The sequence below is a fragment of the Streptomyces sp. NPDC004752 genome (genome assembly GCF_053601275.1).
Map to the genome: position 1 here is coordinate 1 of NZ_JBSGBN010000084.1, position 42,257 is coordinate 42,257.

Annotated in this window: 39 protein-coding genes and 2 pseudogenes; 21 read left to right on the forward strand and 20 right to left on the reverse strand. The window is 72.9% G+C overall.

Going from position 1 to position 42,257, the window contains the following annotated elements:
- Positions 1-597, forward strand: a 597-nt coding sequence (locus ACWEKM_RS29735) for an anti-sigma factor (protein ID WP_451624345.1), incomplete at its 5' end; no start/stop codon positions are given.
- 116 nt (positions 598-713) lie between these two features.
- Positions 714-989, forward strand: a complete 276-nt coding sequence (locus ACWEKM_RS29740; RefSeq protein ID WP_451624346.1) for a hypothetical protein — start codon at positions 714-716, stop codon at positions 987-989.
- A gap of 783 nt (positions 990-1,772) precedes the next feature.
- Here ACWEKM_RS29740 and ACWEKM_RS29745 read toward each other — a convergent pair.
- Positions 1,773-2,555, reverse strand: a complete 783-nt coding sequence (locus tag ACWEKM_RS29745; RefSeq protein WP_451624347.1) for an ABC transporter permease — start codon at positions 2,553-2,555, stop codon at positions 1,773-1,775.
- A complete protein-coding gene (locus ACWEKM_RS29750; protein ID WP_451624348.1) occupies positions 2,552-3,553 on the reverse strand; it encodes an ATP-binding cassette domain-containing protein in 1,002 nt (333 codons plus the stop codon). Before ACWEKM_RS29750 ends, ACWEKM_RS29745 begins: the two co-directional genes overlap by 4 nt.
- Before the next feature lie 64 nt (positions 3,554-3,617).
- On the opposite strand from ACWEKM_RS29750, the gene ACWEKM_RS29755 reads away from it, so the two are divergent.
- Positions 3,618-4,337, forward strand: coding sequence for a TetR/AcrR family transcriptional regulator (locus ACWEKM_RS29755; RefSeq protein ID WP_451624349.1), 720 nt, complete (start codon positions 3,618-3,620; stop codon positions 4,335-4,337).
- A 53-nt stretch (positions 4,338-4,390) separates the two neighbouring features.
- Here ACWEKM_RS29755 and ACWEKM_RS29760 read toward each other — a convergent pair whose 3' ends face one another.
- From ACWEKM_RS29760 to hmgA, 3 genes are all read right to left on the reverse strand, one after another.
- Positions 4,391-5,560, reverse strand: coding sequence for a type ISP restriction/modification enzyme (locus ACWEKM_RS29760; RefSeq protein WP_451624350.1), 1,170 nt, complete (start codon positions 5,558-5,560; stop codon positions 4,391-4,393).
- A gap of 226 nt (positions 5,561-5,786) precedes the next feature.
- On the reverse strand, positions 5,787-6,536 hold the full coding sequence (locus tag ACWEKM_RS29765) for a GntR family transcriptional regulator (RefSeq protein WP_451624351.1): 750 nt from the start codon (positions 6,534-6,536) through the stop codon (positions 5,787-5,789).
- A gap of 27 nt (positions 6,537-6,563) precedes the next feature.
- A complete protein-coding gene (gene hmgA / locus ACWEKM_RS29770) occupies positions 6,564-7,889 on the reverse strand; it encodes a homogentisate 1,2-dioxygenase (protein WP_451624352.1) in 1,326 nt (441 codons plus the stop codon).
- Between the two features lie 373 nt (positions 7,890-8,262).
- On the opposite strand from hmgA, the gene ACWEKM_RS29775 reads away from it, so the two are divergent.
- From ACWEKM_RS29775 to ACWEKM_RS29805, 7 genes are all read left to right on the forward strand, one after another.
- Positions 8,263-8,793 (forward strand): hypothetical protein, encoded by a 531-nt coding sequence (locus tag ACWEKM_RS29775; RefSeq protein ID WP_451624353.1) that lies wholly within the window; start codon positions 8,263-8,265, stop codon positions 8,791-8,793.
- A 153-nt stretch (positions 8,794-8,946) separates the two neighbouring features.
- Positions 8,947-9,564: a TetR family transcriptional regulator gene (locus ACWEKM_RS29780; protein WP_451624354.1), complete on the forward strand. Its 618-nt coding sequence runs from the start codon at positions 8,947-8,949 to the stop codon at positions 9,562-9,564.
- A 119-nt stretch (positions 9,565-9,683) separates the two neighbouring features.
- Positions 9,684-11,927, forward strand: coding sequence for a molybdopterin oxidoreductase family protein (locus tag ACWEKM_RS29785; protein WP_451624355.1), 2,244 nt, complete (start codon positions 9,684-9,686; stop codon positions 11,925-11,927).
- A 315-nt stretch (positions 11,928-12,242) separates the two neighbouring features.
- Complete coding sequence (locus ACWEKM_RS29790; protein ID WP_451624383.1) at positions 12,243-13,523, forward strand: MFS transporter; 1,281 nt, start codon at positions 12,243-12,245, stop codon at positions 13,521-13,523.
- A gap of 890 nt (positions 13,524-14,413) precedes the next feature.
- Entirely contained in the window at positions 14,414-15,754 is a 1,341-nt protein-coding gene (locus ACWEKM_RS29795; protein ID WP_451624356.1) for an ABC transporter ATP-binding protein, read from the forward strand.
- Positions 15,755-15,940: 186 nt separating this feature from the next.
- Positions 15,941-17,329: an aldehyde dehydrogenase family protein gene (locus ACWEKM_RS29800; RefSeq protein WP_451624357.1), complete on the forward strand. Its 1,389-nt coding sequence runs from the start codon at positions 15,941-15,943 to the stop codon at positions 17,327-17,329.
- 36 nt (positions 17,330-17,365) lie between these two features.
- On the forward strand, positions 17,366-18,448 hold the full coding sequence (locus ACWEKM_RS29805; protein WP_451624358.1) for a Zn-dependent alcohol dehydrogenase: 1,083 nt from the start codon (positions 17,366-17,368) through the stop codon (positions 18,446-18,448).
- 73 nt (positions 18,449-18,521) lie between these two features.
- Here ACWEKM_RS29805 and ACWEKM_RS29810 read toward each other — a convergent pair whose 3' ends face one another.
- Positions 18,522-19,163 (reverse strand): TetR/AcrR family transcriptional regulator, encoded by a 642-nt coding sequence (locus ACWEKM_RS29810; protein WP_451624359.1) that lies wholly within the window; start codon positions 19,161-19,163, stop codon positions 18,522-18,524.
- A gap of 230 nt (positions 19,164-19,393) precedes the next feature.
- Between ACWEKM_RS29810 and ACWEKM_RS29815 the strand changes: the two genes are divergently transcribed.
- Both ACWEKM_RS29815 and ACWEKM_RS29820 read left to right on the forward strand, forming a co-directional pair.
- The gene (locus ACWEKM_RS29815; protein ID WP_451624360.1) at positions 19,394-19,681 is read left to right on the forward strand and encodes a YiaA/YiaB family inner membrane protein; all 288 of its coding nucleotides are present in this window, start codon (positions 19,394-19,396) and stop codon (positions 19,679-19,681) included.
- 131 nt (positions 19,682-19,812) lie between these two features.
- Entirely contained in the window at positions 19,813-20,436 is a 624-nt protein-coding gene (locus ACWEKM_RS29820; RefSeq protein WP_451624361.1) for a TetR/AcrR family transcriptional regulator, read from the forward strand.
- A gap of 38 nt (positions 20,437-20,474) precedes the next feature.
- Here ACWEKM_RS29820 and ACWEKM_RS29825 read toward each other — a convergent pair whose 3' ends face one another.
- Positions 20,475-20,936: a MaoC family dehydratase gene (locus tag ACWEKM_RS29825; RefSeq protein WP_451624362.1), complete on the reverse strand. Its 462-nt coding sequence runs from the start codon at positions 20,934-20,936 to the stop codon at positions 20,475-20,477.
- A gap of 184 nt (positions 20,937-21,120) precedes the next feature.
- Between ACWEKM_RS29825 and soxR the strand changes: the two genes are divergently transcribed.
- On the forward strand, positions 21,121-21,582 hold the full coding sequence (gene soxR, locus ACWEKM_RS29830; RefSeq protein ID WP_451624363.1) for a redox-sensitive transcriptional activator SoxR: 462 nt from the start codon (positions 21,121-21,123) through the stop codon (positions 21,580-21,582).
- Between the two features lie 114 nt (positions 21,583-21,696).
- Here the strand turns inward: soxR and ACWEKM_RS29835 are convergent.
- A pseudogene (locus ACWEKM_RS29835) lies at positions 21,697-21,973 on the reverse strand (3-keto-5-aminohexanoate cleavage protein); the annotation flags it as partial.
- A gap of 20 nt (positions 21,974-21,993) precedes the next feature.
- Positions 21,994-22,596, reverse strand: coding sequence for a hypothetical protein (locus tag ACWEKM_RS29840; RefSeq protein WP_451624364.1), 603 nt, complete (start codon positions 22,594-22,596; stop codon positions 21,994-21,996).
- A gap of 257 nt (positions 22,597-22,853) precedes the next feature.
- On the opposite strand from ACWEKM_RS29840, the gene ACWEKM_RS29845 reads away from it, so the two are divergent.
- The 4 genes and pseudogenes from ACWEKM_RS29845 (at position 22,854) to ACWEKM_RS29860 (ending at position 27,559) form a co-directional block, all read left to right on the forward strand.
- A complete protein-coding gene (locus tag ACWEKM_RS29845) occupies positions 22,854-25,658 on the forward strand; it encodes a penicillin acylase family protein (protein ID WP_451624365.1) in 2,805 nt (934 codons plus the stop codon).
- A 225-nt stretch (positions 25,659-25,883) separates the two neighbouring features.
- Positions 25,884-26,648, forward strand: a complete 765-nt coding sequence (locus ACWEKM_RS29850) for an SDR family oxidoreductase (protein WP_451624366.1) — start codon at positions 25,884-25,886, stop codon at positions 26,646-26,648.
- Positions 26,649-26,695: 47 nt separating this feature from the next.
- Positions 26,696-26,938, forward strand: a pseudogene (locus ACWEKM_RS29855) (AMP-binding enzyme); the annotation flags it as partial.
- 27 nt (positions 26,939-26,965) lie between these two features.
- Positions 26,966-27,559 carry a TetR/AcrR family transcriptional regulator gene (locus tag ACWEKM_RS29860; RefSeq protein ID WP_451624367.1) on the forward strand — a complete coding sequence of 198 codons (594 nt, stop codon included), beginning with the start codon at positions 26,966-26,968 and terminating at the stop codon, positions 27,557-27,559.
- Between the two features lie 194 nt (positions 27,560-27,753).
- Here the strand turns inward: ACWEKM_RS29860 and ACWEKM_RS29865 are convergent, their stop codons facing one another.
- From ACWEKM_RS29865 to ACWEKM_RS29895, 7 genes are all read right to left on the reverse strand, one after another.
- The gene (locus ACWEKM_RS29865) at positions 27,754-29,031 is read right to left on the reverse strand and encodes an acyl-CoA dehydrogenase family protein (protein WP_451624368.1); all 1,278 of its coding nucleotides are present in this window, start codon (positions 29,029-29,031) and stop codon (positions 27,754-27,756) included.
- A 6-nt stretch (positions 29,032-29,037) separates the two neighbouring features.
- Entirely contained in the window at positions 29,038-30,060 is a 1,023-nt protein-coding gene (locus ACWEKM_RS29870) for a phosphotransferase family protein (protein WP_451624369.1), read from the reverse strand.
- A gap of 174 nt (positions 30,061-30,234) precedes the next feature.
- On the reverse strand, positions 30,235-30,534 hold the full coding sequence (locus ACWEKM_RS29875; protein ID WP_451624370.1) for a hypothetical protein: 300 nt from the start codon (positions 30,532-30,534) through the stop codon (positions 30,235-30,237).
- Between the two features lie 343 nt (positions 30,535-30,877).
- Positions 30,878-31,189, reverse strand: coding sequence for a DUF202 domain-containing protein (locus tag ACWEKM_RS29880; protein ID WP_451624371.1), 312 nt, complete (start codon positions 31,187-31,189; stop codon positions 30,878-30,880).
- Positions 31,186-31,578: a YidH family protein gene (locus ACWEKM_RS29885; RefSeq protein ID WP_451624372.1), complete on the reverse strand. Its 393-nt coding sequence runs from the start codon at positions 31,576-31,578 to the stop codon at positions 31,186-31,188. The genes ACWEKM_RS29880 and ACWEKM_RS29885 overlap by 4 nt, the downstream gene beginning before the upstream one ends.
- 54 nt (positions 31,579-31,632) lie before the next feature.
- Positions 31,633-32,148, reverse strand: a complete 516-nt coding sequence (locus tag ACWEKM_RS29890; RefSeq protein WP_451624373.1) for an NUDIX hydrolase — start codon at positions 32,146-32,148, stop codon at positions 31,633-31,635.
- 115 nt (positions 32,149-32,263) lie between these two features.
- Positions 32,264-33,157: a DMT family transporter gene (locus tag ACWEKM_RS29895; protein WP_451624374.1), complete on the reverse strand. Its 894-nt coding sequence runs from the start codon at positions 33,155-33,157 to the stop codon at positions 32,264-32,266.
- 411 nt (positions 33,158-33,568) lie between these two features.
- Here ACWEKM_RS29895 and ACWEKM_RS29900 point away from each other — a divergent pair, with 411 nt between their 5' ends.
- From ACWEKM_RS29900 to ACWEKM_RS29910, 3 genes are all read left to right on the forward strand, one after another.
- Positions 33,569-34,630 carry a hypothetical protein gene (locus ACWEKM_RS29900; protein WP_451624375.1) on the forward strand — a complete coding sequence of 354 codons (1,062 nt, stop codon included), beginning with the start codon at positions 33,569-33,571 and terminating at the stop codon, positions 34,628-34,630.
- Between the two features lie 124 nt (positions 34,631-34,754).
- Complete coding sequence (locus ACWEKM_RS29905) at positions 34,755-35,507, forward strand: molybdopterin-dependent oxidoreductase (RefSeq protein ID WP_451624376.1); 753 nt, start codon at positions 34,755-34,757, stop codon at positions 35,505-35,507.
- The gene (locus tag ACWEKM_RS29910) at positions 35,491-36,114 is read left to right on the forward strand and encodes a cytochrome b/b6 domain-containing protein (protein ID WP_451624377.1); all 624 of its coding nucleotides are present in this window, start codon (positions 35,491-35,493) and stop codon (positions 36,112-36,114) included. Before ACWEKM_RS29905 ends, ACWEKM_RS29910 begins: the two co-directional genes overlap by 17 nt.
- Before the next feature lie 195 nt (positions 36,115-36,309).
- Here the strand turns inward: ACWEKM_RS29910 and ACWEKM_RS29915 are convergent, their stop codons facing one another.
- Positions 36,310-36,828, reverse strand: coding sequence for a gluconokinase (locus ACWEKM_RS29915; protein WP_451624378.1), 519 nt, complete (start codon positions 36,826-36,828; stop codon positions 36,310-36,312).
- A 141-nt stretch (positions 36,829-36,969) separates the two neighbouring features.
- Between ACWEKM_RS29915 and ACWEKM_RS29920 the strand changes: the two genes are divergently transcribed.
- Positions 36,970-37,671 (forward strand): FadR/GntR family transcriptional regulator, encoded by a 702-nt coding sequence (locus ACWEKM_RS29920; protein WP_451624379.1) that lies wholly within the window; start codon positions 36,970-36,972, stop codon positions 37,669-37,671.
- 3 nt (positions 37,672-37,674) lie between these two features.
- Here ACWEKM_RS29920 and ACWEKM_RS29925 read toward each other — a convergent pair whose 3' ends face one another.
- From ACWEKM_RS29925 to ACWEKM_RS29935, 3 genes are all read right to left on the reverse strand, one after another.
- Complete coding sequence (locus ACWEKM_RS29925; protein WP_451624380.1) at positions 37,675-38,052, reverse strand: YchJ family protein; 378 nt, start codon at positions 38,050-38,052, stop codon at positions 37,675-37,677.
- 419 nt (positions 38,053-38,471) lie between these two features.
- Positions 38,472-39,812 carry a M1 family metallopeptidase gene (locus tag ACWEKM_RS29930; protein ID WP_451624381.1) on the reverse strand — a complete coding sequence of 447 codons (1,341 nt, stop codon included), beginning with the start codon at positions 39,810-39,812 and terminating at the stop codon, positions 38,472-38,474.
- A gap of 71 nt (positions 39,813-39,883) precedes the next feature.
- Positions 39,884-42,257 (reverse strand): Pls/PosA family non-ribosomal peptide synthetase (locus ACWEKM_RS29935; RefSeq protein WP_451624382.1); only part of this gene is annotated, 2,374 nt, incomplete at its 5' end.

Genomic DNA, 42,257 nt, shown 5'->3' on the forward strand with positions numbered 1-42,257 from the left:
GTGCTGGCCGCCGCGCGCACGACCCCCCAGGAGCGGGCCCACGGGCGCGAGCGCACGCCGCAGCTGCCGCCGCACGTCTGGGGCACCCGGCCCCCGCCGGCACGCACCCGTACGCCCCGGATGCGCCCCCTGCTCGTTCCGCTCGCCACGGCGACCGCCGCCGCGGCGCTCGTCGTCGCCGGACTCTTCGCGGTCCAGGCGGGCCGGACCCAGGACCGGCTGGACGCCGAGCGGGCCCAGGCGCGTGAGATCGCACACGTTCTCGCGGCCCCCGATGCCCGGGCGACCAGCAGCAAGGATGCCCGTGGCCGCGGCATCGCGGTGATCGCCTCCGCGGCCGAGGGACGGGCCGTCGTCACCCTCAGCGGGTACGGCGGTCCGCCCGGCGGGCGGGTGCGCCAACTGTGGCTCATGCGCCCCGATGTGCAACCGCGCTCCCTCGGGCTCTTCGCCGGTGACGCGCCCTTGATCGCGACCGGACTCGGCAGATCAGCGACGTCACTCGCGGTGACCGTCGAGCCCGCCGGTGGCTCCCCGCAGCCCACCGGTCAGCCGATTACGCAACTCGCCCTGAAATCGGTCGGATTCGGAGAGTAATCGTCAACCTCCTTGTGGGGAAGGTGAATCCTGTGGGCCAGATACCCGAGTGCCCGGATGGGGCGATAGGGTTACTCTGCCCGCGCCGGGTGGACTCGTTACGGGTGGGGAGTGACATGGAGCAGATAACAGTGCGCAGCAGGGCGAGGGTCCCTGCGATCAGCTGCGGGAGCAGCGCGACCAGCTCGCGCCTCGACCGCCATCTTTCGGTGCTGGCGGGTCCCGCCATACCGCGGCAGAAGACGGTCGAGGCGACATCGCTGATGCGTGAGCTGACCGCGCGTGACACCACGCACAAGCGCAGCGACCGGGACACACGGGTGCGCCGTGTGTCGCTCTTCGCGCCGCTGCGTCGGCTGCGGCGTTCGCTGTTCGGCGGCAACAGGCACTGACCCCCGCCGGGCGCGCGCTCGGGCCGCCACGCCGTCCCGGCGCCACGCTGCGATCTGGTCGTCCGTCATCCCCACGGCACGCAGCGGCGCCGTGGCGTGCTGCCCGAGCGCCCGCAGGTCTCGCCCGAAAGCCCGCACGTCCCCCATCCCTGCCCGCCCCCGCCCGGCACCGATGGGGGACCGGCACCCCGCTCCCCACCCCAGCTCCCACCACGGCCGTCCCGCGCGCACCCCATCCCAACCCACGCCACCCGCCGCCGCGTTCGGCCGCTCGTCAACGCCCCGACTGCCTTCGACCGACAGGGGAACGTGCCGCCGACGACCCTCGGGCACCTCAGAAGGCCGACGGTCTCCGTGGGCACCGCACTCGCCCTCATCGGCGGCACGTTACCCACCAGCTCAACCGCGCCCTGCGTGGCCGCCGCCCCCGGTCAGGCGGGCGCCATCGCCGCCGCCCGGTACCCCGCGGCGACCGCGGTCGACCCGATCACCCCGCCCGAGCGGCTGAAGGCGATCAAGGACGAGTCCACGGAGACGAGTTCGCGGAGCGGACGAAGGGCGTCACCCGGAAGACGGCCTTGCCTGACGGCCCTGCGCGACGGACATGGGCGACGGCCCTGTCCGTCGGCCCTGGGCCGCCCATGGATGAGTCGCCGGAGTGGTTCCTGAACAAGACCCGCAGGTCGTGGCCGCCGGACGCCATCGCCTGGCCGCCCCGACGGATCGAGCCGCAGGAGGAGTTCTCGTTCCGTGGCCCCGAACCGGTCGCCCGGAAGCAGCCGTTCACCGCTCGCCGCGCGTGTACCGGCGCACGGCGAGCGGCAGGGACACCGCGATCAGGACCGCGCTCCACGCCAGCGACCCGGCGACCGGGTGCGCCACCGGCCAGGCGGCGCCCTCCGGTACGGGGGCGTTGCCGAACAGGTCCCGCAGGGCGGCGGTGACCGCGCTGATCGGGTTCCACTCGGCGAGCGCGCGCAGCCAGCCGGGCAGGTTGCCGGTCGGGATGTAGGCGTTCGACAACAGAGGCAGCACGAAGGTCGAGGCGCCGAGCTGCCCGGCGGCCTCCTCGCTCCGGGTGAGCAGTCCGAGGAGGATTCCGACGCTCGTGCAGGCGAACCGGAACAGCAGCAACAGACCCACCGCGCCGAGCGCCCCGGCCGCCGACCCCTCGACCCGCCAGCCCACGGCGAGCCCGACCAGCAGCAGCGGCACCGTGCCGAGCGCGGCGACGACCACGTCCGCCACGGCCTGGCCGAGCGGCACGGCGGCCCGGCTCACCGGCATCGTACGGAACCGGTCCATCACACCCCGGTGCGCGTCCTGAGCGGCCTGGAACATCCCGGTCATGATCCCGCCCGCCGCGGTCGCCACCAGCAGCCCGGGGACGAGGAAGGACCGGTACTCCCGGCCGGGCATCGCGAGGGCGCTGCCGAAGACATAGCCGAAGAACAGCAGCATGTTCACCGGCATGAGCTGGGTGAGGACCGCGATCCCCGGACTGTTGCGGACCCGGCGCAGCTGCCGGCCCACCATTGCGACACCGTCGTACGTCCACGCGCTCATGCCGTGGCCTCCTTGCGCTCGGCGGTTTCACCCTGCGGGGGCTGGGCTGTCCCGGTCTCGGTCCCGGCGCTCTCGCCGGTCAGCCGGAGGAAGACGTCGTCGAGGGTCGGTGGGCGCAGGCTCGCGTCCAGCAACGGCACGCCCGCCGCGTCGAGTTCGCGCACCAGACGGGGCAGGGTCAGGGTGGGGTCGGTGGTGAACGCGCCGACGGACCGCCGGTCGTGGTCGAACGACGGCTCGCGGCCGGTGAGCCGGTCGAGGGCAGCGGCCGCCCGCGGCAGCGCGTCGGCGTGCGCGACGACGGCCTCGGCGTAGGAGCCGATGAGGGACTTGAGTTCGGCCGGCGATCCGGTGTGCGCGACGCGGCCCCGGTCCAGCAGGGCGATGTCGTCGGCGAGTTGGTCGGCCTCCTCCAGGTACTGCGTGGTCAGCAGCACGGTGGTGCCCTCGGCCGTCAGTTCGCGCACCGCGTCCTGGATCCGGTTCCGGCCGACCGGGTCGAGACCGGTGCTGGGCTCGTCCAGGAAGAGCACGTCGGGGCGGCGGACGAGACTCGCCGCGAGGTCCAGCCGGCGCCGCATACCGCCCGAGTAGGTGGACGCCCGCCGGTCGGCGGCCTCGGTCAGTCCGAAGCGGTCCAGCAGATCGGCGGCCCGCCCGGCGGGGCCGCGCACCCGGTGCAGGCGGGCGAAGAGCCGCAGGTTCTGCCGTCCGGTGAGGTCGCCGTCGACCGACGCGTACTGACCGGTGACGGCGATCCGGCGCCGCACGGCCGCCGCCTCCCGCGCGAGGTCGTACCCCGCGACCCGGGCGGAGCCCGCGTCGGGCCGCAGCAGCGTGGTGAGCAGCCGCACGGCCGTCGTCTTCCCCGCCCCGTTCGGGCCGAGCAGCCCGCAGACCGTGCCCTGCGCCACGGCCAGATCCAGTCCGCGCAGGGCGTGCACGGCGCCGAAGCGCTTCTCCAGGCGTTCACTAAGTACGGCGTACGTAGTAGTCATGCTTCGACCATAGCTCACTACGTACGGTGTACGTAACTAGGATGGTGGTGCGAGGTGATGATTCATGGCAGGCCGAGCGGCCGTCCCCGAAGTGATCTGGGCCCGTCCCGAGCGCACGGGCCGCGGCCCGAAGCCGGCGTACACCCGCGCCGATATCGCGGCGGCGGCCGTGCGGATCGCCGACGCCGACGGTCTCGACGCGGTCTCGATGCGCCATGTGGCGGCCGAACTGGGCTGCGGCACCATGTCGCTGTACAACTACGTCCCCCGCAAGGAGGACCTGTACGAGCTGATGGTGGACGCGGTCAGCGGTGAGCATGAGCTGTGGCAGTCGAGCGGGGACTGGCGCGCGGACATGGTCCGGGTGGCGCGGCAGACGCGCGCGCTGATGCACCGGCATCCATGGCTGCCGCGGCTGATGTCACCGGTGTACGGCTTCAGCCCGAACGCCCTGCGCTACATCGAGCACTGCCTGGCCTGCCTGGAGCCGCTGGAGGCGGCGCGGGGCCCGAAGCTGGAACTCGTCGCGATGCTCAACGGCGTCGTGACCACCTATGTCAGAAACGAGCTGGAGACCGCCGAGCGCACCCGCGCCCTGCCCTGGACGGAGGAGCAGGAGAACGCGGCCCGCAGTGCCTACCTCGGCGGCCGGATCGCCTCGGGCGCCTATCCGCACCTGGCGGCCGTGCTTGCGAAGGATCCCGGGCCGGTCGATATGGAGGCGGTCTTCGAGCGGACTTTGGACCGCATCCTCGACGCCTTCGCCCCGTCGGCGGCGCGCTAGACCGACCCGGACTGGTGCGGACCGGCCCGTACCGGCCTGGCTCGGACCGGCCCTCAGATCAGCGCGAACTGCCCCTCGGGGCCCTCCTCGTGGTGGTCCAGGACCGAGGCCGGCCGACGGGACGAGGCCGGCGGCGGGAGGACGGCCGCCGCGCGCAGCTCCGCGGCGGTGATCGGCGAACCCACGGTCAGATCGGCCTGCCGGGGTCGCAGCTCGGCCAGCAGGGCCAGCACCGTGATCAGTTCGAGCAGCTCCGACGTCCAGGACTGCGGCCAGGTCGCGGGGCGGACGGCCGCCAGGGTGCCGGGCGTTGCCTGTGCCGTCCGCGCGGTGAACCACTGCTCCAGCACCCGGACCCCGGCCACCTCGAAGTCCCAGGCCGCGGGCGGGACCGGCGCAATGCGACCCTCGTCGAGCTGGAGGCACTCCTCGGCGCGGTCGTAATGGATGGAAAGGGGACGCGGCGGGAGCGGGGCGCGGACGTAGGGGCGGCGGCCACCGGGGAGCTTGGGGCGTTCGCCGTCGCGGCGCATCAGCCACAACAGGCGGTGGCCCAGCTCCACGCCCCGTGACCACAGCCCCGGGTCCTGGGTGAACGGCACCGCCGGACCCGGCCGGGCCACCGCCAGAATCCAGGCCAGCACGTCCAGGGGCGTGGGGGTCAGCCCCAGCCGGGCGCCCAGGTGGTCCAGCAGGCCGGGCGTCAGATTGGGCTCCCGGCCGCCCGGCCGCCGGTACAGCGGACGGATCCGGCCGGGGCGCAGGGCGGGCAGCAGCGGCAGCAGCGACGTGGCCAGGAGCATCGGGCCCGGCCCCTCCCCGGCTGTCTCCACCGCGAACACCTGGTCCGGGTCCGCCACCCGCCACAGCTCCGGGCGGGCCGAGTCGATGAGCCGGTGGTCGGGGATCAGCCACTGCTCGTCGAACGGCGCGGCCAGCACGCGGACCGGCTCCGGACACGGGCCCGCCGCCCGCGCCAGCCGCTGTGTGCCGCCGCTCTGGCCGGGCAGCTGACCGACGGCCGAGTGCAGGGTGCGCGAGCGTGTCGGCTCGAACAGGGCCTCCCGGTCCGGGCCCTCGGCCTGCCCGAGAGCGTCCCAACGGGCCTTCAGGGACGCCGCGTCGGGGGCCGCCGGCCACCCCCGGCCGAGTCGCGGCGGTGCGACGGACCACGGCATGAGGTCCGCGAGCAGCGGAGCGTCGTCGTGCGTCACGCTGGGCATGGTACGACCTTCCGTCCGCGGGCGGGCCGGGAGTCTGATTGAGCCGGAGCCTGACTGAGCCATGCCACCTGGCCCGTGACGTCCGGTGCCGTGCGGCGCAAGGCGGGGCCGCCCTCGTCGCCCGAAGGGGCGCGGGGAACCGCGCGCCCAGCCGCGACGCTGCCCGCACCCGGCCACCAGCCTGCCGCACCACGGCGACCGACCGCCCCGGGCCGATCCGACGGCGTCACGTCGCTTCGAGGGTGACCGTGAAGGAGAACCGGTCCCCGCGGTAATGGATGACCGCCACGTCCAGTACCCGGCCGACCGCGTCGTAGGTCACACCCGTGTAGTGCAGGATCGGGCTGAGCAGCGGCACCTGGAGCAGCCGTGCCGTCTCCGGGTCGGCGAGCCGGGCCTCGACGGTGTCCGTGATACGGCCGATGTCCGCGCCCACCACATCCCGCAGCACCTTCGTCATCGGCCAGCGGACCAGGTCCTCCGGGTCGATGTGCCGGGCCAGTGCGGGACGGACGTAGTTGCGGGCGTGGTTGGTCGGCTCGCCGCTCTTCTCGTCGCAGCGCAGCCGGTGGTACGTCGCCACCTCGGCCAGGTCCGGGAAGTGCTCGGCGAGTTCGGCCGGTACCGCCGTCCGGCCCCGGTCCAGCAGTTCGGTCCTCATCCCGGACTGCTGGGCCACGATCGCGTCCACCGAGCCGAGCAGCCGCACCGGGGTGCCGCGCCGGGCGGCGGGCTCGATGAAGGTGCCGCGCCGCCGGTGCCGGCTGATCAGCCCCTCGTCCTCCAGTTCCTTCAGCGCCTGCCGCATGGTCAGCACGCTCACGCCGTAGTGCTCCGCCAGCCGCTCCTCGGTCGGCAGCCGCAGCGGGTCCTGGGGCGAGCGGCCGAGTATCGAGGCGCGCAACGACTGCGACACCTGGTACCAGAGCGGCAGCTTGCGGTTCAGGACGATCGAGTCCGGGGCGAAGGAGGTCACCGGCCTATCCGTATCCGCCGGGACCGATCAGCGCAATGGGCGGAAGTGTCGTTCCAGTCCCCGCCAGACGCCGTCGTAGTCCTGCTGGAGGTGGTCCGCGCGCGCCGCCTGGGGGGTGAGCGTGACCGGCCAGCGCGTCTCGAACATGAACGCCAGCCCTTCGTCGACGCGCTGCGGCGTCAGCTCGGCGGTGCTCGCCCGGTCGAACGTCTCCCGGTCCGGTCCGTGCGCCGACATCATGTTGTGCAGCGAGCCGCCGCCCGGCACGAAGCCCTCCGCCTTGGCGTCGTACGCGCCCTCGATCAGGCCCATATATTCGCTCATCACATTCCGGTGGAAGTACGGCGGCCGGAAGGTGTTCTCGCCCACCAGCCAGCGCGGTGCGAACACCACGAAGTCGACACCGGCCAGCCCGGGAGTGTCGGACGGCGAGGTGAGCACCGTGAAGATCGACGGGTCCGGGTGGTCGTACGAGATGGTCCCGAGCACATTGAAACGGCGCAGATCATAGGTGTACGGCACATGGTTGCCGTGCCAGGCGACCACATCGAGCGGGGAGTGGTCGTACGTCGCCGTCCACAGGTTGCCGCAGAACTTGTTCACCACCTCCACCGGGCCGTCGACGTCCTCGTACGCCGCGACCGGCGCCAGGAAGTCGCGGGCGTTGGCCAGTCCGTTGGCGCCGATCGGGCCGAGGTCGGGCAGCCGGAACGGTGCACCATAGTTCTCGCACACATAACCCCGCGCCGAGTCATCCAGCAGCTCCACACGGAATCGCACCCCACGCGGAATCAACGCGACCTGGCTGGGCGCCACATACAGCGGGCCGAACTCCGTGCGCAGCAGCAGCCCGCCGCGCTCCGGCACGATCAGCAGCTCCCCGTCGGCATCGCTGAAGACGCGCTCCATCGAGGAGTCGGCGTGGTACAGGTGCACGGCCATGCCGCTGCGCAGGGTGGCGTCGCCGTTGCCGCCGAGGGTCCACAGCCCGGCGAGGAAGTCCGTCCCGGCCGGCGGTTCGGGCAGCGGGTTCCAGCGCAGCCGGTTCGGGTCGGGCACCGACTCGGCGAACGGGGCCGTGTGCACCGCCCCGTTGCCGGTGCGGGTGAACGCCGGGTGCGCGGCGGACGGGCGGATGCGGTACAGCCAGGAGCGGCGGTTGTACGCCCTCGGTTCCGTGAACGCCGTGCCGCTGAGCTGTTCCGCGTACAGCCCGAGCGGGGCGCGCTGCGGGGAGTTGCGGCCCTCGGGCAGGGCGCCGGGCACCGCCTCGGAGGAGTGCTCATTGCCGAAGCCGGTAAGACCGGGGAGATGGGCCAGGTGCTCGGCCGTCCTGCGCGCGTTCCCGCTCATGATCGCTCCCTTGCGAACCCGATTCCCCCGCCGACTGGATTCCTCTGCACCACCAATTCCTGTGCAGCACCATAGGAATGCGAAGGTGCGGACGCAAGGACGCCTGTCTGCTCCCTGAGAGGTACGGCATCGGCCGGAACTCCCGACTCCAGGGGGATCCGGGCCGCAGGCCGGTGTTCTACGCTCCCGGGCATGCCGTGGACCCGTGGACTGCTCGGCGCGCTCACCGTCTGCGTCCTGCTGCTGGCCGGGGCGGCGGGCTGTGGAACCGGAGAGCCGCGCGAAAGGACCGGAGCGCGGTCGCCCGCACCGGCGGGCCGGCTCCTCGACAAGACGGACGACGAGGGGCGGCGCGCCCGACGTCGACATCGAGATGACCCCCGACGCCGCCGACGGCTGGGACGTACGGCTGACCGTCCGCGACTTCCGCTTCCCGCCGGACGGCACACGGGAACGGGCGCGGGTCGGGCGCGGACTCGCCCGCCTCTTCGTGGACGGCGAACCGGTCGCGCGGCTGCGTGTCCCGCGCCACTATCTCGCCGCCCCCCTGCTGGCGCAGGGCACCCACCAGGTCACCGCGCGTCTCTACGCCGACGACGGCACGGTGTGGGCGGTGCATGGCAAACCGGTCGAGAGTACCGCCGACGTGACCGCGTCGGGAGCGACGGCAACGCTGGCCGCGACGGCGCCACCGGCCCCGACGTCGTCGTCGGGCACGCCGCACGGGGGGGAGTGGCATGGGCGGGTGAGCGGTTCCGGCGCGGTCCCGGCGCGGTCCCGGCCGGGGCGGGGGGCGCACCAACTCACCGGCGGAATCAGGTTCACGTACCGGCAGGCTTGCGTCGGGTTGTCGGGTGTCTGTGGCGGTGTTGTGGGTGGTTGCGCAGTTCCCCGTGCCCCTTGAGGGTGGTTGCAGTCGGCGGTGTGGCAGTAGGTCGCGTGCCGCGGAAAGTGTGTCGGGTTGCCGGGTGTCCGCGGCAGTGCCGTGGCCGAGTGCGTCGGGCGTCGGGCTCCGTACTGTGGGACGAGGTTCACTGGATTCCGCCTGACAGGCATCATGAGGCCCGTGCCCCATGCGACATCGCTCCGCCGCGCCCCCGTTCAACGCCGCAGTGCCGAACGCCTGGAAAGGATCCTCGACGCCTGCGCCGACCTCCTCGACGAGGTCGGTTACGACGCCCTGAGCACCCGTGCCGTCGCGCTGCGCGCCGGCGTGCCCATCGGTTCCGTGTACCGCTTCTTCGGCAACAAGCGGCAGATGGCCGACGCCCTGGCCCAGCGCAACCTGGAACGCTACTCCGAGCGGATCACCCGGCGTCTGCAGGGCGCCCGGCCGGGCGACTGGCGGGCGGCCGTGGACGCCGTACTGGACGAGTATCTGGCCATGAAGCGCACCGCACCCGGCTTCTCCCTCGTGGACTTCGGCAACCAGATACCCGTCGGCGACCGGCACGCCGAGCCCAACCACCGGGTCGCCGACAGCCTCACCGCCCTGCTCTCCGGCTATCTCGGCCGCACCCCCGACGAGGAGTTGCGGCGGACCTTCCTGGTCGCCGTGGAAACCGCCGACACCCTCGTCCACCTCGCCTTCCGGGTGGCCCCGGAGGGCGACGAGGCGATCATCGCCGAGACCCGGGACCTGCTGCGCGCCTACCTGGCACGGGCGTTGGACTGACGGCCCGGCCGCGGGCGGGCCGCCGACCGACCGCGGCTACCCCTCCCACCCGAGCATACCGATCGGTATGCTCGCGGCCAGTCCGCACGCCCGCAGCCGTCACCCGCCCGGGAGGACCCGTGTCCCACACCGCTCTGCGCATCTGCCCCCTGTGCGAGGCCACCTGCGGGCTGACCCTCACCATCGAGGGAACGCGCGTCACCCGTGCCCGGGGCGACGGCGACGATGTGTTCAGCAAGGGGTTCATCTGTCCCAAGGGCGCCGCCTTCGGTGCCGTCGACGGCGACCCCGACCGGCTGCGCCGCCCCCTGCTGCGCACGGACGGCGAACTGCGCGAGACCGGCTGGGCGGAGGCGTTCGACGCGGTGGCCGCGGGCATCCGGCCCGTCGTCGAGCGGTACGGCCCGCACGCGGTCGGCGTCGTCCTCGGCAACCCGAACGTGCACACGGTGGCCGGCGCCCTCTACCCGCCGGTTCTGCTCGGCGCGCTCGGCACCCGCAGCCTGTTCACCGCCTCCACGCTCGACCAGATGCCCAAGCATGTCTCCAGCGGACTGCTCTACGGCGACGCCGGCGCCATCCCCGTACCCGACGTCGACCGCACCGACCATCTGCTCCTCATCGGCGCCAACCCGCTGGAATCCAACGGCAGTTTGTGCACCGCGCCGGATTTCCCCGGCCGACTCAAGGCGCTCAGGGCGCGTGGCGGACGGCTCGTTGTAGTCGACCCGCGCCGCACCCGCACCGCCGCGCTCGCCGACCGGCACATCGCCATCCGCCCCGGCACCGACGCGCTGCTGCTCGCGGCGATGGCACACGTCCTGTTCGAGGAAAACCTCACCGACCTCGGAGACCTCGCCCCGCACGTCCAGGGCCTCACCGAACTCCGGGCGGAACTCCGGGACTTCACCCCCGAGGCGGTCACCGGCGCATGCGACGTGGCCGCCGACACCATCCGCGCCCTCGCCCGCGACCTGGCCGCCGCCCGCACCGCCGCCGTCTACGCCCGCATCGGCACCTGCACCGTTTCGCACGGCACCCTCGCCAGCTGGCTGGTGGACGTCCTCAACATCCTCACCGGCAACCTCGACCGGCCCGGCGGCGTTCTCTTCCCACAGGCCGCCACCGACCGGACACCCCGCCCCGCCGGACCCGGCCGCGGGTTCGCCCTCGGCCGCTGGCACTCCCGGGCCGGCCGGCACCCGGAGGCCAAGGGGGAGCTGCCGCTGGCCGCCCTCGCCGAGGAGATCGACACCGTCACCGAGGAGGGCGAGCCCGTCCGCGCCCTCATCGCCGTCGCCGCCAACCCCGTCCTGTCCGCGCCCGACGGCAACCGGCTCGACAAGGCCCTGGACTCGCTGGACTTCATGGTCGCCGTCGACCCGTACCTGAACGAGACCTCCCGCCACGCCCATGTCGTCCTCCCGCCGCCCCCGCCCGCCCAGAGCCCGCACCACGACTACGCGTTCAACACCCTCGCCGTGCGCAACCAGGTCCGCTACAACCGCCCCGCCGTGCCGCTGGAACCCGGCCGGATGGCCGAGACCGAGATCATGGCCCGGCTGGTGCTGGCCGCGACCGGGGCGCACGGCACCGACCCGGCCGCCGTCGACACCATGGTCGTCGACCAGACCCTCGGCAGAGCGGTCCGTGAGCCGCACTCCCCGGTGCACGGCCGGGACCCGCGCGACCTTTCGGCCCTGCTCACCGGTGAGGACGGCCCCGAGCGGCGGCTCGACATGATGCTGCGCCTCGGCCCCTACGGCGACGGCTTCGGCGCCCGCCCGGACGGGCTGAACCTTCAGCGGCTGCTCGCCCACCCGCACGGCATCGACCTCGGACCGCTGCGCCCGCGGCTGCCGCAGCCGCTGAAGACCCGCAGCGGCAAGGCCGAGCTGCTGCCGGACCCGATCGCCGACGACCTGCCACGGCTGCGCGCGGCCCTGCGCGAGCGGCCCGCCGGCCTCGTCCTCGTCGGCCGCCGCCAGTTGCGCTCCAACAACAGCTGGCTGCACAACGTGCCCGCTCTCACCGGCGGTTCCAACCGGTGCACCCTGCAGATCCACCCCGAGGACGCGGCCCGCCTCGGGGTGCGCGACGGGGCCGCCGTGCGCGTCAGGGGCGCCGGGGGAGCGGTGACCGCCCCCGCGGAGGTCACCGACGAGGTGCGCCGGGGCGTGGTGAGCCTGCCGCACGGCTGGGGCCACGACCGGCCCGGCACCCGGCTGAGCCACGCCGCCGCCGACCCCGGGGTCAACGTCAACCAGCTCCTCGACGGCAGCCTGCTCGATCCGCTGTCGGGCAACGCGGTCCTCAACGGCGTACCCGTGGAACTGGAACCCGCACCCGCGGCACGGCTGTGACCTGGAGTCCTGTGGGCAGTACTCGGGTATCACGATCTTGTTGATGCGGTGTGGTGGCATCTGACGTCAGCGCACCGCCGACGATGCCGCCGACCGCGGCACCCGTGTTGATCCCCGTGCTGATCCCCGCGCTGATGCCCGTGCTGATCCCCGCGCTGTTCCGCATGGCCAGGGTCGGGTTCGGCGACCACACCGGGTTCGTGGTGAAGTGGGAGGTGCCCCCATCGTGGGTGGTGCTCGGGGCAGGCACGCTCCTCGGCATCATCCGATCGCACCAGGGAGGACCGCATCGTGAGGCCCGGGGAGGACCGCAACGTGAGGCCCGGCCGGAACCGCGGCTGGCTCCTCCGACTCGTCATCGCCTTCGGCTTCGTACAGGGGGCGGTGTCGATGGCCCGGCCCGCCGTCTCCTACCGGGCCCTCGCGCTGGGCGCCGACGAGCGGGCGATCGGCGTCATGGCGGGCGTGTACGCGCTGCTGCCGCTGTTCGCCGCCGTACCGCTCGGCCGCCGCACCGACCACGGCCGCTGCGCGCCCCTGCTGCCCGCCGGTGTCGTACTCATCGCCGGCGGCTGTGCGCTCAGCGGCATGGCGGACTCCCTGTGGACGATGGCCCTGTGGAGCGGCGTGATGGGCCTCGGCCATCTCAGCTTCGTGATCGGCGCCCAGTCGCTCGTCGCCCGCCAGTCGGCGCCGCACGAACAGGACCGCAACTTCGGCCACTTCACCATCGGCGCCTCGCTCGGCCAGCTTGTCGGGCCGATCGCGGCGGGCGGCCTGATCGGCGGCCCCGACATGGCCGGTACCAGCGCCCTGGCGCTCCTGGTCGCAGGGGCGGGCGCGGCGGTCGCCGTCACCTCACTGTGGCGCATCGAGGACCGTACGGCCCGCACGTCCCGCACCGCGTCCGGCGCGCGCGTCCCCGTCGGCCGGATCCTGGGCGCCCGGGGTGTGCCCGCGGGCATGCTGATCAGCCTGTCCGTGCTGTCCGCGACGGACATCCTCACCGCCTACCTTCCGGTGGTCGGCGAGCACCGGGGCATCGCGCCGTCCGTCGTCGGCGTCCTGCTCAGCCTGCGGGCCGGTGCCACCATCGCCTGCCGCCTCGTCCTGACCCCGCTGCTGCGGCTGCTAGGCCGGTCCGCGCTGCTCACCGTGACCTGTCTGCTGGCGGCCCTGCTGTGCGCGGGCATCGCGCTCCCGCTGCCGCTGTGGGCGCTCGGTCTGACCCTCACCGCGCTCGGCTTCTGCCTCGGCGTCGGCCAGCCGCTGTCCATGACGACGGTTGTACAGGCCGCCCCCGATGATGCCCGTTCCACCGCCCTCGCGCTGCGGCTGACCGGCAACCGCCTGGGCCAGGTCGCCGCCCCCGCCGCGGCCGGCCTGGTCGCCGGGGTCGCCGGCGTGGCCGCGCCGTTCGTCATGCTCGGCGCGCTCCTGCTGCTGTCATCGGCGGTGGCCCTGCGCTCCCCGTCCCGCCCGGCCACCACCGCCCTGCCCCACCCCAGCCCCGCACCCACCACCCCCGCCACCGGCCCGAAGCCCACCGCCGTCGTCGAGCCCCACCACGGGGTCGGGCCGGACCCCAAACGCTGAGCCCGCCGGGGGCTCGCCGCGGGTGGGGGCGTCAGGGTCTGTTCGGGGTCCGCTTTCGGCGGGGGCTGACGGTTGGCGTTGGGTGGCGTCGTGGGGGTCGGGTCGGGTTGTGGGGTTGGGTTTATCGGGGGTCCGGCTTCGGCGGGGCTGTCCGTGGTCGATGAGCGTTGTTGTGGGGTGGGGCCGGGCGTGGGGTTGAGCTGGTCGGGGGCCCGTCTCGGGTGGGGGTGGGCCGTCGTTGTCGTTGCGCGTCGCCGCGGGGCCGAGCTGGACCCCAGACGTTGAGCCCGCCGGGGCCCCTCCCGGACGGGGCCCGTCCCCGGCGGGGGCCCATCCCAGACGAGCGGCCATCCCAGGCAGGGGCCGCAGCCGTCGTCGAGCGTCGCCGCGGGTCGGGCCGGGCGCAAGCGCTGAGCCTTCTTGGGGACCCACCCCGGTGCCGGGTCCGCCGCTCTCGCCGAGCGCCGAGCAGCGACGGCCGGGCCGAGACCGGTCAGCTGGGACGGAGCCGGTTGGCGGGGACGGAGCCGAGCGGCGGTGGGGACTGAGCCAGTCGGTGGCGACGGAGCCGAGCGACGGGGACGGAGCCGGTTGGTGGCGACGGAGCCGAGTGGTGGGGACGGAGCCGAGTGGTGGGGACGCAGAGCGGCCGGGATGGATCCGAGAGGTGGGTCCGTGCTCCGTCTGTGCGGTCGAAAGCCGTCGGAGGGGCTGAATCAATGCTTCCGTTTCGCCTCTCACCTGGGCTTTCATGGGCGTCCTGGCACGCATCTTCCCACCGCCGCACGCATTCCGTTAGCTTCCGTGACCCATAGGCTCTGTTCGACCCGCACGGGGCCTTCGACCGACGGAGCACCAGCGCTCTGATGAGGCCCCCGGGGGCACCTGCGATGACACGCGCCATCTCGTTGCACGACGTGAGCAAGTCCTACACCCGAGGCACCCGGGTGGTGGACCGGCTCTCGCTGGACATCGCGCCCGGCGAGTTTCTGGTCCTCCTCGGCCCCTCCGGCTGCGGCAAGTCCACCGTGCTGAGAATGATCGCCGGGCTGGAGGAGATCGACGAGGGCACGCTGCTGCTCGACGGCACGCAGGCCAACGACCTTGAGCCCGCCGGGCGGGACATGGCGATGGTCTTCCAGTCCTTCGCCCTCTATCCGACCATGACCAGCCGCGACAACATCGGTTTCCCGCTGCGCATCGAGGCCCCTGACGAGGACCCCCGCCCCCGCGTGGACGCTACCGCCCGCATGCTTGGCATCGAGGAACTCCTCGACCGCTTCCCCGCCCAGCTCTCCGGCGGTGAACGCCAGCGCGTCGCCATGGGCCGGGCCATCGCCCGCCACCCCTCCGCCTTCCTGATGGACGAGCCGCTGTCCAACCTCGACGCCAAGCTCCGCGCCCATCTGCGGGCCGAGATCTCCCAGCTGACCCGGGAGTTGGGCGTCACCACGGTCTACGTCACGCATGACCAGGCCGAGGCCATGTCCCTCGGCGACCGGGTCGCCGTACTGCGCGGCGGCGTGCTCCAGCAGGTCGGCAGCCCCCGCGAGGTGTACGCGCTGCCGCGCAATGTCTTCGTCGCCGCCTTCGTGGGCACGCCCCGTATCAATCTGCTGCGCGGCCTGGTCCGGGCCCCGCTCAACGGCGCGATGACCATCAGCCTCGGCAAGCAGTACCTCCGGCTGCCCGAACCCCTCAGCCTGGACCACCAGTTGCTCCGCGTCCAGCAGGGCCGCGAGGTGATCGTCGGGCTGCGCTCGGAGGCGATCCGCATCGCCCAACACTCCTCCGCCCGCCCCGGCGAGGTGCCGCTCACCGGGCTCGTGGAGCATGTGGAGTTCCAGGGGCACGAGGTCCTCGTCCACTTCAACACCGGTTCCAGCCCGGCCGTCGTAGCCGACCTGGAGGCCCCGCGCCCGGCCGGCCGTCCGGCGCGCCGCCGTCGGCGCGAGGGCGCGACCATGCTGGAGCGGATCCGGGAGCGGGCCGGTGCCCTGCGTGCCGGGCCGGTGGCGGTCCTGGACCGTCCGGCGGACACCGATCCCGACCCCGCGCCCGCGGAGGGCCGGCTGCCGGGTGATCTGGTGGTGCGGACCACCCCGGACATCCGGCTCAGCCACGGCATGCAGGTTCCGCTGCTCGTCGACCTCGCCCACCTGTTCGTCTTCGACCAGCAGGGCGAGCGCATCTCCCCGGCCCCGGCGCGGCTGCCGGACCTGGGCGAGTGACCCCACCGGGCGACCGCCGACGGGTCCGGCCCGCCCGCTGAGGTGCTGAGCGCCCGGACGGCCCGGACGGACCCGGCAGCTCGGGCGGCCCGGGCGGCTCGGACCCTGGCCAGGGAGACCTCCGGCACGGGCGAACCAACGCTAGTTTGTGGTTCGGACGACGCAGCCCCGCCGGGAGGAAGCAGCATGAAGGCACACGACGCCCTCTACATCGACGGCGCCTGGCGCCCCGCCGACGGCCGCGATGCGATCGAGGTCGTGAACCCGGCCGACGAACGGGTCGTCGGCCAGGTCCCGGCGGGCACCGCCGAGGACGTCGACACCGCCGTGCGCGCCGCCAGGGCCGCTCTCCCGGGCTGGGCCGCCACCGCGCCCGCCGAACGCGCCGCCCGGCTGGCGGCGCTCCGCGACGTGCTGGCCGCCCGCAAGGAGGAGATCGCCGAGACGGTCACCGCCGAGCTGGGCGCCCCGGTGGAGTTCTCCCGGGCCGTGCACGCGGGCCTGCCGATCGCGGTGGTCGGCTCGTACGCCGAACTCGCCGCGACCCATGTCTTCGAGGAGCGGGTCGGTAACTCGACCGTCCACCACGAACCCGTCGGCGTGGTCGGTGCGATCACCCCCTGGAACTACCCCCTCCACCAGATCGTCGCCAAGGTCGCCCCGGCGCTCGCCGCAGGCTGCACGGTGGTCCTGAAGCCGGCCGAGAACACCCCGCTCACCGCCCAGTTGTTCGCCGAGGCGATGCACGAGGCGGGTCTGCCCGCGGGCGTGTTCAATCTGGTCACCGGCCACGGTCCGGTGGCCGGCCAGGCCCTCGCCGAGCACCCGGACGTCGACCTGGTCTCCTTCACCGGTTCCACCGCCGTCGGCAGGCGGATCGGCGCCATCGCGGGCGGCGCCGTCAAGAAGGTCGCCCTCGAACTCGGCGGCAAGTCCGCCAACGTCATCCTGCCCGGCGCCGACCTCGCGCGGGCCGTGGCCGTCGGCGTCGCCAACGTGATGTCCAACTCCGGGCAGACATGCAGCGCCTGGACGCGCATGCTCGTGCACACCGACCAGTACGACGAGGCCGTGGCGCTGGCGACGGCCGCCGCCGCCAAGTACGGGGACCGCATCGGGCCGGTGGTGAGCGCCCGGCAGCGGGCCCGGGTGCGCGGCTGCATAGAGCAGGGGATCGCCGAGGGCGCCCGGCTGGTCGCGGGCGGCGCCGACGCCCCGCGCGAGAAGGGCTACTACGTGCGTCCCACGGTGTTCGCGGAGGTGACCCCGGAGATGACCATCGCCCAGGAGGAGATCTTCGGACCGGTCCTCACCCTCCTCCGCTACGCCGACGAGGAGGACGCGCTGCGCATCGCGAACGGCACGGTCTACGGCCTCGCCGGCGCCGTCTGGGCCGGCGACGAGGCGCACGCGGTGGCCTTCGCCCGGCGTATGGACACCGGCCAGGTCGACATCAACGGCGGCCGCTTCAACCCGCTCGCCCCCTTCGGCGGCTACAAGCAGTCCGGCGTGGGCCGGGAACTCGGCGCATTCGGGCTCGCCGAGTACCTTCAGACCAAGTCCTTCCAGTTCTGAACCAAGTCCTTCCAGTTCCAAGGGAGTCAGCGAGTCATGGCCGTACGAGCCGCCGTCCTGCCCGCCGTCGGGGCCCCGCTGGAGATCACCGGCATCGACCTGCCGGAGCCGGGCCCCGGCCAGGTCCGGGTGCGTCTCGCCGCCGCTGGTGTCTGCCACTCCGACCTGTCCCTGTCGAACGGCACCATGCGGGTGCCGGTCCCGGCCGTCCTCGGCCACGAGGGCGCGGGCACGGTGGTCGCCGTGGGCGAGGGGGTCGCCCATGTCGTGCCCGGCACCGCCGTCGTCCTCAACTGGGCTCCGTCCTGCGGCCGGTGCCACGCCTGCTCGCTCGGCGAGGTGTGGCTGTGCGCCAACGCCCTGGCCGGCGCCGCCGATGTGTACGCCCGCACCGTGGACGGCACCGACCTGTATCCGGGCCTCAACGTGGCCGCGTTCGCCGAGGAGACGGTGGTCTCGGCCTCCTGCGTCCTGCCGGCGCCGGACGGTGTTCCGCTCACCGACGCCGCCCTCCTCGGCTGCGCCGTCCTGACCGGTTACGGCGCCGTGCACCACGCGGCCCGGGTGCGGCCCGGGGAGACGGTCGCGGTGTTCGGGGCCGGCGGGGTGGGCCTCGCCACGCTCCAGGCGGCCCGGATCGCGGGCGCCGCGCGGATCATCGCCGTCGACGTGTCGCCGCACAAGGAGGAGCTGGCGCGTGGCGCGGGCGCCACCGACTTCGTTCTCGCCTCCGAGACCACGCCCCGGGAGATCAGGGCCCTCACCGGCAAGCAGGGGGTCGACGTCTCCATCGAGTGCGTGGGCCGTGCGGCCACCATCCGGGCCGCCTGGGAGTCCACCCGCCGCGGCGGCCGGACGACGGTGGTCGGCATCGGCGGCAAGGACGAGCAGGTCACGTTCAACGCTCTGGAGATCTTCCACTGGGGCCGGACCCTGACCGGCTGCGTGTACGGCAACAGCGATCCGGCACGCGACCTGCCGGTCCTCGCGGAGCACGTCCGCACCGGTGACCTGGACCTGGCCGCGCTGGTGACGGACCGCATCACCCTGGAGGACATCCCGACGGCCTTCGACACCATGCTGGCGGGCCGGGGCGGCCGGGCCCTGGTGGTCTTCTGAACGGGGCTCCGGTGCGGCACTGATGGTTCGGCCACCGCCAAGGGGTCATTGGTTCGGCCGCCGCCGAAGGCCATCACACGGTGCGCGCGACCCGCTCGTACTGCTGTGCCAGCCCGTCCAGCAGCGCCGTCAGCCCCGTCTCGAAGGCCCGCTCGTCGATCTTCTCCTGCTGCTCGGCGAGGAGGTATGCCTGCCCGAGGTGCGGATAGTCGGCCGGGTCGTAGGCGCTTGCGTCGCTCACGAACCCCCCGGCGAACGAGCCGAGCGCCGAGCCCATGATGAAGTACCGCATCAGCGCACCGATGGACGTGGCCTGCCCGGACGGCCAGCCGGCGTCGGCCATCGCGCCGTAGACGGCGTCGGCGAGGCGCAGCGCCGCGGGCCGGCGGCCGGGGCCGCGGGCGAGGACCGGGACGATGTTGGGGTGGTCGCGCAGGGCGGCCCGGTAGGAGACGGCCCAGTCGCGCAGTGCCGTCCGCCAGTCCCGGCCGTCCTCGAACATCGACAGATCGACCTGTCCGCTCACCGAGTCGGCGACCGCCTCCAGGATCTCGTCCATGGTGCGGAAGTGGTTGTAGAGCGAGGGCCCGCTCACCCCCAGCTCGGCGGCGAGGCGACGGGTGGAGACGGCCGCGAGGCCCTCCGCGTCCACGAGTTCCCGTGCCGCCCGGACGATCCGGTCGGTGCTGAGGAGGGGCTTGCGCGGTCGGGCCATGGCGCACATGGTAGGGCGCACATGGTACGGAGCCGAAGCGCCGCCGACGGCCAGGACCGACCTCCGGTGCCCACGTCCGCTGCCGGGACCGACGTCCGGTGCCTCACGTCGGCTGCCGGGGCCGACCTCCGGCGCGTGCGTCGGCTGCTTCGGGCGTCTCGGCGCTCTGAGTACGTGTCTGAGTAGCTGAACGGATGTGATCCCAGCCACGCCGCGCGACGCTTGCCCGCATGAGCGACACACCGGTCAAGCAGCAGAACACGACCGCCTACTACGGTCAGGCGGTCGCGTCCTTCGCCGTTGCACTGGCGGCCACCGCCCTCGGCATCTACAACCTGCACACGGATGCCTGGGTTCGCGCGTTCCTCGGCATCGCCGTCCTGTATCTGGTCACCTCCGCCTTCACCCTGTCGAAGGTCATCCGGGACCGTCAGGAGGCCGGTCAGATCGTGAGCCGGGTGGATCAGGCACGGCTGGAGAAGATCCTCGCCGAGCACGACCCGTTCACGAAGCTGTGACCGGCACCGCACGGCGGGGGCGGTCGGCGGGACGAGCGGCGTGCAGGTGAGTACGCCTCCGAAGGGGGCCGCTAAGCGCCCGCTCACCTTCGGCGGTATGGTGGAGCTCCTGTCACCGAGAGGGGCGAGCGATGAGTACGGCGCAGGAGAGGACCGGCGGCGAGGTCGAGCCGTGGGAAGAGGTCACCCCTGACGCGGCCCGCCGGCTGCTTGTCGCCGCCGTGGAAGCCTTCGCCGAGCGCGGGTACCACGCGACGACGACCCGTGACATCGCGGGCCGCGCCGGCATGAGCCCGGCCGCGCTCTACATCCACTACAAGACCAAGGAAGAGCTGCTCCACCGGATCAGCCGCATCGGCCATGACAAGGCGCTGGACATCCTGCGCACGGCCGCCCGGCGCGAGGGCAGCGCCGCGGAGCGGCTCGCTGACGGGGTGAGTTCCTTCGTCCGCTGGCACGCCGGCCGGCGCACCACCGCGCGGGTGGTGCAGTACGAGCTGGACGCGCTGGGGCCGGACGCCCGCGCGGAGATCCTCGCGCTGCGCCGCCAGGTCGACGCGGAGGTGCGCGGGATCATCCGGGAGGGCGTGGCGTCCGGCGAGTTCGACGTCCTCGACGTGCAGGGCACGACCCTCGCGGTGTTGTCCCTGTGCATCGATGTGGCCCGCTGGTTCAACGTGAACGGCCCCCGGACGCCCGAGGAGATCGGCGCGCTCTACGCCGACCTCGTGCTGCGGATGGTCGGGGTCGAGTAGTCCGGGGCCCGAGGTCCGGGGCCGCCGGACGGCGGCGCTCAGAGGTAGTAGCGGGAGACCGACTCCGCCACACAGACCGGCTTGTCGCCGCCCTCGCGCTCCACGGTGAAGGCGACGGTCAGCTGGACGCCGTCAGTGACGTCCTCGACGTCACTGATCCGCGCGGTGGCGCGCAGCCGGGAGCCGACCGGGACGGGGGCGGGGAACCGGACCTTGTTGGTGCCGTAGTTGACGCCCATCCTCACACCGTCGATCCGCAGCAGCTGCGGGCCGAACAGCGGCAGCAGCGACAGGGTGAGGTATCCGTGCGCGATGGTCGTGCCGAACGGTCCCGCCGCGGCCTTCTCCGGGTCGACGTGGATCCACTGGTGGTCGCCGGTGGCGTCCGCGAAGAGGTCGATCCGCCGCTGGTCGACCTCCAGCCAGTCGGTGTACCCGAGCTGCTCGCCCACGGCGGTCTTCAGCTCGTCGGGGGAGGTGAAGATCCTCGGTTCTGCCATGTCCCTGACCCGGCCTCTCGCGTACGTACGGAATCGTTCATGGAATCGCCCATGGAATCACCCAGGGAGTCGTCCATGAAGTCGTCCATGGAATCGCCTACGGATAAGCAACTGCTTAGTGTGATCTGGGCTGGGGGCCATGTCAACGGATCGCGACGGTGGCGCGGTGGGTAGGCTCTGACGAGTGCCCCAGATCCCCGAGAAGATCCATGAGCTGACCGTCGGCCAACTGTCCGCGCGCAGCGGCGCCGCCGTGTCCGCCCTGCACTTCTACGAGTCCAAGGGGCTGATCAGCAGCCGCCGGACCGCCGGCAACCAGCGTCGTTACACCCGTGACACCCTGCGCCGCGTCGCCTTCGTCCGGGCGGCCCAGCGGGTGGGCATCCCGCTGGCCACGATCCGCCAGGCGCTCGCCGGGCTCCCCGAGGAGCGCACCCCGACCCGCGAGGACTGGGCCCGGCTCTCCGAGGCGTGGCGCTCCGAACTGGACGAGCGCATCGCACAGTTGAACCGGCTCCGCGACCACCTCACCGACTGCATCGGCTGCGGCTGTCTCTCCCTGGAGAGCTGTGTCCTGTCGAATCCGGACGACGCCTTCGGCGAACGCGGTTCGGGTTCGCGTCTGATGGTGGAACGTCCTCGTTAGACGCCCGGCGTTAGGCGTCCGGCTGGGAGGGCGGCGAAGGGCCGCCATCCGGCCACGGCTCGATTACGGCTACGCGCGCCCACGCCGGAGGGGCGCCGGTTCCGGTTCGCCTCAGGCGCCGGTGGTCACCCCGACGGGCACCGACACCCGCGCCCGTATCGCGTCCAGGGTCTTCGCGTGAGCACGCGCGGCGGCAGGCTCTCCTGTCCGCACGGCGCCCTGGGGTGGACATGTCTGTCACCCCGGCCGCAACCGCCCCGGCCGCGGAGCGGGCCATCGCCTCCGGCGACAGCGGCACACACGCGCCGTCGGCGTTCCCCCGCCGCCCGTTGAGAAACGCCCGCACCCTGCCTCGATGATGCCGGTCGGCACTGACGGAGGGGTGCGGCATCCCCGGCGCACCCCGGTCGGTCAGGCCGACATGAGCAGACGCCCGCGCCGGGCGTAGCCCAGTGCCTCGGGCGTGAGGACGGGCCGCGGTACGAGAATCCCGCAGTCCACGCAGACCGGACCGGACGAGGGTTCGTGGTCCAGGTCGTACTTCCAGACGAGGCGCTCCCCGTCGCACACCGGGCAGGTCGAGCCCGGCGCGCGCTCAAGGGCGGCGATCAGCCGCCGCAGCACCTCGGCGAGTGGTTCACGGGGGTGGACCCGGGGGTCGTCGCACCATGCGACCCCGAAGCCGCCCCAGGTCAGCCGGTGCCAGTCGTCCACGCTGCCCGGCCGGCGCAGCCCGTGCTGCTTCTCCTTCCTCCGGCGCTCGGCGAACTCCCCCTCGTAGCCGAGCCAGACCGCCCGGGCCTCCTCCAACTCCTCCAGCGCGCCCACGAGACGCACCGGATCGGGAGAACGGTCCTCGGGGCCGAACCCGGCCCGGGAGCACAGATGGTCCCAGGTCGCCCTGTGCCCGTAAGGGGCGAACCGCTCAAGGCACTTGCGCAGCGAGTAGCGCCGTAGCGCCAGGTCGCACCGCGGGTCGCGCACCTGTCTCGCCAGACTCCGGAAACCGGCCATCGCCCTGCACCTCCGTCACACCTGCACCTTTTGTACTTCGGTCACTTCGGCGTCGTCGTACGGACTTCGCGCGACGTCGACGGATAGACGTGTCGACACGCGAATCGGCTCCATCCGATTTCCGATGCCCGTCATAAAGCGCCCCCGGTTGACGTGGACAACGGCTGCGGCGATTCCGAAAAGTGACGCATGCTCATCTTCAATCTCGGGGATACCGGCGGTAACGTCCGGCCCACCCCCGTCGGGAGGAGCTGCCCATGCCACGGCACACCCCACGCAACGTGTTGTTCGACAAACTGAGAACTCCCGGCCGCCGCAGAGGGTTCCTGAAGGCGGCGTCCGTATGCGCTCTGTTGGCCGGACTGCTGTCGCCCCTGACCCAGCGGGCGACGGCCGCCGAGCCGCCCGCGGTGCGGGCCGCGGCCGCCGACGACCACTGCGGCGGACAGTGTGCCGACATCCTGCCGCCCGGTCAGAACGGCAACGCGACCCTCGTCCAGATCCTCCTCAACCAGACCCTGGGCATCCAGCCCGACCACGCCGAGGACCAGCTCGGCCCCTACGCCGACCTGGCCGCGGGCTACTCCGCGCTCACCGACGCGAAGATCAACACCTTTTTCAACGACGCCTCGTTCGGGGTCCCCGCCGACCAGGTCGCCACCACCGAGAAGCCGGCCGGCCGCACCGATGTGACGATCGTCCGGGACAAGAAGACCGGCGTCCCGCACATCACCGGCACCACCCGGTACGGCACCGAGTTCGGCGCCGGCTACGCCGCGGCCCAGGACCGGCTGTGGCTGATGGACGTCTTCCGGCATGTCGGCCGCGGCCAGTTGACCTCGTTCGCCGGCGGCGCCGCCGCCAACCAGGGCCTTGAACAACAGTTCTACCGCAACGCCGCCTACACCGAGGCAGACCTACAGGCGCAGATCGACGACACCGTCGCCCAGAACGGCGACCGCGGCCGGCAGACCCTCGCCGACGTCAACGCCTACATCGATGGTGTCAACGCCTACATCGACGCCTCCGACAGTGGCCGTTACTTCCCCGGCGAGTATGTGCTGACCGGCCACAAGGACTCCGTCACCAACGTCGGCACCATCGAGCACTTCAAGGTCACCGACCTGGTGGCGCTCGCCTCCGTCATCGGCTCGCTGTTCGGCGCCGGCGGTGGCGGCGAGGTGAACAACGCCCTCTCCCTGATCGCCGCCCAGTCCAGGTACGGCGTCGAGGAAGGCACCCGGGTCTGGGAGTCCTTCCGCGAGCGCAACGACCCCGAGGCCGTGCTCACCGTCCACGACGGCGAGAGCTTCCCGTACGGCGCCCGGCCCGCCGACCCGAAGGGCGCGGCCCTGCCGGACGCCGGCTCGGTGACCCAGGAACCGCTCGTCCACGACCGCACCGGCAGCGCCGCCACCGCGAGCGCCACCGGCGCCTCGACCACGGCCGCGAAGACGGCGGTCGGCTCCGCCCGGCGCGGCATGTCCAACGCCCTGGTGGTGAGCGGCGAGCACACGGCCGACGGCCACCCGATCGCCGTCTTCGGCCCGCAGACCGGCTACTTCGCACCCCAACTGCTCATGCTCCAGGAGATCCAGGGCCCCGGCATCAGCGCCCGCGGCGCCTCCTTCGCGGGCCTGAGCATGTACGTCGAGCTGGGCCGCGGCCAGGACTACGCGTGGAGCGCCACCACCTCCGGCCAGGACATCATCGACACCTACGCGGTCGAGCTGTGCCAGGACGACCACCACTATCTGTACCGCGGCACCTGCACCGCCATGGAGAAGGTCGAGCAGAAGAACGCCTGGAAGCCGACCGTGGCCGACGGCACCGCGGCCGGGTCGTACACCATGCGGGTCTGGCGCACCCACTACGGACCGGTGGAGTACCGGGCGACCGTCGGCGGCAAGAAGGTCGCCTACACCACCCTGCGCTCCTCCTATCGGCACGAGGTCGACTCGATCATCGGCTTCCAGATGCTGAACGACCCGGACCGCATCAAGGGCCCCGAGGACTTCCAGACCGCGGCACGGCACATCAACTACACCTTCAACTGGTTCTACGTCGACTCCCGGCACACCGCGTACTACAACAGCGGCAGCAACCCGGTGCGGGCGAGCGGCGTGGACGCCGAGTTCCCGGTGTGGGCGCGGCCCGCCCACGAGTGGCGCGGCTGGGACCCGGCGGCCAACACGGCCGACTACACGCCGCCCGCCGAACACCCCCACTCCATCGACCAGGACTACTACATCTCCTGGAACAACAAGCAGGCCGAGGACTACACGGCCGCACCGTGGGGCGAGGGGTCGGTGCACCGCGGCAACCTCCTCGACGACCGGGTGAAGAAGCTCGTCCGGGCGGGCGGGGTCACCCGGGCGGCTCTGGTGCAGGCGATGGCGGACGCGGGGCTCGCCGATCTGCGCGCCGAGGACGTGCTGCCCGACCTGCTGAAGGTGATCAACAGCTCGACGGTCACCGACTCCACGGCCGCGGCGGCGGTGAGCAAGCTCCAGGCGTGGGTGAGCGGCGGCGCCAAACGCGCGCAGACGTCGGCGGGTTCGCAGCGGTATGCGCACGCCGACGCCATCCGGATCCTGGACGCCTGGTGGCCGCTGCTGGTGAAGGCCCAGTTCGAACCCGGTCTGGGCGGCGACCTCTACACCGCGTTCACGGCCAACCTGCCGGTGGACGAGGCGCCGTCGGCCGGACACGGCCCGACCGGCTCGCACGCGGGAAGCGCCTTCCAGTACGGCTGGTGGAGCTATGTCGACAAGGACATCCGGGCGGTGCTCGGCGAACCCGTGCAGGGGCCGCTCGCCGAGGAGTACTGCGGCGGCGGCAGCCTCACCTCCTGCCGGGACATCCTGATCAGCACGCTCAAGCAGGCGGCCGGACTGACCGCCAACCAGGTCTATCCCGGCGACGACCAGTGCTCGGCGGGCGACCAGTGGTGCGCCGACTCGATCGTCCAGCGCACCCTGGGCGGCATCAAGCACGGCAGGATCGGCTGGCAGAACCGGCCGACGTACCAGCAGGTGGTGGAGTTCACCTCGCACCGGTGACCCGACGACGGGCGGTGACCCGATGACGAAGGTGACCCGATGACGAAGGTGACCCGATGACGAAGGTGACCCGATGACGATGGCGGGGCGACGAAGGCGGCGCGCGATGTACATGTAGGAACGGGCGCCGTGCCCACGTCCTGGATGTCACGGTCGCCCTTTCCCGCGAACATACCGACCGTTTAGTGTGACACCGCGAGGGCCGAGCCGCGTCGAAGGAGACCGATGGTGGGAGCCGTGCAGGACGCGGGAGTCGTCGTCACCGGAGCGGGCGGCGGGATCGGGGCCGCGCTCGCCCGCCGCTTCGCCGCCGAGGGCGCCCGGGTCGTCGTGAACGACCTCGACGCGGACCGGGCCGAGGCGGTCGCGGACGAGATCGGCGGCATCGCGGTCCCCGGCGACGCGGCCACGACCGTCGCCGCCGCCCGGGACGCACTGGGCGGCACGGTCGACGTCTACTGCGCCAACGCGGGGCTCGGCTCGGGCGGTTCGCAGGACGCACCCGAGGACGTCTGGGCGCGGGCCTGGGACCTCAACGTCATGGCGCACGTACGCGCCGCCCACGCGCTGCTCCCCGGCTGGCTGGAGCGCGGCACCGGCCGGTTCGTCTCCACCGTCTCCGCCGCCGGACTCCTCAGCATGATCGGCGCCGCCCCGTACAGCGTCACCAAGCACGGCGCGTACGCCTTCGCCGAGTGGCTGTCGCTGACCTACCGGCACCGCGGCCTGAAGGTCCACGCCATCTGCCCGCAGGGCGTCCGCACCGACATGCTGGCCGCCGTCGGCAGCGCGGGCGAACTGGTGCTCAGGCCGACCGCGATCGAGCCGGAGGACGTCGCGGACGCCCTGTTCCAGGGGATCGAGGAGGACCGTTTCCTGATCCTGCCGCACCCGGAGGTCGCCGAGTACTACCGGCTCCGGGCCACCGACCCGGACCGCTGGCTGTCCGGCATGAACCAGCTCCAGCGGACCTGGGAGGCGGGCCGATGACCGGCTCCGGACACCCGGCCCGGCCCTCGCACTTGGCGCTCGCCGCGCCCGGCGCCCGGAAGGCCGTCGTCGGGGTGCCCGACGGCTACCGCGGCGAGACCGTCAAGCCCCGTATCGGCCTGCGCCCGGGCGCCTCGGTCGGCCCCACCGCGCTCGCCGACCACGGCAAGGAGAGACTGGCGGCCTACGAGGACCCGCGCCGGGTGGCGATCCTGCCCGAGCCGCCCACGACGGCGAGTGGGAAGATCCTCCGTCGGGAACTGCGTTCCCGTACGCACGACAGTCAGTGAAGCACCATGGAAAGGCAGGTGGCGGCAGTGCCCAGGACGACGGACGGCGACGGGACTCCCGTCCCGCAGCGGCTCCTCGCCGCCGCCACGCGGCTCTTCGCCGAGCAGGGCTACGACCGCACCTCGGTGCAGGAGATCGTCGAGGCGGCCGGTGTCACCAAGGGAGCGCTCTACCACTACTTCGGGTCCAAGGACGACCTGCTGCACGAGGTCTACTCCCGTGTGCTGCGCGTTCAGCAGGAGCGGCTCGACGCCTTCGCGGACGCCGACGAACCGGTCGAGAAGCGGCTGCGGGCGGCCGCGGCCGACGTCGTCGTCACCACGATCGAGAACCTCGACGACGCGATGATCTTCTTCCGCTCCATGCACCACCTCGGCCCGGAGAAGAACAAGCAGGTGCGCGCCGAGCGCCGCCGCTACCACGAACGCTTCCGGGCGCTCATCGAGGAGGGCCAGCGGGAGGGCGTCTTCTCCACGGCGACCCCGGCCGACCTGGTGGTGGACTACCACTTCGGCTCCGTCCATCACCTGTCGACGTGGTACCGGCCGAACGGCCCGCTCACCCCTCAGCAGGTCGCCGACCATCTGGCGGATCTGCTGCTGCGGGCACTGCGCCCGTGAGATGACGCGGCGGGGCCGCCACCGCGTGGCGCGTCAGTTCGGCCCCGGCTGCCGGGCCTGGCCCGCCGCGGTGAGCGCCGTGCGGCGGCGGCCCGGGCGATCGAACAGGTCGTCGCCCCAACTCGTCCGCGGTCGACCGTCCGCGGACGAGTCGTGGCTGGTCGCGCAGTTCCCCGCGCCCCGTTGGGGCGCTGCTACAGGACGTACTTCCTCAGTTCCCTGCGGGCCAGGGAGCGTTGGTGCACCTCGTCCGGGCCGTCCGCGATCATCAACGTGCGGGCGGCGGCGTACAGTTCGGCCAGCGGGAAGTCCTGGCTGACGCCGCCTGCGCCGTGCAACTGGATGGCCCGGTCGATGATGTCGACGACCGCGCGGGGCGTGGCGATCTTGATGGCCTGGATCTCCGTGTGCGCGCCCTTGTTGCCGACCGTGTCCATCAGCCACGCGGTCTTCAGCACCAGCAGACGCAGTTGTTCCACCGTCACCCGGGCGTCCGCGATCCAGTTGTGGACCACGCCCTGCCGGGCCAGCGCCGTGCCGAAGGCGGTGCGGGACACGGCACGTCGGCACATCAGCTCGATCGCCCGCTCCGCCATGCCGATCAGCCGCATGCAGTGGTGGATGCGGCCCGGCCCGAGCCGGGCCTGGGCGATGGCGAATCCGCCGCCCTCCTCGCCGATCAGGTTCGCCACCGGCACGCGCGCGTGGTCGAAGGTCACCTCGGCGTGACCACCGTGGTGGTGGTCCTCGTACCCGAAGACCCGCATCGCCCGCCGCACCGTGACGCCCGGGGTGTCACGGGGGACGAGGACCATGGACTGCTGGCGGCGGACGTCGGCCCCGTCGGGGTCGGTCTTGCCCATCACGATGAAGATCCGGCACTCCGGGTTCATCGCCCCGGAGATGTACCACTTGCGTCCGGTGACGACGTACTCTCCTCCACTCTTTCCACCACTCTCTCCTCCACTCCCGGCTCCGCTCGACCGGGAGGTGCCCCCACCGTCCCGCTCGATGCGGGTGGTGATATTGGTGGCGTCCGACGAGGCCACCTCCGGCTCGGTCATCGCGAACGCCGAGCGGATCTCGCCGGCCAGCAGCGGCTCCAGCCACTGCTTCTTCTGCCGCTCGTCGCCGAACTGCGCCAGCACCTCCATGTTGCCGGTGTCCGGGGCCGCGCAGTTCAGCGCGGTGGGCGCGAGGTGCGGGGAGCGGCCGGTGATCTCGGCCAGCGGCGCGTACTGCAGGTTGGTCAGCCCGGCGCCGTACTCGGCGTCCGGCAGGAACAGGTTCCACAGTCCCTGTCTGCGCGCCTCGGCCTTCAGCTCCTCGACCACGGCCGGGGTGTCCCAGGGCGAGGCCAGCGCCGACCGCTGTTCCTCGGCGACCACCTCGGCGGGATACACGTAGGCGTCCATGAAGGCCAACAGCCGGGCGCGGAGTTCCTCGGTGCGCGCGTCGAACGCGAAGTCCATGACCGGTCAGCCTTCCTGGAGAGTGGTGAGTCCGTGATCGATGAAGACGGGGACGAGGTCACCGATGCGGTCGAAGCCGGGGCCGACCGTCTGACCCAGCGTGTACCGGTAGTGGATGCCCTCCAGGATCACGGCGAGCTTGAACCAGGCGAGAGCCGTGTACCAGGAGACGGCCGACACATCGCGCCCGGAGCGCGCCGCGTACCGCTCGATCAGCTCGGCCGGCGCGGGGTGTCCGGCGGCCTCGGCGGTGGTCGAGACGGGGGAGCCCGGCAGGCCCAGCGGCAGGCTGTACATCACCAGCAGGCCCAGATCGGTGAGCGGGTCGCCGAGCGTCGACATCTCCCAGTCGAGGACCGCCGTGATCCGGTCGTCGGCGTCGATGAGGACGTTGTCGAGCCGGTAGTCGCCGTGCACGACGGTCGGCACGGGCGAGTTGGGCAGCGCCCGCCCGAGGGCCGCGTGCAGTTCGTCGATGCCGGCCAGCTCCCGATTGCGGGAGGAGTCCAGCTGCTTGCCCCAGCGGCGCAGCTGCCGGTCCAGGAAGCCCTCGGGTCGGCCGAAGTCCGCGAGGCCCACCTCGGCGGGGTCCACGGCGTGCAGCTCGACCAGGGTGTCGACGAGGGAGAGCACCGCGTTCCGGGTGCGTGCCGCGCCCAGCGGGGCCAGCTGTTCGGCGGTGCGGTACGGCGTGCCCTCAACGAACTCCATGACGTAGAAGGGCGCGCCGAGCACCTCGGGATCCTCGCACCGCAGCATCGGGCGCGGCACCGGCACACGGGTGGGGTACAGCGCGCTGATCACGCGGTGCTCGCGCGCCATGTCGTGCGCGGTGGCGAGGACATGGCCGAGCGGGGGCCGTCGGACGACCCATGTCGACCTGCCGTCCGTGACCGCGTAGGTGAGGTTGGACCGTCCGCCCTCGATCAGCCGGCCGGTCAGGGGGCCGCCGACCAGACCGGGGCGCTCGCGGTCGAGCAGGCCGCGCAACCGGTCGGGATCGAGTCCGGGCGGGTGGTCGGGGCTCATGCATCGCTCCTACGGACAGGTGAACAGGACGCGATCAATGGTGCCGACCGGTCGGTATGCCGTCCAGTGCGGATGCCGAACGTGATCGGGGCCACGACGTGATCGGGGGCCACGATAGGCCGACGGCTCTCCGCATGTCGCGCGAAGGAGCCGTCGGCCGGGGTGCGGTGGGGGTCAGTGGTCGTCCCAGTGGTCGGCGTGCTCGGCGTGCCGGTGGCCGTCGTGCAGGTAGTCGACGTGGTCGCCGTGCGGCACGCTCGCGTGCCCGCAGCCCTCGCCGTGCCGGTGGTCGTGGCCCTCGTGGGTGGCGTGCCCGGCCGGCTCGCACTCGTCCCAGTGCCCGGCGTGCTCGCGGTGCAGATGTCCGTCGTGTGCGTAGTCCACGTGGTCGCCGTGCGGCACCCGGGTGTGGCCGCAGCCGGGGCCGTGGCGGTGAGAGTCGTGGGCGGCGTGTTCCTGATGAACTGCGGTCATGGTGCTCAGTGCTCACCTTCAGGAGTGCGGGGGTGCTGACGACGGACAGGCTGCCACGCATAGGGGATATATCGAGACATTCTGATTGTGTGGCGTCCGGTTGTGTGGCGTTCGGGCACCCGGGGACCGCGGACATGGTCGTCCGGGTACCCCGGGCACGGGCCGCGACTGCCGCCGGTACGAGGGACCCGAGGCGGACCCGAGGCGATGAACCCGAGGCGGTGAAGTCCTACGGCGCACCGTGAGCCGAAGGCGCCCCCACGCACCGCGAGCCGAAGGCCGCCCCGGCGTCCCGGGCGGGCCCTGGCCGGACCCGTACTGGCGGGCTCTGGCCGGACCCGTACTAGACGACTATCGCCACCGCGCACACCGCCATCGCCACCGCGCACAGCGCCGCCACCGCGGTGTGCCGGGGGGTGAGGGGGGCGGGGCGTGCGGTCGTGGCGAGCGTGCGCACGCGGTGGTGGGCGACCCGTAGAAAGCCCAGCCAGAGCCCGCAGCACAGGGCGCACACGAGGATGCCGACGGGAGTCGCCCCGCCGTGCAGGGCGGTGCGCAGGGCGAGCACGGTGGCCACGGCGTAGGCCAGCGTCGTGCGCCGCCAGGCGAGCCGGGTCCGTTCCGGCTGCAGCCCCGGGTCCCGGCCGGCCGTCACCGACTCCACCCGACGAGCACGACGACCACCATGGCGACCGCCACCACCCCGACGACCAGGCTCAGCAGCACCGGGAAGCGGGACGCTGGCAGGTCCTCGCCCCGCCGCATCGCCCGCTCACAGCGCACCCAGTGGTTGATCGCGCGCAGCGAGCACAGTACGCCCGCGCCGAGCAGGGCGAGCGCCAGCCCCACCCGCCAGCCCCAGCGCAGCTCCGGCAGGAACTGGTCCACCGCGAACCCCCCGCCGATCAGCGCGAGCGCGGTGCGCAGCCAGGCCAGGAAGGTGCGCTCGTTCGCCAGCGAGAACCGGTAGTCGGGTGTGTCGCCCTCGTCCCGGATCCGGTCGGGTGTGAACCAGAACCGGACGTTCCGCAGGAATTCGATCACATCAGGGACCCTACCGGGCCCCTTGTCGGGGCCGGTCGGCCGGGCGGTCCCCGCTCATCCCTCGCCCCGGTGCTCCCGCAGCCGTCGGTACGCCGCGAGCCCGTCCGGCGTCCACTCCCACGCGCCGAGCCGCCGCTCAAGTTCGTCCTCGGTCAGGAAGTCGTGCCAGGCCACTTCCTCGGCCTGGGGCCGGACCGGCAGGTCGCAGCGGACCTCGTAGACCGCCGACCACCAGCTGTGCCCGGCGCCGTCGTCGTACAGGAAGGTGAACAGATGCGACGGGCGGGGCAGCCCCGACACCCCCAGCTCCTCCTCGGCCTCGCGCAGGGCCGCGTCGTCGTAGGACTCGCCCGCGCCGACCACTCCGCCGACGAACATGTCGTACCGGGAGGGGTAGACCAGTTTGGTCGCCGTGCGGCGGTGCACGAAGATCCGGCCGGCTGCGTCCCGGGCCAGGACGAACGCGCAGCGGTGGCGCAGCCCGCGGGCATACGCCTCGCCCCGGGGGGACCGCCCGATGACCCGGTCCTGCTCGTCGACGATGTCGAGGATTTCGTCAGCAGCGCTCATGGCCCCATCCAAGCAGCGCCCGTCCTGCGGCGGTATGGCGCCCCGGTGTGCCCGACCCCGTGTGCGGCGTGCCCGGTGGCCGGGCGGGTGGCCCGAGGGTCGGCCCGACCGGGGCTCAGTGCGGCTGGAGGTCGCGCGCCGGCTCCGCCTCCGCGGTGCCGCGCGGCATCGCCGGATGCAGCCCGAGGAGCACGATGCCCACGACCACGGCGGCGAGCCCGGCCGCCTCCCAGGCCAGCGCCCCGGTGTCGGTGCGCAGCCGGTCACCGAGGAAGCCCACCCCGCACAGGATCCCGGCCAGCGGCTGGGCGGCCGTGAGCGCGGGCAGCGACATGCGCAGCGGCGCCGTCTCGAACGCGCTCTGCACCAGGATCAGCCCGGTGACGCCCAGCGCGAGCACGCCGTAGGGCTGCCAGCCGGAGAACAGCTCGGCGAGCCCGCCCACGGAGAACCGCTGCCCGCTGATCCGGGTCAGCGCGTCCTGCACGCCGTACAGAAGACCGGCGGCGAGGGCCAGCAGTACCGGGGTCGTGCTCAGCCGGGAACGCTTGGCGAAGGTCGTGAGCAGCAGGGCCAGGCCCAGCATCACACCGATGATCAGCCAGTGGCGGATCGGGTCGGTGACCGCGTGCCCGCTGTGCGGCTGGCCCGCCACGATGAACGCGGTCACGCCGCCGGCGAGCAGGGCGAGGCCCGCCCAGCCCTGGCGGCCCAGCGGCTGCTTGGTCTGGTGCCGGGACAGGGCCAGGGCGAACAGCAGATTCGTGGCGAGCAGCGGCTCCACCAAGGAGATCTCGCCCCGGCCCAGGGTGATGGCGCCGAGGACCATCCCGGCCGCCATCAGGCCGATGCCGCCGAGCCAGCGCGGCACCCTCATCAGGTCGAGCAGCAGCCGTGGCGAGAGGAAGTCGCTGAGGGGTGCCTTCTGGGCGGCGTTCTGCTGGAGCACGAACCCGAAGCCCAGGCAACAGGCCGCGCTCACGGCGAGAATCAGAACCAGAAACGACACGCTGCGTACCTCGATCATCCGGCCGGGCCACGGGTGCGTAGTGGCCGACTGTAGCGTTTTGAAGCTCTCCGCGCCCCGGGAGTGCCCAGAACCGGTCAGGGCAAATCGGTCACGACGCCCGGTCGGCCACGGGGGCGGGCCGGGTCGACGACGGGGGTGGGGGCGGGTCGGCGACGTGACCGTACCGCCATGGTCCGTCGCCCGCACGGATGCCGCTATGGCGTATGCCACAGGCGTACCCTCGGTGCACCCTGCCCGGCCGCCCGCGGTGCTCCTGGCCTGCCCCAACTCCCCACGACCGAACAGTAGTTGAACTCTGCAATAGCTCTGGTGAACTTGACGTGAAGCGTTGGCTGGGGATTTGCTGTGAGTGATCGGTCGGTGGCAGTTCGTCAACCAGAAAGTTCCGCGGTGCCCTCACCTTCGTCCCTGCTCCTCCCGCGCCGCGAGCGTCCCTCCGGGGTTTTCGACGGCGCCTTCGACGACACCGAGCTGATCGCCGCGCGCGTCGCGCCGGCCCAGGGCCGGCGGCAGGCCGTACGAGCGCTGCTACAGCGCACGGGCGACGACTGGGACCGCCGCGGCCACCGGATCTGCGTGCTCGCCCGGGAGCCGTACACAGCCGCCTGGGCCCGCGACTGGCTGACCGCCGAGCCCGGATCCGCCGACGCGGCCACGCTGCTCGCCCTGACTCTGACGCGGCGCGCCCTGCGCGGCAAGGAGGAGCCCGCCGCGGCCCGCGCCGCCTGCCGTGCCGCGGCCGAACGGGCGCCCGCCGACCCGACCCCCTGGCTCGGCCTGCTCCTGCTCGCCCGCGCCCTGGGCACCGACGAGGAGACCGCGACCGCCTTCGCCGAAGTGTGCCACCGTCACCGCGACCACCACCACGCCCACCATCTGATGGCCGCCCGCCTCGCCGAGCGCCGCCCCGAGCCCGGCGCCGACCCGGGCCACGAGGCGTACGCGTTCGCCGAGCGGACCGCGGCCCGCGCCCCCGCCGACTCCCCGCTCGCCGTCCTGCCGGTCGTCGCGCACGCCGAGCGCTTCCGGGCGCTGGCCGGCGCGGGCCTGGTGTCCGCCGACCCCGCCGTCTCCGGCCACTGGTCGGGACCCCGGGCCCGGCAGCTGCTTGCGGCCGCCTTCGACTGGTGGCTGGAGTGGGAGCACGACGAGCACCCGCGCCGCCACGTCGATCTGAACTTCCTCGCCCACGCCATGTCCTGCGCGGGCCGGACCGCCGAGGCCGCCGCCCTGTTCCAGCGGATCGGCCGGCACCCGACCCCACGGCCCTGGTCGTACCCCGACCGCGAGCCGGGCGCCGCCTTCCGTGCCGCCCGCGCCCGCGCGCTCGGCGCCGCGCGGCCGACCTCCGCCGGGGCGCTACCGGACCCGTACCCGCACGGTCTCTCCCGAGAAGCGCACGCGCACGCAGTCATTCACGAAGTCGTTCACGAGGCCATCACGGAACGCTGAGTCGTGGCCCGCGGGTACCCCGATCCGTGGCGCGCGGGAACCCCGCCGATCCGTGGCGCGCGGGAATGTCGATCCGTGGCGCGATTCCCTGGTCCCGCGGAGCCGATGGTGCTCGAATGACTGTGTGAACCCCGAACCACCCGAGGGCGCGCGGACCGAGGACGCGCCCGCCGAGGAGGGCCGCCCGATCGGCCGCCGCGTCTTCCTCGGCACTCTCGCCCTCGGCGCCCTCGGCGTGGCCGCCGCCCCCGCGCTCCAGCGCGGCACGGAGACCTTGCTCGGCGCCGTGTCCGGCAAGGACCCCACCGGACTGACGGGCCTGCTGCCGAACGGCGGCGGCTTCCGCTACTACTCGGTCGCCGCGTCCGTCCCGCACCAGGGCCCCGCGGACTACCGGCTCACGGTCGGCGGACTCGTCGACCGCCCCCGCACCTACACCCTCGCCGACCTGCGCGCGCTGCCGCAGAACCGGCTGGTCAAGGACGTCCAGTGCGTCACCGGCTGGCGTGTCCCCGGCACCCCGTTCGAAGGGGTCCGGCTGTCCCGGCTGCTGGACGCGGCCGGCGTGCGCGGCACCGCCCGCGCGATCCGCTTCACCTGCTTCGACGGCACCTACACCGAGAGCCTCACCCTCGACCAGGCCCGCCGCCCGGACGTACTGGTCGCGCTGCGCATGCAGGACAAGGACATCGGCCACGACCACGGCGGACCCGTCCGCCTGTACGTCGCCCCCATGTACTTCTACAAGTCGGCGAAGTGGCTCTCCGGCATCACCGTCACCGACCGGGTCGAGCCCGGGTACTGGGAGAAACTGGGGTACGACGTCGACGCCTGGGTCGGCCGCTCGAACGGACGGACCGATGAGCCTACGAACTGAGGCCCCGGTGAGCCCCGCCGGGCTGCCGCGTTTCTCCCGCGCCGAACGCTGGGTGCACCGCACGACGGCCGCGCTGATGGGCGTGTGTGTGGTGACCGCGGCCTGCCTCTACATCCCCCAGCTCGCCGTTCTCGTCGGCCGCCGCGCCCTCGTCGTCCGCGTCCACGAGTGCGCGGGCCTCGCGCTGCCGGTGCCCGTCCTGCTGGGGCTCGCCTCCCGGGCGTTCCGGGCCGACCTGCGCTTCCTCAACCGCTTCGGCCCGCACGACCGGGTCTGGCTCCGGGCGGCCCTGCGCCGCGACAAGCGGCCCGCCGCGCGCCCGGCGGGCAAGTTCAACGCCGGCCAGAAGGTCTACGCCGCCTGGATCGCCGGCGCCACGCTGGTGATGCTCGGCACGGGCCTGATGATGTGGTTCACCCACCTCACCCCGCTGCTGTGGCGCACCTCGGCCACCTTCGTGCACGACTGGCTCGCCCTCACCATGGGCGTCGTCCTGGCCGGCCACATCGGTATGGCCCTGGCCGACCCGGAAGCCCGCCGAGGGCTGCGCACCGGCACCGTGAGCCCGGACTGGGCGCACCGGGAACACCCTCTGTGGCGGCCGTGACGCGCGGAGGTCCGGGGGCGCCCGGTGTGGGGCGGTGACGCGCGGCGGACCGAGGACGCGCCTGCTGTGGGGCAGCGGCTCGCACCCGAAGCCATGCTCCGCCTCCGCCTCGGTCATCGTCCTGGCCCGGCCGCACCGCGTGCAGCGCGACCGACAGCGGCTCGGGCTGCCGCGGCGGCTGTCACCGCGGGAGTGTCACCGCGTGGTGTCGGGAAGCGCGGCCAGCGCCTCGGCGGCCCGCTCGGCGATCTCGTCCGGGCTGCCGGAAACCTCCACGGTGACTCCCGACTCGTCCGGCTCCAGCGGCTGGAGCGTGGCGAACTGCGAGTCCAGCAGCGCGGTCGGCATGAAGTGGCCCTGCCGGTGGGACATACGGTCCTCGATGAGCGCGCGATCACCCGTCAGATGCACGAACACGATCCCGGGGGCCGCCGCCCTGAGCCGGTCGCGGTACGACCGCTTCAGCGCCGAACTGCTCACCACTCCGCCGAGCCCCGCCCGCCCGTGGGCCCAGCCGCCGATGGCATCGAGCCACGGCCACCGGTCCGCGTCGTCCAGCGGGGTCCCGGCCGACATCTTGGCGATGTTGGCGGGCGGGTGGAAGTCGTCGCCCTCGGCATACGGGACGCCGAGTCGGCCCGCGAGCAGGGCGCCGATCGTGGTCTTGCCCGTGCCGGCGACGCCCATCACCACGACGACGTGGGGGGTACGCATCACTGTCTCGCCGTCCTCCTCGACCTGCGACGCCGACCTCTGACGTCGGCCACACTGAAACCCATCAGGTCCGACGAATTCAAGAGTCTACGTCAAATAAGTCTGACTTTTTGGCGGTGATCCACTCTGTACGCTGAGTGCATGAGCACATCGGACCGGGGGCTGCACGGCCGCGTACTGGACACCCTCGGCCCCGCGATCACCGCGGGGGAGCACCCCGCGGGCAGCGTGCTGCGCACGGACGAACTGGCCCAGTACTTCGAGGTGTCCCGCTCGGTGATGCGCGAGGCGGTACGCGTCCTGGAGTCCATGCACCTCGTCGAGTCCCGCCGCCGGGTGGGCGTGACCGTACTGCCGAAGTCCGAGTGGAACGTCTACGACCCGCAGGTCATCCGCTGGCGCCTGGCGGGCGTCGACCGCCCGGGCCAGTTGCGCTCCCTGACCGTGCTGCGCTCGGCGATCGAACCGGTCGCGGCCGGGCTCGCCGCGAAGCACGCCACGGCGGAGCAGTGCGCCGAACTCACCGAGTGCGCGCTCGGCATGGTGGCCCACTCACGCGGCCACAAGCTGGCGGCGTACCTCGTCCACGACGTCGCCTTCCACCGGGTCGTGCTGACCGCCTCCGGCAACGAGATGTTCGCCCGTCTGGGCGATGTCGTCGCCGAGGTCCTCACCGGGCGCACCCATCACGAGGTCATGTTCGAGGACCCCGACCCGGCCGCCGTCACCTTGCACGTCCAGGTCGCGGAGGCGGTCCGCGGCGGCGACGCGGCCCGCGCCGAGCAGCTGACCCGTGAGATCACCGTGGGCGCGCTCCAGGAACTGGACGTCCTCGCTCCCTGACCGTCAGTCGAGGAACTCCCCGTCGACGTACACCCACGCCCCGTCGACCCGCTCGAACCGGCTGCGCTCATGCAGTGAGCCGCCCCGGTGGGAGGCCCGGAAGGTCACGGTCCCGGCGGTGTGGAAGGCCGAGCCGTCCGTCGTGCCCAGCACCTCAAGGCCGGTCCACCGCAGCCCCGGATCGAGGTCGAGCCGTAGGGGCCGGGTCCGCGGATGCCAGGTGCGCAGCAGATATTCCGCGTCCCCTCGTACGAAGGCCGCGTACCGCGACCGCATCAGCGCCTCGGCGGTCGGCGCGGCACCCGCCCCCCGGTGGTACCGCCCGCAGCACGCCTCGTACACCCCGGACAGCCCACACGGACAACAAGAACGCGTCACCATGCCCCCATTGTGCGGGACCACGACCCCACCACCGCTGCCAGCACCCCCCGAAGAACCGCGGCAAACGCCCCACCCGCCCCCACCAGCGCCCTGAGGGGGCGCGGGGAACTGCGTGCCCAGCCACGACGCTGCCGCAGTCACCCGATGACCGGGCGGATGCCTGTCGGCCACGTGCCCCTGTTTCCTCCGCTGATGACAGCGCCCTGAGGGGCGGGGGGAACTGCGTGCCCAGCCACGACGCTGCCGCAGTCACCTGACGACCGGGCGGATGCCTGTCGGCCACGTGCCCCTGTTTCCCCCGCTGATGACAGCGCCCTGAGGGGCGCGGGGAACTGCGCGCCCAGCCACGACGCAGCCGCAGACAACTGACGACCCCGCACACCCCCGCCGCACGCGCGCAGCGCACACGTGACCCCCGCTCAGCCGGCAGCCGCCCCCCGTACCGGCAACGCCGGCAGCGCCGCCTCGTGCACCCACGCCGTGAACAACCCCTCCAACGACTCCGACGCGAACCGCCCGATATGCGCGGCGAACGCCTGCGTCGTCACCGCGCCACCCCGGTGCAACCGCACCCAACTGCGCAGCATCAGGAAGAACGCCTCGTCGCCCAGCGCGCAGCGCACCGCGTGCAGGACCAGCCCGCCCCGCTCGTAGAGCCGGTCGTCGAACATGGCCTTGCGGCCCGGGTCCGCCAGCCGCAGGTCCTGCGGCCGCGAGGACAGCAACCGGTGTGCGACAGCGGCCAGTTGCTGGGCGCTACGCCCGCCCGAACGCTCCGACCACAGCCACTCCGCGTACTTGGCGAACCCCTCGTTCAGCCAGATGTGCCGCCAGTCGGCGATGGACACACAGTTGCCGAACCACTGGTGCGCCAGCTCGTGTGCGATCAGCCGCTCCGAACCCCGCGCCCCGTCCACATGGTTGGAGCCGAACAGCGACAACCCCTGCGCCTCGACGGGCACATCGAGCTCCTCGTCCGTGACGGCCACCGCGTACTCGTCGAACGGATACGGCCCGAACAGCTCCTGGAACAGCTCCATCATCGCGGGCTGCCGCGCGAAGTCCCGGGAGAACTCCGGCAGCAGACGCGCCGGGACATGGCCGTGCTGCGGTATGCCCCCCGGCCCCGGATCGCCCAGCAGCACCGTCTGGTACGTGCCGATCGCCAGCCCGACGAGATAGCTGGAGGTCGGCGCGGACTGCTCGTACACCCAGGTCGTCGTCGACGCCTTCGTCGTCCGGGTCAGCAGCCGCCCACCCGCGACCACCGCGTACGCGGACGGCGTGGTCACCGAGAGCAGATACGACGCCTTGTCCGCGGGCCGGTCGTTGCACGGGTACCAGGACGGCGCGCCGACCGGCTGGCTCGCCACCAGCGCCCCGTCGGCCAGCTCCTCCCAGCCGAGCCCACCCCACGGGCTGGTCACCGGCCTCGGGTTGCCGGACCAGTGCACCTCCACCGTGAACGCGGCCCCCGCCCGCAACGGCTTCGCCGGCCGAACGCGCAGCCGGCCGCCACGGTGCGTGTAGTGCGGCTGCCGGCCGTCCACCCGGACCCGCCCGATCTTGAAGTCGGCCAGGTTCAGCTGGAATTCGGTCAGCGGCGACCGCCCCGCGATGGCGTTGATCCGGGCCGTGCCCGACAACCGGTTGGGCCCGGGGCGATAGTCCAGCGCGAGTTCGTAGCGGTGCACCCGGTACCGGGAATCGCCGTTGCCCGGGAAATACGGGTCCTGCCCCGCCGACTGCTGAACTGCCACTGCCGCGTCCGCTCCCTGCGCCGTCCCGCCACCCTGAGCCGGGGCACCGACCGACACCGGGTGGCCCGCGCTCAGCAACGCCATGCCTCGATCGGGTTGCCGAGCCAACGGGTGTCGTCCGGGACGGACTCCGCGGCCATGACGAGCGACGCGGGACCCAGGGTGGTACGGGCCCCTACCGTGCTGCCGGGCAGCACGATCCCGCCAGGGCCCAACGTGGCGCCCTCACGGAGGACCACAGTATCCGTCCGCAGAATCCGGTCGTGGAAGAGGTGCGTCTGCAGCACACAGCCACGATTGACCGTGGCGGCGTCCGCCAGCGTCACCAGGTCCGTCTCGGGCAGCCAGTAGCTCTCCACCCAGACACCCCGGCCGATCCGCGCGCCAAGACCGCGCAGCCACGCCGTCATCAGCGGCGTCCCCGGCACGGCACCGGCCAGCCACGGCACGGCCAGCACCTCGACAAAGGTGTCCGCCAGCTCGTTGCGCCACACGAAACCGCTCCACAGCGGATGCTCCCCGCTGCGATGCCGCCCCACCAGCGCCCACTTCGCCACGATCGACCCGGCCCCCGCGACGATCCCCGCCGCGAGCAGCACCAGCCCCGACAGGACCGGCGCCCAGCCGCTCAGCGCGCACAGCGCCGCAGCCGTCAGCACGGCCAGCGCCGCCGAGCACAGCACCGGCACGATCCGGCACAGCTCCACCAGCCCGCGCGCCCAGCGCAGCCGGACCGGCGGATCATAGGTACGGCTCTGATCCCCGACGGCCGGGTTCCGGGGCAGCTTGACCGGCGGCAGCCCCAGGTAGGAGCGGCCCTTCTTCGCCTTCTTCGGCGTCGCGGACAGCACACCGACCAGACCGCCGTCCGGCACGCTCCGCCCCGGCGCGGTCATCCCCGAGTTCCCGAGGAACGCCCGCCGCCCGATCTCCGCGCGCCCGATCCGCACCCAGCCGCCACCCAGCTCGTACGGCGCGGTCAGTGTGTCGTCGGCCAGGAACGCGCCGTCGCCCACCGTGGTCAGGCTGGGCAGCGCCAGCACGGTCGACACCTCGGCGCCCCGGCCGATCCGCATCCCCAGCAGCCGCAGCCACACCGGAGTGACCAGCCCCGCGTACAGCGGGAACAGCGTCTGGCGGGAGCGGTCCATCAGCTGGGTGACCGTCCATGCCTGCCAGCCGACCCGGCTGTGCGTCGGATGCGTGCCCTCGCGCAGCCCCAGGCTGAGCACCCGGACCGCGACGAGGAGCAGCAGGGCGTACCCGAGACCGAAGGCGAGCGTGGCCGGGACCAGCCCCAGCGCGGCTCCGCGCAGGGCCTGGCCGAGACCGTCCCCGGGCCGCACGAACAGCGTGCCCACGAGCAGCGCCGCCGCACCCGCCGCCACCGGCAGAGCGCTCAGTGCGACACCGGTGGCGCCGTACATCACCCGCCAGGCGGTGCCGCGCCGCGGCCGCTCCTTGGGCCAGTTCCGCTTGGCCTTGCCGAGCTTGACCGCGGGCGCCCCGGCCCACCGCTGCCCGGTCGGGATCTGCCCGGTGACGGCCGAACCCGGCGCCACCTCGGCCCGCTTGCCCACCCGGGCGCCCGGGAACAGTACGCTCCGGGTCCCGACCACGGCGTGCGCGCCCACCTTCACCGGACCGATCTCGACCCGGTCCCCGTCCACCCAGTACCCGCACAGGTCCACCTCGGACTCGACCGCGGCCCCGCGGCCCAGCCTGAGCATGCCGGTGACCGGCGGCAGCGAGTGCAGGTCCACGTCCGTGCCGATCCGGGCGCCCAGCGCCCGCGCGTACCGCTCCAGCCACGACCCGGTCAGCGAGGTCGCCCCGGTGACCTCGGCCAGCCGTTCCGCCGCCCACAGCCGCAGATGCACGCTGCCGCCGCGCGGATACCGCCCCGGCCGCAGGCCCCGCAGCAGCAGCCGCGCCCCGCCCGCGGCGAGCGCGATCCGGCCCGGCGGGCTGAACAGCAGCACGGCACCGGCCGCGAGCAGCCACCAGGGGGCCGTCGGCAGCCAGGCGTACCCGGGCAGCAGGTTCCCGGCCGCGGCCAGCACCACGCACCAGCGCAGCCCGAGCAGGGTGAACAGCGGCACGAGCAGCAGCAGTTGGACCACCCGGGCGCGCACCGGAACCGGCACCACCGTCCGCCGCGGGCCCTCCTCCTGCGCCGACGCCTCCAACCGCCGGGCCAACTTCCGCAGCACGGGCTGCTGGTAGACGTCGAGGACGGCGACGCTCGGGTAGCGGGTACGCAGCCGCGAGGTGAGCTGGGCGGCGGCCAGGCTGCCGCCGCCGATCGCGAAGAAGTCGTCGTCGGGCCCGCTCACGGGGATACCGAGCACCTCGGTCCACTGCTCGGCGAGCCACGCCTCGGTGCCGTGCAACTGGGCCGGGGGTGCCTCCACCCCCGGCAGCGGCCAGGGCAGGGCGGCCCGG

What these genes read in the sequence shown, in the direction of transcription:
- ACWEKM_RS29820 (WP_451624361.1), top strand. Translation starts at nt 19,813, where the DNA reads ATGAGTACGGCGCAGGAGAGGACCGGCGGCGAGGTCGAGCCGTGGGAA.
- ACWEKM_RS29915 (WP_451624378.1), bottom strand. Translation starts at nt 36,828, where the DNA reads ATGCGTACCCCCCACGTCGTCGTGGTGATGGGCGTCGCCGGCACGGGC.
- ACWEKM_RS29795 (WP_451624356.1), top strand. Translation starts at nt 14,414, where the DNA reads ATGACACGCGCCATCTCGTTGCACGACGTGAGCAAGTCCTACACCCGA.
- ACWEKM_RS29775 (WP_451624353.1), top strand. Translation starts at nt 8,263, where the DNA reads ATGACCCCCGACGCCGCCGACGGCTGGGACGTACGGCTGACCGTCCGC.
- ACWEKM_RS29925 (WP_451624380.1), bottom strand. Translation starts at nt 38,052, where the DNA reads ATGGTGACGCGTTCTTGTTGTCCGTGTGGGCTGTCCGGGGTGTACGAG.
- ACWEKM_RS29870 (WP_451624369.1), bottom strand. Translation starts at nt 30,060, where the DNA reads ATGAGCCCCGACCACCCGCCCGGACTCGATCCCGACCGGTTGCGCGGC.
- ACWEKM_RS29845 (WP_451624365.1), top strand. Translation starts at nt 22,854, where the DNA reads ATGCCACGGCACACCCCACGCAACGTGTTGTTCGACAAACTGAGAACT.
- ACWEKM_RS29760 (WP_451624350.1), bottom strand. Translation starts at nt 5,560, where the DNA reads ATGCCCAGCGTGACGCACGACGACGCTCCGCTGCTCGCGGACCTCATG.
- ACWEKM_RS29805 (WP_451624358.1), top strand. Translation starts at nt 17,366, where the DNA reads ATGGCCGTACGAGCCGCCGTCCTGCCCGCCGTCGGGGCCCCGCTGGAG.
- ACWEKM_RS29840 (WP_451624364.1), bottom strand. Translation starts at nt 22,596, where the DNA reads ATGGCCGGTTTCCGGAGTCTGGCGAGACAGGTGCGCGACCCGCGGTGC.
- ACWEKM_RS29755 (WP_451624349.1), top strand. Translation starts at nt 3,618, where the DNA reads ATGGCAGGCCGAGCGGCCGTCCCCGAAGTGATCTGGGCCCGTCCCGAG.
- ACWEKM_RS29910 (WP_451624377.1), top strand. Translation starts at nt 35,491, where the DNA reads ATGAGCCTACGAACTGAGGCCCCGGTGAGCCCCGCCGGGCTGCCGCGT.
- ACWEKM_RS29810 (WP_451624359.1), bottom strand. Translation starts at nt 19,163, where the DNA reads ATGGCCCGACCGCGCAAGCCCCTCCTCAGCACCGACCGGATCGTCCGG.
- ACWEKM_RS29815 (WP_451624360.1), top strand. Translation starts at nt 19,394, where the DNA reads ATGAGCGACACACCGGTCAAGCAGCAGAACACGACCGCCTACTACGGT.
- ACWEKM_RS29850 (WP_451624366.1), top strand. Translation starts at nt 25,884, where the DNA reads ATGGTGGGAGCCGTGCAGGACGCGGGAGTCGTCGTCACCGGAGCGGGC.
- ACWEKM_RS29825 (WP_451624362.1), bottom strand. Translation starts at nt 20,936, where the DNA reads ATGGCAGAACCGAGGATCTTCACCTCCCCCGACGAGCTGAAGACCGCC.
- ACWEKM_RS29890 (WP_451624373.1), bottom strand. Translation starts at nt 32,148, where the DNA reads ATGAGCGCTGCTGACGAAATCCTCGACATCGTCGACGAGCAGGACCGG.
- ACWEKM_RS29745 (WP_451624347.1), bottom strand. Translation starts at nt 2,555, where the DNA reads ATGAGCGCGTGGACGTACGACGGTGTCGCAATGGTGGGCCGGCAGCTG.
- ACWEKM_RS29920 (WP_451624379.1), top strand. Translation starts at nt 36,970, where the DNA reads ATGAGCACATCGGACCGGGGGCTGCACGGCCGCGTACTGGACACCCTC.
- ACWEKM_RS29750 (WP_451624348.1), bottom strand. Translation starts at nt 3,553, where the DNA reads ATGACTACTACGTACGCCGTACTTAGTGAACGCCTGGAGAAGCGCTTC.
- ACWEKM_RS29800 (WP_451624357.1), top strand. Translation starts at nt 15,941, where the DNA reads ATGAAGGCACACGACGCCCTCTACATCGACGGCGCCTGGCGCCCCGCC.
- ACWEKM_RS29865 (WP_451624368.1), bottom strand. Translation starts at nt 29,031, where the DNA reads ATGGACTTCGCGTTCGACGCGCGCACCGAGGAACTCCGCGCCCGGCTG.
- hmgA (WP_451624352.1), bottom strand. Translation starts at nt 7,889, where the DNA reads ATGAGCGGGAACGCGCGCAGGACGGCCGAGCACCTGGCCCATCTCCCC.
- ACWEKM_RS29740 (WP_451624346.1), top strand. Translation starts at nt 714, where the DNA reads ATGGAGCAGATAACAGTGCGCAGCAGGGCGAGGGTCCCTGCGATCAGC.
- ACWEKM_RS29875 (WP_451624370.1), bottom strand. Translation starts at nt 30,534, where the DNA reads ATGACCGCAGTTCATCAGGAACACGCCGCCCACGACTCTCACCGCCAC.
- ACWEKM_RS29780 (WP_451624354.1), top strand. Translation starts at nt 8,947, where the DNA reads ATGAGGCCCGTGCCCCATGCGACATCGCTCCGCCGCGCCCCCGTTCAA.